Origin of the sequence: Gillisia sp. Hel_I_86, assembly GCF_007827275.1 — a bacterium.
Classification (GTDB): Bacteria; Bacteroidota; Bacteroidia; order Flavobacteriales; family Flavobacteriaceae; genus Gillisia.
In genome coordinates this window covers 461,371-519,041 of the sequence record NZ_VISE01000001.1, presented here as the reverse complement: position 1 = coordinate 519,041, position 57,671 = coordinate 461,371, and the positions used below count along the sequence as shown (strand labels likewise).

38 protein-coding genes, 2 tRNA genes and 1 other RNA gene (2 of these 41 only partly in view) are annotated in these 57,671 nt (G+C 36.1%); 23 read left to right on the top strand and 18 right to left on the bottom strand.

The annotated features are described in order from the left end of the window. From JM83_RS02220 to JM83_RS02190, 7 genes are all read left to right on the top strand, one after another. A protein-coding gene (locus tag JM83_RS02220; RefSeq protein ID WP_261376310.1) for a substrate-binding domain-containing protein crosses the window boundary here: on the top strand, positions 1–1,626 show its 3' portion. It extends 1,119 nt beyond the left edge of the window; the window shows 1,626 of its 2,745 coding nt (coding positions 1,120–2,745); its start codon lies off the left edge, out of view; its stop codon occupies positions 1,624–1,626. A 354-nt stretch (positions 1,627–1,980) separates the two neighbouring features. Continuing rightward, positions 1,981–3,297 carry a sugar porter family MFS transporter gene (locus tag JM83_RS02215; RefSeq protein ID WP_144958956.1) on the top strand — a complete coding sequence of 439 codons (1,317 nt, stop codon included), beginning with the start codon at positions 1,981–1,983 and terminating at the stop codon, positions 3,295–3,297. 10 nt (positions 3,298–3,307) lie between these two features. Then, complete coding sequence (locus JM83_RS02210) at positions 3,308–4,918, top strand: glycoside hydrolase family 32 protein (protein ID WP_144958954.1); 1,611 nt, start codon at positions 3,308–3,310, stop codon at positions 4,916–4,918. Between the two features lie 11 nt (positions 4,919–4,929). Beyond that, positions 4,930–8,094 (top strand): SusC/RagA family TonB-linked outer membrane protein, encoded by a 3,165-nt coding sequence (locus JM83_RS02205; RefSeq protein ID WP_144958952.1) that lies wholly within the window; start codon positions 4,930–4,932, stop codon positions 8,092–8,094. 11 nt (positions 8,095–8,105) lie between these two features. Then, the gene (locus JM83_RS02200) at positions 8,106–9,851 is read left to right on the top strand and encodes a RagB/SusD family nutrient uptake outer membrane protein (RefSeq protein ID WP_144958950.1); all 1,746 of its coding nucleotides are present in this window, start codon (positions 8,106–8,108) and stop codon (positions 9,849–9,851) included. Between the two features lie 98 nt (positions 9,852–9,949). Then, a complete protein-coding gene (locus JM83_RS02195; protein ID WP_144958948.1) occupies positions 9,950–10,834 on the top strand; it encodes a carbohydrate kinase family protein in 885 nt (294 codons plus the stop codon). A gap of 675 nt (positions 10,835–11,509) precedes the next feature. Continuing rightward, positions 11,510–15,514 (top strand): two-component regulator propeller domain-containing protein, encoded by a 4,005-nt coding sequence (locus tag JM83_RS02190; RefSeq protein ID WP_144958946.1) that lies wholly within the window; start codon positions 11,510–11,512, stop codon positions 15,512–15,514. 3 nt (positions 15,515–15,517) lie between these two features. On the opposite strand, the gene JM83_RS02185 is transcribed toward JM83_RS02190, so the two are convergent. Further along, complete coding sequence (locus JM83_RS02185) at positions 15,518–16,945, bottom strand: TonB-dependent receptor (RefSeq protein ID WP_144958944.1); 1,428 nt, start codon at positions 16,943–16,945, stop codon at positions 15,518–15,520. 146 nt (positions 16,946–17,091) lie between these two features. Continuing rightward, positions 17,092–18,633: a SulP family inorganic anion transporter gene (locus JM83_RS02180; protein WP_144958942.1), complete on the bottom strand. Its 1,542-nt coding sequence runs from the start codon at positions 18,631–18,633 to the stop codon at positions 17,092–17,094. Between the two features lie 263 nt (positions 18,634–18,896). Here JM83_RS02180 and era point away from each other — a divergent pair, with 263 nt between their 5' ends. Continuing rightward, positions 18,897–19,781, top strand: coding sequence for a GTPase Era (gene era, locus JM83_RS02175; protein WP_144958940.1), 885 nt, complete (start codon positions 18,897–18,899; stop codon positions 19,779–19,781). Positions 19,782–19,800: 19 nt separating this feature from the next. Here era and JM83_RS02170 read toward each other — a convergent pair whose 3' ends face one another. Next, positions 19,801–21,312, bottom strand: a complete 1,512-nt coding sequence (locus JM83_RS02170) for a GH3 auxin-responsive promoter family protein (RefSeq protein WP_144958939.1) — start codon at positions 21,310–21,312, stop codon at positions 19,801–19,803. A 119-nt stretch (positions 21,313–21,431) separates the two neighbouring features. Here JM83_RS02170 and JM83_RS02165 point away from each other — a divergent pair, with 119 nt between their 5' ends. Then, the gene (locus JM83_RS02165; protein ID WP_144958937.1) at positions 21,432–22,226 is read left to right on the top strand and encodes a DUF2797 domain-containing protein; all 795 of its coding nucleotides are present in this window, start codon (positions 21,432–21,434) and stop codon (positions 22,224–22,226) included. Positions 22,227–22,692: 466 nt separating this feature from the next. On the opposite strand, the gene JM83_RS02160 is transcribed toward JM83_RS02165, so the two are convergent. Continuing rightward, a complete protein-coding gene (locus JM83_RS02160; protein WP_144958935.1) occupies positions 22,693–25,371 on the bottom strand; it encodes an AsmA-like C-terminal region-containing protein in 2,679 nt (892 codons plus the stop codon). 310 nt (positions 25,372–25,681) lie between these two features. Between JM83_RS02160 and JM83_RS02155 the strand changes: the two genes are divergently transcribed. After that, positions 25,682–26,143 carry a tRNA (cytidine(34)-2'-O)-methyltransferase gene (locus JM83_RS02155; RefSeq protein ID WP_144958933.1) on the top strand — a complete coding sequence of 154 codons (462 nt, stop codon included), beginning with the start codon at positions 25,682–25,684 and terminating at the stop codon, positions 26,141–26,143. Positions 26,144–26,147: 4 nt separating this feature from the next. On the opposite strand, the gene JM83_RS02150 is transcribed toward JM83_RS02155, so the two are convergent. Further along, positions 26,148–26,906 carry a slipin family protein gene (locus JM83_RS02150; RefSeq protein ID WP_144958931.1) on the bottom strand — a complete coding sequence of 253 codons (759 nt, stop codon included), beginning with the start codon at positions 26,904–26,906 and terminating at the stop codon, positions 26,148–26,150. Positions 26,907–27,272: 366 nt separating this feature from the next. Here JM83_RS02150 and folK point away from each other — a divergent pair, with 366 nt between their 5' ends. Beyond that, entirely contained in the window at positions 27,273–28,421 is a 1,149-nt protein-coding gene (gene folK, locus JM83_RS02145) for a 2-amino-4-hydroxy-6-hydroxymethyldihydropteridine diphosphokinase (protein WP_144958929.1), read from the top strand. A 7-nt stretch (positions 28,422–28,428) separates the two neighbouring features. Here the strand turns inward: folK and JM83_RS02140 are convergent, their stop codons facing one another. Next, positions 28,429–28,974 carry an RNA methyltransferase gene (locus JM83_RS02140; RefSeq protein ID WP_144958927.1) on the bottom strand — a complete coding sequence of 182 codons (546 nt, stop codon included), beginning with the start codon at positions 28,972–28,974 and terminating at the stop codon, positions 28,429–28,431. 119 nt (positions 28,975–29,093) lie between these two features. Between JM83_RS02140 and JM83_RS02135 the strand changes: the two genes are divergently transcribed. The 3 genes from JM83_RS02135 to JM83_RS02125 all read left to right on the top strand — a co-directional run bounded on the left by JM83_RS02135 (position 29,094) and on the right by JM83_RS02125 (position 32,815). Continuing rightward, on the top strand, positions 29,094–30,926 hold the full coding sequence (locus tag JM83_RS02135) for an ABC transporter ATP-binding protein (protein ID WP_144958925.1): 1,833 nt from the start codon (positions 29,094–29,096) through the stop codon (positions 30,924–30,926). A gap of 285 nt (positions 30,927–31,211) precedes the next feature. After that, a complete protein-coding gene (locus JM83_RS02130; protein WP_144958923.1) occupies positions 31,212–31,976 on the top strand; it encodes a hypothetical protein in 765 nt (254 codons plus the stop codon). Positions 31,977–32,047: 71 nt separating this feature from the next. Next, entirely contained in the window at positions 32,048–32,815 is a 768-nt protein-coding gene (locus tag JM83_RS02125; RefSeq protein ID WP_144958921.1) for a hypothetical protein, read from the top strand. Between the two features lie 275 nt (positions 32,816–33,090). Here the strand turns inward: JM83_RS02125 and JM83_RS02120 are convergent, their stop codons facing one another. From JM83_RS02120 to aceB, 3 genes are all read right to left on the bottom strand, one after another. After that, complete coding sequence (locus JM83_RS02120; protein ID WP_144958919.1) at positions 33,091–34,263, bottom strand: pyridoxal-phosphate-dependent aminotransferase family protein; 1,173 nt, start codon at positions 34,261–34,263, stop codon at positions 33,091–33,093. Positions 34,264–34,288: 25 nt separating this feature from the next. After that, positions 34,289–35,905, bottom strand: a complete 1,617-nt coding sequence (locus JM83_RS02115) for an isocitrate lyase (RefSeq protein ID WP_144958917.1) — start codon at positions 35,903–35,905, stop codon at positions 34,289–34,291. 74 nt (positions 35,906–35,979) lie between these two features. Further along, on the bottom strand, positions 35,980–37,578 hold the full coding sequence (aceB, locus tag JM83_RS02110) for a malate synthase A (RefSeq protein ID WP_144958915.1): 1,599 nt from the start codon (positions 37,576–37,578) through the stop codon (positions 35,980–35,982). 117 nt (positions 37,579–37,695) lie between these two features. Here aceB and JM83_RS02105 point away from each other — a divergent pair, with 117 nt between their 5' ends. The 5 genes from JM83_RS02105 (at position 37,696) to JM83_RS02085 (ending at position 43,761) form a co-directional block, all read left to right on the top strand. After that, a complete protein-coding gene (locus JM83_RS02105) occupies positions 37,696–39,174 on the top strand; it encodes a helix-turn-helix domain-containing protein (protein ID WP_144958913.1) in 1,479 nt (492 codons plus the stop codon). A gap of 146 nt (positions 39,175–39,320) precedes the next feature. Further along, positions 39,321–41,954 (top strand): DNA mismatch repair protein MutS, encoded by a 2,634-nt coding sequence (gene mutS / locus JM83_RS02100; RefSeq protein WP_144958911.1) that lies wholly within the window; start codon positions 39,321–39,323, stop codon positions 41,952–41,954. A gap of 102 nt (positions 41,955–42,056) precedes the next feature. Next, positions 42,057–42,129 (top strand) — tRNA-Gly (locus JM83_RS02095). Between the two features lie 98 nt (positions 42,130–42,227). After that, positions 42,228–42,313, top strand: a tRNA-Leu gene (locus tag JM83_RS02090). Positions 42,314–42,678: 365 nt separating this feature from the next. Then, complete coding sequence (locus JM83_RS02085) at positions 42,679–43,761, top strand: transposase (RefSeq protein ID WP_144958909.1); 1,083 nt, start codon at positions 42,679–42,681, stop codon at positions 43,759–43,761. A 26-nt stretch (positions 43,762–43,787) separates the two neighbouring features. On the opposite strand, the gene JM83_RS02080 is transcribed toward JM83_RS02085, so the two are convergent. Both JM83_RS02080 and ssrA read right to left on the bottom strand, forming a co-directional pair. Continuing rightward, positions 43,788–45,047 (bottom strand): site-specific integrase, encoded by a 1,260-nt coding sequence (locus JM83_RS02080; RefSeq protein WP_144958907.1) that lies wholly within the window; start codon positions 45,045–45,047, stop codon positions 43,788–43,790. Between the two features lie 249 nt (positions 45,048–45,296). Then, positions 45,297–45,697: a transfer-messenger RNA gene (gene ssrA / locus JM83_RS02075) on the bottom strand. Between the two features lie 202 nt (positions 45,698–45,899). Here ssrA and JM83_RS02070 point away from each other — a divergent pair. Continuing rightward, entirely contained in the window at positions 45,900–47,114 is a 1,215-nt protein-coding gene (locus JM83_RS02070; RefSeq protein WP_186434935.1) for an NAD(P)-dependent oxidoreductase, read from the top strand. A gap of 141 nt (positions 47,115–47,255) precedes the next feature. Here JM83_RS02070 and JM83_RS02065 read toward each other — a convergent pair whose 3' ends face one another. The 3 genes from JM83_RS02065 to kdsA form a co-directional block, all read right to left on the bottom strand. Further along, entirely contained in the window at positions 47,256–47,540 is a 285-nt protein-coding gene (locus tag JM83_RS02065; protein WP_144958905.1) for a hypothetical protein, read from the bottom strand. 131 nt (positions 47,541–47,671) lie between these two features. Continuing rightward, positions 47,672–48,991 (bottom strand): mechanosensitive ion channel, encoded by a 1,320-nt coding sequence (locus tag JM83_RS02060; protein WP_144958903.1) that lies wholly within the window; start codon positions 48,989–48,991, stop codon positions 47,672–47,674. Positions 48,992–49,137: 146 nt separating this feature from the next. Beyond that, entirely contained in the window at positions 49,138–49,956 is an 819-nt protein-coding gene (gene kdsA, locus JM83_RS02055) for a 3-deoxy-8-phosphooctulonate synthase (protein ID WP_144958900.1), read from the bottom strand. A gap of 148 nt (positions 49,957–50,104) precedes the next feature. Between kdsA and JM83_RS02050 the strand changes: the two genes are divergently transcribed. After that, positions 50,105–50,593 carry a DinB family protein gene (locus JM83_RS02050; RefSeq protein WP_144958898.1) on the top strand — a complete coding sequence of 163 codons (489 nt, stop codon included), beginning with the start codon at positions 50,105–50,107 and terminating at the stop codon, positions 50,591–50,593. Between the two features lie 65 nt (positions 50,594–50,658). On the opposite strand, the gene JM83_RS02045 is transcribed toward JM83_RS02050, so the two are convergent. The 3 genes from JM83_RS02045 to JM83_RS02035 form a co-directional block, all read right to left on the bottom strand. After that, positions 50,659–51,375 (bottom strand): LytR/AlgR family response regulator transcription factor, encoded by a 717-nt coding sequence (locus JM83_RS02045; RefSeq protein WP_144958896.1) that lies wholly within the window; start codon positions 51,373–51,375, stop codon positions 50,659–50,661. A gap of 9 nt (positions 51,376–51,384) precedes the next feature. Next, on the bottom strand, positions 51,385–51,705 hold the full coding sequence (locus JM83_RS02040; protein ID WP_144958894.1) for an Hpt domain-containing protein: 321 nt from the start codon (positions 51,703–51,705) through the stop codon (positions 51,385–51,387). Positions 51,706–52,058: 353 nt separating this feature from the next. Further along, on the bottom strand, positions 52,059–52,475 hold the full coding sequence (locus JM83_RS02035; RefSeq protein WP_144958892.1) for a response regulator: 417 nt from the start codon (positions 52,473–52,475) through the stop codon (positions 52,059–52,061). Positions 52,476–52,808: 333 nt separating this feature from the next. On the opposite strand from JM83_RS02035, the gene typA reads away from it, so the two are divergent. Next, on the top strand, positions 52,809–54,608 hold the full coding sequence (gene typA, locus JM83_RS02030; RefSeq protein WP_144958890.1) for a translational GTPase TypA: 1,800 nt from the start codon (positions 52,809–52,811) through the stop codon (positions 54,606–54,608). Between the two features lie 1,361 nt (positions 54,609–55,969). Here typA and JM83_RS02025 read toward each other — a convergent pair. Continuing rightward, positions 55,970–56,653 carry a cell division ATP-binding protein FtsE gene (locus tag JM83_RS02025; RefSeq protein WP_144958888.1) on the bottom strand — a complete coding sequence of 228 codons (684 nt, stop codon included), beginning with the start codon at positions 56,651–56,653 and terminating at the stop codon, positions 55,970–55,972. A gap of 161 nt (positions 56,654–56,814) precedes the next feature. Between JM83_RS02025 and JM83_RS02020 the strand changes: the two genes are divergently transcribed. Then, positions 56,815–57,671: the beginning of a tetratricopeptide repeat protein gene (locus tag JM83_RS02020; protein WP_144958886.1), read on the top strand. 2,164 nt of this gene lie beyond the right edge of the window; 857 of the gene's 3,021 nt are visible here — the first part of the coding sequence; its start codon is at positions 56,815–56,817; the stop codon falls past the right edge of the window.

The window sequence follows — 57,671 nt, the reverse complement described above, 5'->3', positions numbered from 1 at the left end:
CGGGAATTAGAACTACAGAACAAGAAAATCACTATTCAGCGTAACCAAATCAAAACAATAGCCGAGGAAGTAAAAATAAGCAATGATGCCAAAGTGAATTTTTTCACGGGTTTATCACATGAGTTTAAAACACCAATTACCCTTATATTATCTTCTATTGAATCTTTAAGCGAAAACAAGGCCATAAAAGATAATAAAATTTTAACCGAAATAGGCTTGATTTTTAATAATTCCAAACGATTGCTAAGATTGATCAATCAGTTACTTGACTTTAGAAAAATTGAAGACCGAAAATTTATTCTAAAAGCTTCAAAAACCAACTTCTTTACATTTTCAAATAGAATTTTTCAGGATTTTGCCAGAGAAGCCCAAAAACGAAATATTGATTTTACTATTAAGGCCAATGACGAAGATTTGGACATCTATATCGATAGAAATTTAATGGATAAGGTGTATTTCAATTTATTGTCTAATGCATTTAAATTTACACCAGATAATGGGACGATAAGTATCGAAATTAAAAATGACCCTGAGAGTAATTTCGTAAAAGTAGTATTCAAGGATAGCGGCATTGGTATACCAAAGAAAGATTCATCAGAGGTGTTTAAGGCATTTTTTCAAGGTTCAAATAATAATAAAGCGGGTTCAGGTATCGGCTTACATTTATCACGGGAGTTTGTAGAGATGCACAAAGGGACAATAGAAGTAAATAGTATTCATGGTACAGAATTTACAATTACACTTTATAAAGGGACTTCTCATTTAAATAATGACGACATTGTTTATGAACCAGATATTATTGATCGTTCCATTATAAATTTTAACTTCGATTATGAAGAAGTCGGGTTTAATGAAATCGATGTAAAATCAGATGAAGAACGTTATTCCATTCTTATAATTGAAGATCATCAAGAATTAATTAAATTTTTAAAAAATAAATTAATTGGAGAGTATGAAGTTTATTTGTCTGATGGGTCCGATGCTATTGAAAAAGCCCTGGAATTGATTCCAGATGTCATTGTTTGTGACATTAATCTCACAGATAAAAGTGGTTTTGAAATTTGCGAAATTCTAAAGAAAGATCTAAGAACGTCCCATATACCAATTATTATGCTCACTGCTTTAACCAATAAAGAATCTTATGTAAAAGGCTTGCAATCTGGTGCAGATCTATATTTAACCAAACCCTTTAGTTTTGCCGTACTTTCACAATCTGTTAAAACGGTGATTTATAATCGTGAAAAGCTTCGGTATTATTTTATAAACAACATCCATAAAATAAGTACAGATAACAGTTTTGGATTATTCGATCAAGATTTTTTATCCAAAATCAATAAAATCATTAACGATAATTTAGATAATTCCAAATTCTCGGTAGAAAATTTAGCAAGCGAGTTAAATTTATCCAGAGTGCAATTATACCGAAAAACTAAGGCTATTTTAGGAGTTACCATCAGTGATTATATTCAAAATATACGTTTAGAAAGGGCGAAATCACTTTTACTGGAAACACAATTGACAATTTCTGAAATTGCTTACGAAACAGGGTTCTCCTCTCCCAACTATTTCTCTACCAGTTTTAAAGGGAAATTTAAAAAATCACCCAAAGCTTTTAGGCAGAAATAAATTTAAAACTACAGGCATTTTTACCTACTATTTTCGAAAGTTTCTACTGTTTTTTTTACTTAATAGTTGTTTTATGCCTATTTATTTTTCAGTTGCCTAAATAAATACCCTTCTAATTATCAAATCTTCAAATTGAAGCACCTACTCTGTGAAACAATTTTAAACAAAACATGTAACAATTTTAAACTACAACGTTTTTTATAAAATTCTTTATTTTTTAAATTATTGAAAATAAAATACTTAACTATTGATTAACAACTACTTAACAATTCTATAATCTTTTAGTACAAATCTATAATACTAGTTTAGGCTTAAAAAGTAAATTATAAATGTTAAAACTAGATACTTTATAACATGAACAAAAAAATACTAATCTGGGCTATTACTGCAGCACTTGCAGGCTTCTTATTTGGATTCGATACGGTAGTGATATCTGGCGCAGAGAAGGATTTGCAATTATTATGGGGTTCTTCAGATATGTTCCACGGCATTATAGTTATAGGAATGGCATTATGGGGAACGGTAATAGGAGCTTTTTTTGGTGGAATTCCAACTAATAGAATAGGGCGTAAAAACACCTTATTTTGGATAGGTGTTTTATACACTATTTCTGCTGTAGGATCTGCTTTATCCAATGATCCAATAACTTTTGCAATATTTAGATTTATTGGAGGCCTGGGAGTTGGTGCATCGACTGTTGCAGCACCTGCATATATCTCAGAAATAGCACCTGCAAAAGACCGGGGGAAACTGGTTGGTTTGTATCAATTTAATATAGTATTTGGTATTCTTGTTGCTTTTCTTTCCAATTACCTTCTTAATAACATAGGAGAAAATGCCTGGAGATGGATGGTAGGTGTTGAAGCTATTCCAGCAGCTATTTATACAATCTTTGTATTAACAGTTCCAAAAAGCCCAAGATGGCTATTAACTAAGTTTAGAAATAGCGAAGCTAGAAGTGTGCTTCAAATTATCAATCCTGGTCAAGATCCAGAAAAGTTAATGATGGAAATAAAGGATGAAATGGAAAACACTGTGCCTAATGAAAACATATTTCTAAAGAAGTATAGGTATCCATTAATTCTTGCATTTCTAATAGCATTTTTTAATCAACTATCAGGAATCAATGCATTGCTGTATTATGCTCCTAGAATTTTAGCAGAAGCAGGTCTTGCTGAAAGCACAGCGCTCTTAAGCAGTATAGGAGTGGGTGTCACAAACTTGCTTTTCACTCTATTAGGTATTTATTTAATAGATAGATTAGGAAGAAAACAACTTATGTACATATGTTCATTCGGTTATATCGTTTCCCTTTCATTGGTTTCAGCATCATTCTTTTTGAATTGGGATGGAAGCTCCATGCCTATATTTTTATTTATGTTCATTGCCTCACATGCCATAGGACAGGGTACCGTAATATGGGTGTTTATTTCTGAAATTTTCCCCAATCATTTAAGGAGCTCTGGACAATCATTTGGTAGTTCAGTACATTGGATATTGGCAGCTGTTATACCATCTTTAGTCCCTGTATTATTTTCTAGCATAGGTGCAGGGATGGTCTTTTTATTCTTTGCAGTTATGATGGGCTTCCAATTACTATTTGTAATATTTATGATGCCCGAGACCAAGGGGGTAACCCTAGAGGAATTGAGTAAAAAATTAATTAAGTAAGATAAACAATATGAAAATTTTTAAAAAAGCAAATCTAATTTTAATGTTGTTGGTTTTATCCTTCCTTATTGGATGCAAGGGTAATAAAAGCCAAAACAATCAAAATGATGAAGAATCAGTTAATGTGTCTTATTCAGAAGAAGAACTATATCGACCCAACTTTCATTTTACACCAAAGAAAGCTTGGATGAACGACCCTAATGGTATGTTCTATTATAATGGATATTACCATTTATACTTTCAGTATCATCCAGACAGTAATGTTTGGGGCCCGATGCATTGGGGGCACGCTATAAGCACAGATATGATTTCCTGGGTTGAGCAACCCATAGCCCTCTACCCAGATGAATTAGGAACAATTTTTTCAGGAAGTGCGGTAGTTGATATTGGCAATACCTCAGGTTTTGGAGCAGCAAGCAAAGCTGCACCTATAGTTGCTATATATACCAGCTCAAAACAATTAGAAGGTGATGATAATTGGAAACAAACACAAAGTATAGCATATAGCCAGGATGAAGGCAAAACCTTTATTAAATATGAGAATAATCCGGTTATAGACAACGATAAAATAAAAGATTTTAGAGACCCAAAAGTAACATGGGATGAAGAGCGAAATAAATGGGTCATGGTACTCGCGGCCGGTGATAAAATAATGTTTTATGATTCTAAAGATTTAAAAAAATGGAATTTACTTTCAGATTTTGGACAAGGCATCGGGGGGCATGGTGGAGTTTGGGAATGTCCAGATTTATTTAAACTACCAGTCTTAGGAACAAATGAATCTAAATGGGTGCTTTTTGTAAGTATTAACCCGGGAGGTCCAAATGGTGGTAGTGCTACCCAATATTTTATTGGAGATTTTGATGGCACCACCTTTACTATGGACAAGGAATTTGAAACATCATTAAATAAAAAACATAATTACTGGATAGATTTTGGGAGAGATAATTATGCAGGTGTTACATGGTCTAATGCAACTAGAAAGGACGGGAGCAAACTCATGCTAGGTTGGATGTCTAATTGGGATTATGCTCAAAAAGTACCAACTGAAGCCTGGAGAAGTGCAATGACTATCGCTAGAGAAGTACAGCTTCAAAAAGGCGATAATGGGTATAGGTTATTATTTAATCCTGTAAAAGAGCTTGCCAGCTACAGAAGCACAAAATATAAAAAAGCAAATATTACTATTAAGGGTGACACCAAACTTATAGATTCTGGCGCAATCGATTTAGCTAGAGTTGAAATTAAATTTAATATTTCGAATTTAATAGATGAAGGCTTCACCTTCAATCTAACCAATAAGCAAGGTGATTCCTTAGCATTTGGATACAACCACAACGATAAAAACTTTTTTGTAGATAGAAGAAAATCTGGAAAAATAGATTTTTCAGAAAAATTTGCCGATCGTATTTCTACAGCTCCACGAACCTCTCTTAATAAAGACTTATCAGGGACTATTATTATAGATAAAACATCTATTGAAATATTCTTTGATAATGGTGAAACTGTAATGACGGAAATATTTTTTCCGAATGCGCCATTTGAAAAATTAAGTATAAAACCTAAGGCCCAGGAATTTATTCTCAGCAAAATTGAAATTAACGAACTAAATTTTAACTAACTATACAAATTATGAAATTGAGCCAACTATTTTTTTTGCCCGTATTTGCTTTAATGAGCTTTTGGGCAGGAGCACAGGTTAAAGGTACTGTGACCTCCCAAGAGGATGGTATGCCTTTAACTGGTGTATCCGTATTTGTATCTGGTGCAGCAACTCAGGGTGCCGCTACAGATTTTGATGGAAATTATGTATTGAATGAGGTAGGTCCAAATGCTACGCTTATTTTTAGCTATGTAGGATATAAATCTCAAGAAGTACAAATTAATGGACGTTCCATAGTAGACGTTGTAATGCAGGTGGATGCCGCTTCGCTGGAAGAAATTATTGTAACCGGTTATTCCAGAGAAAGAAAGGTGGATGTAACCGGAGCGATTACCGTTGTAGATCTTGCGCCAATTGAAGGTGCCAGTATGAGTTCGGGTAGTGCCATTCAAGGATTGCAAGGTAGAGTTCCTGGTGTATTTATTGAAAAATCCGGGGATCCAACTGGCTCCGGAAGTAGAGTCTTAATTCGTGGTGCTACTACCTTGGGAAATAATGATCCATTGTATGTTATTGATGGTGTTCCTACTGTAAGACAAGAGGTTTTTTCAAGTATAAATCCAAGTGCAATAGAATCAATTCAAGTGCTTAAAGATGCATCAGCTTCGTCACTTTATGGTGCTCGTGCTGGTAATGGGGTAATTATCGTTACCACCAAAAATAGAGCAAAAGCTTTTGGGGGTGAAAAGTTTCAAATTAGCATAAATTCGAATGTCTCTGTGCTTTCTGAAAAACAACAGCGCTATGACATGCTTAATGCAGTCCAAAGAGGAGAAGCATTATGGCAAGCTTCAGTTAACGATGGGGCAGATCCAAATGGCGGATATGGTGAAATTTATAATTTCGACTGGAATGAAGATTTTAACAACCCTGTTTTAAATAGTGTTTCTGTGCAACCATTTGTAGGTGGCGATCCTAATGTTCCTGCAGGTGATACAGATTGGCAAGATGAAACATATGAAACTGGTTATGTATATAACAATGAAATATCTGTTTCTGGAGGTACAGATAACTCTTTTCATTTAATCAATCTTGGACATTTAAGAAATACAGGAATTTTAAAAAACACAGGTTACGAAAGGATTTCTGCAAAGTTAAATTCCAACTTCAGTTTGTTTGAGAATAGATTAAGAGTTGGGGTGAATACGCAAATGTACACATCTGATGAAACATTGGCTTCTCCTGATGTTGGTAGTGCACCAACGCCTGGCTTAGCTATTTCTTTAGCGCCAACCTTACCGGTATATGATGCTAACGGAAACTTTGCAGGTCCTTTAGGTGCTGGGTATTCCGATAGAAATAATCCCGTTTTAATTCAATATATAAATCGTTGGGACAATACAGATAGAACAACCATATTTGGTAATGTTTGGGGAGAGTTTGATATTATAGAAAATCTAACCTTTAGAACAAGTTTAGGTTTGGATTTTAGTGATTTCAAAAGAAAGGATATAGACACTAGAGTTAATAATGGATTTATAACCAGGGCTAACAATAGACTTATCCAAAACACAAATAAGTTCACCAGTTTAATATTTACCAATACTTTAAACTATCAGTTGGAGCTTGATGATAAACATAAAATTGATATTTTATTAGGAACAGAAGCCATTAAAGATGATTTTGAAAGTGTTAATGCCCAAGCCGATGGTTTTGCTGTGGAAACAGAAGACTTCTTTCAATTGGATGCCGCAACTGGAGCTAAAACGAATACAGGTTCTTCAACGGGAAGCCGATTATTATCTCAATTTGGTAAAATTAATTATGGTTTCGAAAACAAATATTTAGCATCGGTTACCATACGTCGTGATGGGTCTTCAAGATTTGGTCCAGAAAACAGATATGGTGTTTTTCCCGCTGCAACTGTAGGTTGGAGGATTAACAATGAAGAATTTTGGAAAGAAAATGACATCGTAAATTCTTTAAAATTTAGAGCAGGTTATGGAGAAGTAGGGAACCAGTCTATTGGAGATGTGGCACGTTTTGGTTTGTTTGAATCAAGATATGGACAAAACCAATTACAGGCAACAGGAGACACTTTCTTCTTTAATACCTTTTATAATGTTGGTACCGCTTACGATTTAAATGGAATAAATACAGGTAATTTACCTTCTGGTTTTGTATCCATTCAAGCTGCCAATTCAGGATTGAAATGGGAGACTACTAAAGAAATTAACCTTGGTTTAGACTTTACATTATTTGAAAATGCCTTGGTTGGTTCTTTTGATTATTTTACGAGGGAAACTTCAGACATCTTAACAGTACCTCCAATTGCATCGGCAATAGGTGAAGGTCAACTTCGGACATTAAATGGAGCAACTACCGAAACAAAAGGTTGGGAATTAGCCTTAAATTATTCTAAAACTTTAAGTGAAGATTTTTCATTTACAGTAGCAACTACTTTTGGTTCATTTAAAGATGAGATTACCGAATTACCTGCAGAAGTTGTTTCGGCTTTTCCTGGAACTGTAGACAATTCAATCATCGGTCATTCCCAGTTTTCCATTTTTGGTTATAAAACAGCAGGCCTATTTCAAAGTCAGGCAGATGTAGATTCTAGCCCAACACAAGTAGGAGCACGACCAGGGGGATTAAAATTTCAAGATTTAGATGGTAATGGAAGTATTGGAGCAGAAGATAGAGATTTTATTGGGACAACCTTACCAGACCTGGAGTACGGTATTAGAATTGATTTGGGATACAAGAATTTTGACCTGTCAATGTTTGGCTCTGGTGTAGCAGGAAGAATTGGGCAAGATCCTTACATCTTTTGGAATAATTTTGTACAAGGAAGAGAAAATGCTGGACTTGGAGTGTTAGATGCCTGGACACCAGAAAACACAGGCGCAACTATTCCGTCTTTATCCCTTGCATTTAATGATTTAAGAACTTCTGATTATTTATACAGAAAGAACTCTTATTTCAAATTAAGAAATCTTCAATTTGGATATTCACTTCCAGAAGATCTTGTAAATCAATGGGCAGGAATGTCAAGCCTTAGAATTTATTTTCAAGGAGAAAACCTATTCTGGTTTACTCCAAGCGATTACATAGGTTCAGATCCGGAACGTACAGATGTGAATAGAATTCCGGTACCAACAGTACTTTCATTAGGACTTAACATTAACTTTTAAAAATGGCAAACATGAAAAATATAAAAACTTTAGTAATAGGGATTATGGCGGCATTTGTATTGCTGGCCTGTTCCAAAGATTTTTTAGATTACGAACCGGAAGGAGTGTTATCTAGCGAAAATGTAGCAACAGCAGAAAATGCAGAAGCCCTAGTAGTTGCAGCTTATGCTGGAATTGCTAATGATGATATGGTTGGGCCATTAACCAGTATGTGGGTTTATGGAAGTGTACGTTCAGATGATGCCTATAAAGGCGGGGGGGGACGTGGTGATGTAGATGTAGTAGATAGATACGAGCAATACAATTTAACAATTGCTGATGATCCACTGGATTGGATGGCACCAAGAACCTGGACAAACTATTATGCAGCTATTTCTAGAGCAAATTTTGCTTTAGATGTAATTAATCAGATTCCAGATGCAGATTATGCAGATAAAACAATAAGACAAGCCGAACTTAGATTTTTAAGGGCACATTCTCATTTTGTTTTGAAATTATTATTTAAAAAGATTCCCTACATCACTGAAGGTTTAACACAGGATGAAATTTTAGAGATTTCAAATGTTGTGGATAATGATGTGTTATGGGATACGATAGCAGACGATTTCTTATTTGCATATAATAATTTGCCACAGGCTCAAGATGAAGTAGGTAGAGCCGATAGAAATGCAGCAGCAGCATATTTAGCAAAACTACGTTTGTATCAAGCATATGAGCAAGACGATACACACCAAGTCACCAATATTAATATGTCTCGCTTACAGGAGGTAATAGATTTTGCAAATGAGGTAACTGGTTCATTAGAATATGATTACGGAAATAATTTTCTTGATGGTTTCGATAATGGTCCAGAATCTATTTGGGCAGCACAGTTTTCAATTAATGATGGTACTACCGTTGGGAGAGTGAGCTTTGTAACTGGATTAAATTCACCACATGGTACTGGCTTGTATGGGTGTTGTGGATTCCACTTAGCAAGTCACAATATGGTAAATGCTTTTAAGACCAATGGTGATGGGTTACCATTATTAGATACGTTTAATGACAGCAATATATTTGATGTGGTTAATGATAATGGAGAAACTCCTTTGGCTGCAGGCATAACTTTAGACCCTAGAATCGATCACACAGTTGGGATTCCTGGTCGTCCATTTAAATATCGTAATACTGTTGCTAGTTCTGGTGATATGATCTATAAATTTAGTTGGGCAAGAGACCCGGGTGTTTATGGCTATTTTGGAAATATGAAAGAGCAGCAAGCGCCAGATTGTTCCTGTTATGTAAAGGAAGGACCGTTTGTAGGGACATCTAGAAACATAGAATTTATTAGATATGCCGATGTGCTTTTATTTAAAGCAGAAGCCTTAATCCAAATGGGCCAAGTGGATCAAGGTTTAGATATAATTAATCAAATTAGAACTCGAGCTGCAGCCAGTACACAAAGGCAAATAGATGCAGGAGCATCAGATTTATATAATGTGGGAATGTATTCCTTGGGAATGTCTCAGCAAGATGCTTTTAAAGCTTTAATGTTTGAAAGACGATTAGAGTTTGGTATGGAGGGTCCTAGATTTTTTGATTTAGTTAGATGGGGAATGGCGGAACCTGTTCTTAATGCCTATTTAGCGGTTGAGAAAACTAGAAAAGATTTCCTTGCCAATGCTCAGTTTACAGCTGGTCGTGATGAATATTACCCTATACCGCAAAGAGAAATTGATTTTACTGGTGGGTTATATAGCCAAAACCCTGGATATTAAGTTAAATCATGAAGTTGTGTAGTTTTTTGAATTAGTTTTTTTATTTTGAGAGAGGGTTTATTTAAGCCCTCTCTTTTTTATTTTTTAAAAGGAAAATTATGTCTAAAGTTGTTTGTTTCGGGGAAGTATTATGGGATGTGTTCCCTACGCATAAAAAAATTGGTGGCGCTCCATTAAATGTCGCATTACGAACTCAATCATTTAACAATGAAGTTGCAATGATTAGTAGTGTAGGTGATGATAAACGAGGAAAAATGCTTTTAGAGTACATTTCTCAAAATGGAGTAAATACAGATTATATTCAAGTTAATAAAAACTTTAAAACAGGAAAAGTAAAAGTGATGCTGAACGAAAAGGGATCAGCATCTTACGATATTAATTTCCCAAGGGCATGGGATGACATTATAATTACTAAAAATGCAATTGAATTGGTTAAAAAATCTGATGCGTTTGTTTATGGTAGTTTAGTAGCAAGAAATGATATTTCTAAAAACACCTTATTTGAGCTTTTAGAGTATGCTAATTATAGGGTTTTTGACCTAAACCTTCGCTCCCCATATTACACAAAAGAGGTATTAATTCATTTAATGAATAAAGCAGATTTCATCAAGTTTAATGATGATGAGTTATTTGAAGTTAGTGCCTATTTGGAATCTAAATATCGCTCGATGGAGCAAAACATACGCTATATCGCTGAAAAAACTAATACCAAGCGCATTTGTGTAACTAAAGGACACCATGGGGCAGTGCTTCTATATGATGATAAGTTTTATTATAATAGTGGCTATTTAATAAAGGTTTTGGATACCGTTGGTGCGGGCGATTCTTTTTTAGGATCATTAATAAGTCAATTATTAAACAAAGTAAACCCACAGGAAGCAATTGAATTTGCTTGTGCCGTTGGTGCGTTGGTAGCACAAAGTGAAGGTGCTAACCCCGTATTATTACGCTCGGATATAGATGCGTTTATTAATCCTGATTGAGATAACATTGAAAGCAATTTTTCGTCTATTTTAATAACTAATTCTATTTTAAAATAAAGAGGTCATTAGTTATTTACATATCAAAATTATAATTTTTAGTAGGGATGTCAGGTAGAGCATTTCGACTTCGCTCAATACAGGCTAATGACGAAATCTCTTTTTTGAGCTAAAAAGTTCTCGACTTTAGTTTATCCTGAGCGCAGGGGAAGGACTCGAACAAACAATACGATATTTTTTAACTGTTTGAAAAACAATATAATAAAGTATAAAAATCTTACGTAGTTATCTACTGAGCTTTGTTAAAATATATTGTTGTCCGATAAAAAATTTCAGAAACTTTCAAGAACTCAGTATTAATAACGTTTAGAAGCAGTTAATCTTCCCGAACATTTCATTCAGGCGGGCGTTAAGACCATGCTTATGGTCCTGTTTTGTTAGATCTCATTTTAAAATAAGAATTCAAATTAAATTTTACTACCAGTTAGTTACATAGATGTTTTTGTTACTTTCCGCGAAGTGGTCTTTAATTTTCAACCGTGCACGCCTGCCTTTTAATGAGTATTCTGTATGGTTAATAACCTCTTGATAAATCGATTTTAATTCTCTTCCAAACAAGCATTTATATCTAGCCTTATCATTAAATTGTTTGCATTAACAATATTAAATATTTAAAATTTGGGGCATTCTAAATTGAAAATATTTCTTGCGGGTTCACTTATTTTATTGGGGAATGCAATAAGTGATTGTATGGCGCAGGAAGTACCGGGAATTGAAAAACTTACGGAAGTAAACGGAAGTTTTGAGAAAATAAATGAAATTCAGCAGGATAGTATAGGCAATCTTTGGATTGCTTCAGACGATCATGTGCAGCGCTATAATTCCTTCTTTTCAGAATTTTATTCGCAGTTTAAGGGGATGCCCGAAAAGGCCGGAAAAATCAATACGCTCTTTATAGATTCTCAAAACCGTATTTGGACCGGTACCGAGAATGGCCTATATCGCTATAATCCCGAGAAAAATGTTTTTGTTGCCATTCCTTCAGAAAGGGCAAATACAAAAACGAATGTACAGCAGATCGCTGAAGATGAATTCGGAAAAATCTGGATCGGCTCCAATAGCGGGATCTGGAACTATACCAGAAATCAATTGGTACTTATATCGCCATTTCCATCCAAACAATCTGTGAACGACCTAGCTCCGGTTGATCAGCGAATCGTGTTTGGAACTTCAAAAGGGTTGTTCAGCTTAAACAAGAACAGCGGACAGTATAAAAAAATCCCACTTTTAAGCTATAAAGATTTTAATGTTAGAAGTATTCTTTTTACGGGAGAGGCTTATTTAATTGGCACACAAGAAAACGGATTGTATAAAACCGACAAGAATTTCAGCAATCCAGAAAAGATATACAGCCTTCCATTTTCTGCTCAAAAAACACCTATCGAGGATATTTCCATAGACAAGGCAGGAAATGTTTATTTAGCTTCCAAGGGAGATGGATTGTTGATCTTGAACAAGAACTTAAAACTGGCGTCCCATTACTTGCAACAAGAGAACAATAACCTTTCTTTATCTGATAACAGTTTAAATGGCTTGTTTCTGGATAAATACAATACGCTCTGGGTTTCTACGGAATCTGGGCAGATAAACTCCATCAACCTAAAGCAGAACAATTTTGAGTTCTTGCGCCATGACCCAAAAAAATACAGCAGTCTCGCCGATAATTTCACAACTGCCATAGAAGAAGATAAGAATGGCAATGTTTGGTTTGGAACCAGACAGGGATTGAGTGTTTGGAACAGGCGATCCGACTCTTGGCAACATCTAAAAAATCTTTCATTTAAATACCAGAGCAATATTCCGGATATTATTAGGGACCTTCAGGCAGACGATATGCATATGTGGGTGGCCACTTTTAATGATGGAGTTTACAAGATCAATATCAACACATTTTTGAGGGCGCAGTATTCTACAGATGCCTTAAATAAAACCGGACTTCAAAAAGTGAATGCTTTATTGGTAGACACCAATAAAAATGTGTGGGCTGGGGGCGAAGATGGGAACCTTACCCGCATTGATCCAAATAACGAGATTAAAAGTTTCACCTTGCGAGGAATAAGTGCGATGGCTCAATTGGATAATGGAGATGTCCTGGCAGCTGGTAAAAATGGAGTTTTTAATATCCATACGGGGGCAAATACATTTCAACCAATCAAGAAATTAGACCCAAATACCAAGAACCTTCCTTATTTTAATATCAATACTATTAGTGAAACTTTATCTGGAGAAATCGTTTTGGCAACAGAGGGTGCAGGAATTGTAGTTTACAATCCCGAAGCAGGATCGGTCAAGGTGATAAATGTAAAATCGGGATTGCCTTCCAATAGGATCCAAGGCTTGTTGATCTATGGGAGAAATGAAGTGTGGGCAGGAACCAATAAGGGGCTGGTAAACTTTGTGATTGAAGATAATCCAACAATCCGGGTTTTCGATAAAGATGATGGCTTGCTAAGTGCCGTTTTTACACGAGGAAGTTTTGCGCAATTGGATAATAAACTGGCATTTGGAACCTTGAAAGGGGTGAGTGTTTTTAATCCGAATAAATTAAAGAGCAAGCCTGAAACCGTTCCCAATATCTTGTTCGGGGCTTTAGATGTGATGTCAAAAGAGGATGGAACGAAGTCCTTGGCTAATTTTGATTCTGGCAAGAAATTGAAGTTAGGTCCAGATCAAAATTCTTTTCATATAAAGTTCTACGGAATGACTCCCGGGGATTATTCCCAATTGGCCTATTCATGGAAATTAGAGGGGTTGGATACAGAATGGTCTGACCCCAGCACTCAAAATGAAGCAAATTATGCGAACCTCGCTCCTGGGAAGTATACGTTCTTGGTGAAGGCGAAAAAAGCAAATGGACAATGGAGCGCTGTAAAGCAAGTTTCAATGAATATAGCATCACCTTGGTGGGCATCTACCGGTGCATATGTAATCTTTGGAATTTTATTACTGGCACTTATTGGAATTCCGCTTTACCTTTTCAGAATTCATAAAAAGAGGGAAAGTAAGGCTGCACGTTCTAAATTTTACAGCAACTTGAACCAGGAGATTGGAACGCCGCTTACTATTTTATTGACCTCTTTGGAAAATATTGCGGAAGAAGAGTCTAAAACAAAGCACCGTTTAAAAAATACCGTAAATAGGTTGAAGGAGTTATTGGAACCTATTTTAAATTTTCAGCCTTCTAAATTCAGGAAAGCAAATGCTGCTCCTGTAATTTCTAGAATTGCACTTGATAATTATTTTGAAGAATTGATCAAGGATTTTAATCCGCTTCTGCGTCAAAAGAATTTGGAGATCATTGTAAACAATCAGTGGAATCAGGAATTCTTTTATTACGATGCCGATAACTTAAATAAGATCTTTTTCAACCTTATTTCCAGTGCCATAAAATATTCTTTTGATGAGGGCAAGATAATCATCAACCTAATTGGCACCAATAAAGGGGACCTTAAGATACAGGTGGCAGATAATGGGTTGGGACTTCCAAGGGAAGATCAAAAAGTGATCAAAGAATATTATAGAAGCTCCCGAAGTGGTATCGCGGCAGAGAATTCTGAGCATATCAACTTGTTATATGTAAAAGATTTTATAGATAAGCTGGGTGGTACGATAGTATTTGAAAGCAGTAAAGATCAGGGAACCACCTTTACCTTGATCCTTAAAAACCATATTAAGGATGAGATTGCCCAAGCTCCTAAAACCGAAGAAATCCAACAAGTGCTTGTAGAGAAGCCAATTCTGAAAAATGAACCGGAGCTAACGGTGATTAGGGATACTAAGCCAATAAAAGTTGAAGAAAAAGTTGAAATTGAAGAAAGTGTTCCGCAGGAAATAGTATCCAAAAATGAGAGCACCACCGAAGAGATCAGGATCTTAATTGTAGAGGACAACGATGAGCTTAGAAAAGTATTCGTGCAATCCTTTAAAAAATTGGGCGAAGTTTTCGATGCCAAAAACGGCCTGGAAGCTTATGAGATTGCCAGTAGAATTATACCAAATGCTATTTTAACCGACTTTGATATGCCGGGGATGGATGGAATTACCCTTTACAATGCCATTAAGGAAAATCCAGATCTGCATAATGTTCCTGTCTTCGTTATGGTTACTGATGAAAATAGGATGCAATTACCTGTAGAGGATCAATCAGAATTATTACAATTAATTGCGAAACCGGTAAACTTGGAACTATTGTTATTGAAAGTTGAAGGGAAAATGAAGGCTTCAGCCATTCAGCCCTATGTAAACACAAACCTAAGTGAGCGTAACAGCAATTTGTTAAAAGGTGGTTTGGACGATAAATTCATAGCCAACTTGGAGGCGATAATTGTGCAAAATATACATGATAGCAGTTTTACGGTAGAAGATCTAAGCGAAGCTATTGGGATGTCCAGTAATTCCCTCTATTTAAAATTGAAAAATTTAAACGGGCTTACACCCCTGGATTTTATCACCAGAACAAAACTGATCTATGCAAGGTCCCTTTTAAATAAAGGAGAATCAGATCTTTCGGAAGTTGCCAGACAAGCTGGTTTTCAGAACAAAGATATTTTCTTTTCTTCCTTTAAAAAGTATTTTGGATTTATGCCCGGAACAATTATGGAAAAGAACAAGCCTACTAAATAGGTTTTATTCCCTAAATAAGTTTTTCTCCTTGATAATTTGGGTGGTACTTTCTGGCAACATAGACTCCCAGCCAGATTTACCATCCACAATCATTTGATACACCTCCCGGGAGTTGATATCGAGTACGGAGGGATCATAATCGGTGATGTCCACAACTCTTCCATTATCTTTAAAGAATTTATATAATTCCTTCATTCTTGGATGTACTTTCAAATTTTCACTGGTTGTTATTTCTCCAGTTTCAGGATCCTTAAGAGGATACAAATAAACCTTGAGATCCTTAAAAAACAATTTTCCAAAGGCTTCTAAGATACCACCACTAAGATGCCTATAATATTTTTCATCAAAAATGTCTATGAAAGTATTTACACCCATGGTTAGGCCCATGCGTTCTGATGTATGTTGAGCAAAGTATTCTACTACTTTATAGTATTCTTGAAAATTGGAGATCATTACCGTTTGTCCCAAAGAACAAAGTAATTTGGCCCTATCCATAAAATCTTTTTCGTCTATTTCCCCTTCTGCTCTAAGATTGGAAAGTGTCATTTCAAAGATCACCATCACTTTTTTCTCATCCACCTTTTTTTCATTTAGAAAAAGCTTTAAAGATTTTTCATACATGCTCATATTCACCTTGGTCACCGGTCTAAAGCTACCTCTAAGGGTTAAAATGTTTCGTTTGTAAAGGACATTGGCGGGAAGGATATTGTGGCCATCTGGTGCGAACATCACGGCATCTGTCATTCCGTTTTTAACCAATTGCAGGCTCATTAACCTATTGTCTACATTTTCGAAAGCAGGACCTGTAAAATTAATGGTATCTATTTCTATTTGGTCTTTATCTAACTGATCATACAAATGCATCAAAAGATTTTTTGGATCGTCATGAAGGTAGTAGGCGCCATGAATTAAATTCACTCCCATGGTTCCAATGGTTATTTGCTGGAGAACAGCCAAGGTTTCATGAAACTGAACGTGCAAGATTATTTCGCTGTACTCTTCTTCCGGCTGGGTTTGAAAACGGATGCCCATCCAACCATGGCCTTTATATTTTTTGGCGAAATCTATGGTAGTTACCGTATTTGCGTAACTAAAGAAAAGTTTATCGGGATGCTTTTCCCTGGAGATCCTATTTTCAATAAGGCCTGTTTCAAAAGAAAGAATGCTTTTTAGCCTATTTTCGGTAACATATCTTCCGTCATCTTCTATTCCATAAATGGCATCACTAAAATCCTTGTCGTAAGCACTAATTGTCTTTGCAATGGTGCCTGAAGCATCGCCAACCCTAAAAAAATTACGAACGGTTTCTTGGCCCGCTCCAATTTCGGCGAAAGTTCCATAAATGTTTTCATTAAGATTCAATCGTAGGCATTTGTTATCTATGGATTGGGTGCTTTCGATCTCTTTATCCCCTTTTACACTAACAGGCATATTTTCAATTTTAGGATTGACAAGCTAAATTTAAGAATATTATAGTTCTTAAATGACGCATTTAAGAATGGGTTTAACATTATTGGAACACAAAAAAGCCTCTTGAACTAAAATTCAAGAGACTTTTTAAAAAATATTCAAATTTTTTAAACTTTATCTACCGCTACTTTATAAGTAGGATCTTCCAAAATATTCACTTCTATAAGTGCATCGGCATTGTTGAGTAAAGTGCGACAATCGCTGCTCAAGTGCCTTAGATGAAGTTTTTTGCCTTGCTTTAAATAACGCTCGGTCAATTTGTTTACTGCTTCAATCCCAGACATATCTACAATCCTACTTTCAGAAAAATCGATCACCACCTCATCCGGGTCTGTAAGAATATCGAATTTATCATTGAATGCCTGAACAGATCCGAAGAAAAGGGGACCGTAGATCTCATAATGCTTAACTCCAGCTTCATCTACTCTTTTTCTGGCTCTAATTCGTTTAGCGTTGTCCCATGCAAATACCAATGCCGAAATAATTACTCCCACCAATACCGCTAAAGCTAAATTATGAAGGAAAATGGTGATCAAAGTAACCATGACCATAACAAAAACATCAGAATTTGGCATCCTTCTAAAAGTTTTTAAACTTGCCCATTCAAAAGTTCCTACTGCAACCATGATCATAACCCCCGTAAGCGCTGCCATTGGTAATTTTTCGATGATATCCGCTCCAAACATGATGAAAATCAAAAGCATTACTGCAGCTACAATGCCGGAAAGTCTTGCCCTCGCCCCAGAAGATACGTTTATCAAACTCTGGCCTATCATCGCACATCCACCCATTCCAGAGAAAAGCCCGGATAGCATATTCGCAGTTCCTTGCGCTACACATTCTTTGTTTCCACTTCCACGGGTTTCGGTGATCTCGTCTATAATGTTCAAGGTTAAAAGGCTTTCTATAAGTCCAACCCCTGCCATGATCGCTGCAAACGGAAAAATTATAGTTAAGGTCTCCCAAGTAAAGGGCACCATAGGGATATGAAAAGGAGGAAACCCACCTTTAATTGATGCTATGTCCCCCACCGTCTTGGTATCTATACCAAGCCCAAGCACTACGCCAAATACCACTAAAATTGCAGCAAGGGAAGAAGGAAAAACTTTAGTGAACTTAGGAAGGCCCCAAATAATAAGCATGGTTGTAAATACCAAGCCCAATAAAATATAAAGCGGGGTTCCTGTCATCCATTCCAGTTCGCCTGCTGTGTTTATTGTTTTAAACTGATTTAACTGGGACATGAAAATAATAATTGCCAATCCGTTTAGGAATCCGAAAATTACCGAATGTGGCACCAACCTAATTAGTTTTCCTAAACGCAGCACTCCTGCCAATACCTGAATGATTCCTGCGAGTATGACGGTGGCAAATATATATTCTGGGCCATAGGTAAGGGAAAGGCCAACAATCACTACTGCAACAGCTCCGGTTGCACCAGAGATCATTCCCGGCCGTCCTCCAAAAATGGAAGTTATCAAGCCCATTACAAAAGCGGCATATAATCCGGTTAATGGAGAGAGTCCCGCGATCAAAGCAAAAGCTACTGCTTCTGGAATTAAAGCCAAGGCTACGGTTAAACCCGCCAATACTTCGGTTTTGTAATTTACTTTTTGTGAAAAATCAAAAAGGTTGAAAATTTTTGTCATGAAAAAGTCTTAATAATATGAACGAATATTAATTATAAACTAATATTCCGAATATTTTCTCATTGCATTGCTGTTTAATTGCTTCAATATTAAAAGCTTATCCATGATAATGCTTAAGAGCCGGCAAAAATATTGAATTTAAATTAGATCCCGCTTACAAAGTAGATTAATTGTAAAAGGCTTGGTATTCGTTAATATTAGAAACCTGTAAAAAGTTAGGAATGGCTTATTAAATGAAATATCTTTGCCAAAATTCTTTTCTTATGGCACATAAAGCCGGTTTTGTAAATATCATTGGAAATCCAAACGTTGGTAAATCCACATTAATGAATGCTTTTGTTGGTGAAAAATTATCCATTATCACTTCTAAAGCACAAACTACCAGGCACCGTATTCTGGGTATTGTTAATGGGGAAGACTTTCAGGCGATCTTAAGCGATACTCCCGGGATTATTAAACCAGCATACGATTTGCAACAATCCATGATGGATTTTGTGAAGTCTGCTTTTGAAGATGCCGATATCCTTATCTATATGGTAGAGATTGGGGAGCAGGAATTAAAGGATGAAGCTTTCTTTAAAAAGATCACCAATGCCACGATTCCCGTATTGTTATTGCTAAATAAGATCGATATTTCCAACCAAGGTGTATTAGAAGAACAAGTGGCCCACTGGACCGCAAAGGTTCCAAATGCGGAGATCTACCCTATTTCTGCCTTGCAAGGATTTAATGTTGCGCAGGTCTTTAATAGGGTTGTGGAATTACTTCCGGAATCTCCCGCTTTCTATCCAAAAGACACATTAACAGACAAGCCGGAACGTTTCTTTGTAAATGAGATCATTCGCGAAAAGATCCTAATGCACTACAAGAAGGAAATTCCCTATTCTGTAGAAATAGACACAGAAGAATTTTTTGAGGATGAATTGATTATTAGAATGCGAAGCATTATTATGGTGGAGCGTGAAACCCAAAAAGGAATTATAATTGGCCATAAAGGCTCTGCTTTAAAAAGGGTAGGAGTAGAGGCTCGAAAAGATTTGGAGAAATTCTTCGGAAAGCAAGTTCACTTGGAACTTTACGTAAAAGTGAACAAGAATTGGCGTAATGATTCCAAGCAACTGAAGCGGTTTGGCTATAATAAGAAGTAGAATTATTAATTCTTGAATCCTACATCATTTCAATTAACTCCTCTACGTAACAACGTTTATTGGAGAGCCTTGGGATCTTATGTTGTCCTCCTAATTTGTCATTTTTCTTCAACCAGTCATAAAATAACTTTTCGCGAGCTTGATGTACTTTTGGCATATTAAGCGTCATATTATTGAAACGTTTGGCTTCGTAATCACCGTTCAATTGCTGTAAGGCCAGATCTAGTTCAACAATAAAAAACTCCAAATTATCCGGTGGGGTTTTAAACTCGATGATCCATTCATGAGCTCCTTTTTCTTTGCCTTCCATAAAAATGGGAGCCACTGTATAATCTATAATTTGGCAACCAGTGATCTGGGAGGCTTTTTTTAGGGCATTATCGGTATTTTCTATAATAAGCTCTTCCCCAAAAACATTAATGTGGTGTTTTGTTCTTCCAGAAACTTTAATCCGATATGGACTGGTAGAGGTAAACCGCACGGTATCTCCAATTCTATAGCGCCATAACCCAGCGTTTGTGGTAATTACGACTGCATAATTCACTTCGGGTTTTACTTCGCTCAACGGAATTATTTTTTGCTCTGGGGTACCATAGGCATCCATAGGGATAAATTCATAAAAGATCCCATAATCCAACATCAATAATAGCTCGTTGGAATTGTTGTGGTCTTGGCAAGCGAAAAATCCTTCCGAAGCATTATAGATTTCATAATATTGAAAAGAATCGCTAGGCAGTAGTTTTTTATATTGATCCGCATAAGGTTGAAAATTCACGCCCCCATGAAAATATACTTCCAAGTTTTGCCAAACCTGAAATAAGTCTTCTTTTTTACTGGTATCCAAAACCTTGTTTAACAGCACCAACATCCAAGAGGGAACTCCCGCAAGGCTGGTCACTTTTTCTTTGATGGTTTCATTTACGATCGCCTGCATTTTTATCTCCCAATCGTTCATTAAAGAAACTTCGTTGCTGGGTGTACTGCTAAACTCTGCCCAAAAAGGCATGTTTTCTATAAGTATTGCCGAAAGATCTCCATAAGAAGTACCATTGTTCCTATAAATCTCCTTGCTTCCACCTAATCGCAAACTCTTTCCTGTAAATAATTGAGATTGCGGATTGTTGTTGAGGTACATGCACAACAAATCCTTTCCGGCAGCATAATGGCAATTCTCCAGGGAGTCGTCACTAACTGGAATGAACTTGCTTTTGGCATTGGTGGTCCCACTGGATTTTGCAAACCACTTAATAGGTGTAGGCCAAAATATGTTGTTTTCGCCTCTTCTACTGCGTTCTATGGAAGGTTCATGTTCTTCGTAAGAATGAATCGGTACCCGTTCAGCAAAAGTTTGGTAGGTGGTTATTTCTGAAAAGTTATATTTTTTTCCAATTTCCGTATGTTTGGCCGTGCTTATGAGAGACCTTAAAAGTTCTTGCTGAACTTCGTTAGGATACTTCATAAACAATTCCATTTGATGGATGCGCTTCTTTAGGAACCAAGAGGCGATAGAGTTTACTAGTGGAATTGGCATTATTCTTTTATCTTTAAACCTGATTTAAAACGCTTGGTAATATACAGTATAAAAGATAAAATTAAAACTAATCTGTTAGCTTACAATACCCATTTTCTATAAAATTAAAACAAAATAGCATGAGATACGAAGGTGTTCTAACCAAAATGAGAACCGAACTGCAAAAAGAAGTAGAATATTACTTGGTATTTGAGTCTGATTTCCTGAATGTTAATCAGATTTTGAACAAGCGAATCAGTATTAATTTTTTGAGATATCAATGCTTAAATTGTGGCTTGGAGAAAAAGATATTTGCACAGGGCTTTTGTTATGATTGTTATATGTCTATTCCACAAGCGGGTGACTGGATCATGAATCCGGAGTTGAGTAAAGCTCATTTAGATGAAGAAGACCGTGATCTGGAATATGAAAAGCAGGTGCAATTGAAGCCGCATATTGTGTACCTGGCAAATTCCAGTAATGTAAAAGTCGGGGTGACTAGAAAAACACAAGTTCCAACTAGATGGATAGATCAAGGCGCGCATGAAGCTATTGAGATCGTGGAAGTGCCAAATAGATATTTGGCAGGGATCACCGAAGTTGCCTTAAAAGCTCACGTTGCAGATAAAACCAATTGGCGCAAGATGCTTACCAATGATGTTAAAGATCTGGATCTAGCTGAAGAGCGTGAAAAACTGAAACAGTACATCCCGGAAGGAGCAATGCAATATTATCTGGCAAATAATAAAGAGACTGAAATTCATTTTCCGGTGCTACAATATCCCAAGAAGGTGAAAAGCCTAAACCTAACCAAAGCTCCTTTTTATGAAGGAGTCCTAAAAGGCATCAAAGGACAATATTTGTTATTTGAAGATGGTACTGTTTTTAATGTGCGCAGTCATGAAGGGTTTGTCATAGAACTGTCAATCCTTTAGTTCAAAAGACCCAAATCGTTTTTAAAATGGGCCAGTAAAACTTTGGTAGTTAATAACATTAGTTGGATTTAAGAATTTCTGTGGATCTTTTTGCAATGTTTTTTTAATGACAAATGCTGTCATTCCGAAAGAAGAATGAGGAGGAATCTCATTGCAGAGAGATTTCTCGTCGCTCATACTTCACTTCTTCGAAATGACAAACTATTAAAAACCAATTATATAATAGGAACAAGCAAAAAAGCATATATTAAAATCAGGTTACTAAGAGTCTTTGACAGACTACCATTGACGTGTTTTTATTTATTTGTGAATCCAAGACCCTGAAACCAGTTCAGGGTGACGATGCGGAATTGTCGTCATGCTGAACTTGTTTCAGCATCCCCTCAGCTTATATAAAAAACACGTCAATTTCCTAGGCTGGATAATTTTTTTATCACGGATCTCAGACTGACATTGAAAATTATAATTAATTCACTTTCGTAGTATCAACCTTTTTAGGTTTTTTATTCAGAAACCCACCTAAAATATCTTTAGCAACATCTTTTACTTGCTGTTGCTGCTGATTTCTGACAGTATCTTTTGGTGTAAGCACTGGTGTCCCTGTAGAATCTACCGTTTTTGGAGTTTGTTTATTTTGCCCGGTAAGAATATTGCCCAATGCATCTATTCCTTTATTGGTAAGTTCCTTTTTTTGCTGGGCTATTATCTGTTGTGTAAGACCGCTAACGGCTTGTTGCATATTTAGATTTATCTGCGGGCTTTGGAAACTTCCTTTTAAACCAATAGGTACGGCAACTGTCATATTTTGCAGGTCTTGTGCGCTTAGTTTGGATAAAGTATTTCCGATTTCACTACCCAACATTTTTGCAGGTACATCCAGCGTAAGGTTGTAATCCATAATATTATCGAAGCTATGGTTTCCGGCAACGGTTACTTTTATCCCTTTCACATTAAAATCGAAAGGAGCAACTGCAACATTCCCGTTATTAAATGTCAACTTCCCTTTTAAATTATCCAGGTTGATATCTTTAAAATTGATGAATTTCAATTTCTCATCCAGCGTAGTAAGCAGTGCCATTTTTTCAGGATTCACTTCTGCCGTTAAAATTTGTGCCAAAGCTTGTCCCGCAAGACTGGAAAGTTGTGGCGTAAAATCCTCATTAAGATTCCCTGATAGATTTATTTGAGTTTGTAATTTTCCGCTTAGTGCCTTTGCAATAGGAGCAAGCCCTTGTAGTAATTCCAAACTATTAAATGATTTAGAAATATCCAGGGCATTTAACCCCATATCCATCGAAAAAGTTGGGATGGCAGTCTTAGTAGAAACATTTCCGCTTAAGGCAATAGAGCCATCAAAGATGTTGGAAGTTACATTTTGAAGGGTCGCGGTTTCGTCTTTTATGATCATGGTTCCAACCACATTTTTCAGCTCTAGATTATCGTACAATACGGTATTCGCATTAAATACCAACGTGGCATCTAGAAAAGAAGGGATTTTTATGGCCTCTTTCCCCGTGGTCACTGTTTTAGGTTTTTCTGTAGGAACTCCTTCTTTATCTGTTTTTTCGACTGTTTTAGTCTCAGCAACCATAAAATCGTTTACAGAAAAAGTATTCGATTTTACCTGAAATTTTCCTTTTAATTGCTGATCTGTAAATAAGTATCCCATTAAATTCTGAATAGAACCGGTGGCATTGATATCTGTCTTCCCGCTGGTAAGCATCATTTCTAAAACCTGAACATTTCCCTGGTTGAATTTAAAATTAGCGGAGGCAATTTTCACTTCATTCGGGATTTCCGGGGTTTTATAAGAGAAATTTTTAATACTTGCCACTCCACTGCTATTCACGTTCTGAAATTGTTCTTTCTCTATGGAATTCATATCAAAAGAGGTTTTAAGATCGGCGGTTAGAATTCCATTTAGATCCTGTTGCATTTCCAATGGATACGCTTTTTCCAGATTTGCTAGATCAATAGTTCCTTTTAGAGCAAGATCTACCAGCATGTTTCCCGTAAGGTTTTTGATCTTTCCATTCCCGCTGAAGTTGTCCTGGTCTATCCTAAAACTCATTTTATTGATATCTAGAAATGTATCATCAACAAGGCCTGTTTCGTTTATTATAACAACGTCTATGTTAATGTTATCTACGCCTTTTGGAAGGTCGGGATATTTAAACGAAGCATTATTGGAGCTTATCTTGATATCCATTTTTGGGATATAAGTATCGTCTATTATGCCCTTTATCACCCCGCTAACCACAAAATCTCCTTTAGTGTCTACATTTTCGATATTCTTGGCATAGATCGCTGGGATTACTGCTAAGAAATTTTTAAAGGAAGAAGAAGGAGTTTTAAAAGCAAGATCAATTTCGTTATTGTTATCATTCACTTTTACAAATCCATCAAAGGTTAATGGTAGCTGATTTAGAGTAGCTTTATTCTCTAAAAAAGTATATTTCATATTATCCAAGTCCATTTGGATCACTGCATCCAAGGACAATTTATTTTTATTTAAATAATTGGTGCCGTCGTAATCTAAAGAAACAAGGGAATTTGTTTCTGTATCCAGTTCAGATTGTGCCAAGGAGAAATCCCCGGTTCCCTGATGATTAAGATTCTCTAGACTTAAGGCCATCTTATTGCCCTCATCTACATATTTAAGTCGGGAATTATTTATCTCATAATGCTTAAGATCCAACTTAAAAGGATTAGAAGTAGTATCTTGATCTGTGGAAGTAGAATCTAAAATGGCAATGTCATAATTATTGTTTCCTAAGGAATCTACCTTGATATTTATATAGGCCTTATTCAATATCAGCTCATCGATCTTTTTTGGTTGATCACTTCCTTTAAAGAGTTCCTTTATAGACATTTCCAGAAGCAATTCTTCAGAAACAGCAAGCGTATCTCCGGCAAATGGGGCATTATTTATAATGCTTAGATCTTTTAAGACCAAAGTTGCCTGCGGAAAACTACGGAACAACGTAAGGTCCAGATCGCTGAACTCCACTGTGGCATTCACATTTTTATTGATGGTCTTTTTAACCATGTCTTTTAACCGCGCTTCAAAAATAAATGGAGCGGTTATCAAGAGAACGATAATTACCAACAACGTAAACCCTATAATTTTAAATACTTTTTTCATTTTTTTGCCTATTAAAGCTCCATTTTTAGGAGGTTTGATTTTTTATTAAAACTTATTGCCAAAATGTAATACAATCTCTAAGCCAATTGGTTATATAATTAAGGATTGTTATCTTTTTTAGGTTTTAACACCAAAACGCAAAGTTAAGAGTCTGTAATTTTCTTTTACTTAATTTGATGTGAAAATAAATAAAGTCTTCTTTCCTATTTTATACTAATAATTTTAAGAACTGAAGTATATTGAGCCTTCTAGATAAATTTAAAATCATTTTTGGATAAAAATTAATGAATGGAGAAATCAAAAATAAAAAATGGGATATAATATTGTGCTTATAGAGCCGGAAATACCAATGAATACTGGGAATATTGGTAGGCTAAGTTTAGCTTCTGGTTCTACCTTGCATTTGGTAAAGCCTTTTGGTTTTGAGTTGGATGATAAACGGGTAAAGCGTGCCGGACTGGATTATTGGAAACATATTTCTTTAAAGATCTATGAAAATGTAGATGAATTCTTTGAGCGGAACAAGGATCAAAAAATGGCATTTTTCTCCAGTCATGCCGAAAAGGAGTACATGAATATAGATTATACAGATAATATGTTCCTAATTTTCGGAAAAGAATCTGTTGGTTTGTCTTCAGAAATAATTGAGAAACACAAGGAGCGTCTTTATAAAATCCCTATTTTTAGTGAGCACATAAGAAGTTTGAACCTTGCAAATGCAGTAAGTGTGGTCGTCTATGAAGGAATACGAAATTTAAAATATAAAATTTGAAACCTTAATCCTCCCGATCTTTAGAAAGCGGCTTATTGATTTTCGATAGCACCTCTTCTGGGAACGGAAAGACAATGGTAGAATTTTTCTCTGCCGCGATATTGGATAAGGTCTGATAGAGTCGTAATTTAATGGCAGAAGGGGATTGATCTATCAATTTTCCGGCTTCTAAAAGTTTCCCAGCAGCTTGTTCCTCTGCTAAAGCGAGGATTATCTGAGATCTTCTGGAACGCTCTGCTTCGGCTTGGCCTGCCATCATTCGTTTCATGTTTTCGGGCAATTGGATGTCTTTTATTTTCATCCCAATAATTTCGATTCCCCATTCCCTGGTTTCCTCTTCTACAATAGCTTTAATATTCTTCCCCATTTCTTCTCGCTTAGAGAGAATAGTATCTAGTTCCACTTTTCCGCAGACATCCCTTAGAGCAGCTTGGGAGAGTTGTGTGATCGCATAATTATACTCCTCTACCTGCAGGACCGCTTTTTCGGGATCGTTGATTCTAAAGAAAACCACCCCGTCTATGCTGCAAGGAACGTTGTCTTCTGTCATTACTTCTTGGGAAAGGATATTAATGGTGATCACCCGAATATCTACAACCTGAATGGTTTCTACCAATGGAATTATCCATTTAAAACCCGGTTTCAGGATCTTGATATATTTTCCGAACCTAAATTTTAAGGCTCTTTTGTATTCAAAAATAATCCGGATGCCACTCAATAAGATCAAGGATAATAGAATTACGAAAAATACGGACGGTATCATACACTTAAGAATTAGGTTGGCACTATAACTCCAATTCATTAAAACAGGTTTTTAGAATAGATCTCAACTTTTTTTGTTTCAGAAATCTTGATATCCATTATTTAAGAACTAAACCAAAACAATCCTAACTAAAAACCCGGTAGGGAAAATAAGAATTCCTTATAAATTTAAGCATAAATAGAGAAGGATGCAAGGTGTTTGGAGTTTGTGCTGAATAACATTTGAAATTCCCGTTGTGAATCCCGAGTTTTATTTAAAAACATTTTTTTCTAAGCTCTCTCCAATAAAGTTGAGTTTATGTTGATTTGTTTTACTTAATTTGCCAAGAAATTTAATTACTCCCTTCTTAAACCTTCAATTTTACGTTTGAATCCTCCAAAATTATATTATATCGCGCTAGGCAGCAATGATGGCAATAGAATGAAGCTATTGCAGCAGGCAATAGATACGGTTTATGCTGAAATTGGTGAGGTGCAGGCAATTTCCAAGGTGTACGAAACTCCCGCTTGGGGCTTTCAAGGCAACGCATTCTTAAATGCCTGTGCAGCTGTTTCTTCAAGATTTCCTGCGGAAGAAGTTTTACAAAAGCTTTTGGCAATAGAAACCAATTTAGGAAGGGTTAGAACCTCTACTAAAGGCTATTCCAATAGGAAAATAGATCTTGATATCGTAATGATACAGGACGAAATTATAACTACTGTCGCCCTAAAGGTGCCGCATCCTGAGATGCAAAACAGGACGTTTGTGTTATTTCCTTTGGCAGATATTGCAGGGAAGGAAATTCATCCAATTTTAAAAACTTCGGTCTTAGATCTAAAAGAGCGAATAAAAGATGATTCGTTTATTGAACCTTATTCTGAAATGCTCGCTTCTCCATCCAAAAAATATAGTTTTACGGACTGTAATTATATTGCTGTTGAAGGAAATATTGGGGCGGGTAAAACTAGTTTGTCTACGATGATTTCGCAGGATTTTAACGCGAAATTAATATTGGAACGTTTTAAGGACAATCCTTTTCTCCCCAAATTTTATGAAGATAAGCATAGATACGCCTTTCCTTTGGAAATGTCTTTTTTAGCCGATCGTTACCAGCAACTTTCCGATGATCTTGCGCAATATGATTTGTTTACAGACTTTGTTGTTTCCGATTATGATGTTTTCAAATCCTTGATCTTTGCGAAAATCACGCTTCAGGAAGATGAATACGCCTTGTACGAAAAGCTCTTCAGAATAATGTATAGGGAACTAATTAAGCCGGATCTTTATATTTATTTATATCAGAACACTGGGCGATTATTGGAAAATATTAAAAGTAGGGGACGTGACTACGAGCAGAATATTCAGCCAGATTATTTAATAGAGATCAATAAAAGCTATCTCTCATTTATGAAATCCCAGTCCAATGTTAAGGTAAAAATCATCGATATATCTGAGTTGGACTTTGTGAACAACCGCAGTGATTATTTATCTATCCTGGAACAGATTGAAGAAACTGTATTGCTGGGTTCCAAGTAAATAAAAATTATTCTATAGAAGAGGTTTTACAAAAAAGATCCCATAATACCACACCTGTACTTACTGCAATGTTTAAGGAATGCTTGCTGCCAAGTTGAGGGATTTCAATTATTTCATTACTCGCCGAGACTACCTCTTGTTGTACCCCTTTTACTTCGTTCCCAAATACAACCGCGTAAGTTTTGTCATTTTCAGGAGTAAAATCATTTAGCATGATGGCGCCTTCTGCCTGCTCGATAGCCAAAACCTGAACATTTTCAGCTTGTAGTTTTTTTATTAACGGAATAGTGTCCTCAACATATGCCCAGTCTACAGTTTCTGTAGCGCCTAAAGCCGTCTTTTGAATGTCTTTATGCGGAGGAATAGCGGTTATCCCACACAAGTACACCTTTTTAATTAAAAAGGCATCAGCAGTTCTAAAAACCGATCCAATATTGTTTAAACTTCTAATATTATCCAGAATTACAATTATCGGGGTTTTAGTTGCCTCTTTAAATTCTGAAACAGATTTTCTGTCTAACTCGCTATTCTTTAATTTTCTGTTTTCGGACATGCGGCAAAAATATGAATATTTAGAAGCATTTTTGAAGATGTTAAAAGAAAATACTTAAGCCGGTTGCTTCATAATTTGATATTTCCTGAGTAACTTGCTTTCTTACAAAATTATAGCTCTTGCCTAGAACTCAAAGATCCTTAAAACCTCAAAAGATCAATTTTAAAGAAAGTTTTGCCTCTTTAAAGTTCGTGCCTCGTTTTTTTAAAGAAATACGCAGGGTGAATCCGCTGTTGTTTTATGCTAACGTAGCTAGTAGGGTAATAAATGCGAGTTTACCTGTATTAATTTTGTTTATTGGAAAGATCATTGTTGATGAGGTCGTGCTTCAGATAGCCGCAGATATTAAGGATTATGATAGGCTTTGGCTATTTGTGGGGATTGAGCTGGGGTTGGCTATACTTTCAGATCTTTTATCTAGGGCAATTGCGCTGACAGATGCACTTTTGGGAGACCAATATTCTATAGATACATCAGTAAAGATCATTAAAAAAACATCAGAGATCAATTTAGATCAATTGGAAGATTCAGAATTCTACGATAAATTGGAACGTGCTAGACAACAAACTACGGGAAGAGTAGGATTGATGTCCAATATTTTAACCCAAGGCCAGGATGTAATTGTGATTATCTCCTTAATGGCCGGGGTGGTTGCATTCGAACCTTGGCTTATAATTCTACTAATTGTTTCTATAGTTCCAACCATTATAAACGAAATAAAATTTAGTGGTACCAGTTATTCTTTGGCCAGAAGTTGGACCCAAGAACGAAGGGAGTTGGATTATTTAAGATATGCAGGTGCAAGTGATGTTACTGCCAAAGAAGTAAAATTGTTTGGACTTTCAGATTATTTGGCAACTAGATTTAAAAATCTTTCCAATAAATATTACAAAGAAAGTAAGCAGCTTGCAAAACAGCGCGCAGCTTGGGGTTCATTTTTTAATGTGATAGGAACAGGGGCCTATTATGGCGCTTATGTGCTCATAGTTTTTAGGACCGTGGTAGGGGTTTTTAGTTTAGGAGATCTAACCTTTCTTTCGGGATCCTTCAAAAGTTTACAGACCAAATTACAAGGGTTTTTTGCCAGATTTACAGCGATCACAGAAAGTGCCTTGTATCTTCAGGATTATTTTGAATTTTTAGACCTTAAATTCCATAGATCTGAGGAAGTAACAGGACTTTCCTTACCTAAAAACATTAAAACCGGATTCACTTTTAAGAATGTTGGTTTCAAATACCCAAAATCGGAGCGCTGGGTTGTTCGGCATGTAAATTTTGAGTTGAAGGCAGGTGAAAAATTGGCTTTTGTTGGAGAGAATGGGGCAGGAAAAACCACACTTATTAAATTATTGCTTCAATTTTATGAGCCAACCGAAGGAGAAATTTTGCTGGACGGAGTGCCGATAAAGAAATACAATCAGCTTCAATACCAACAATATTTTGGGGTGATCTTTCAGGATTTTGTGAAATTCGAATTGACCTTACGCGAGAATATTGCGATGGGCGAAATAGATGAAATTGGAAATCAACCAAGAATAGATATTGCTGCGGATAAGAGCCTTGCAAATCAGGTGGTTTCAGAACTGCCTGGAGGCTACGATCAGCAATTAGGAAAACGATTTAAGAACGGGAAAGACCTTTCTGGAGGACAATGGCAAAAAATCGCGATTGCAAGAGCCTACATGAAAAATTCGGAAGTACTAATATTAGATGAGCCAACTTCAGCATTGGATGCAAGAGCAGAGACAGAAGCCTTTGATAGGTTTATAAAATTAACCGAAGGAAAAACAGCAGTGATCATATCCCACCGGTTTAGCACTGTTCGAATTGCAGATCGTATTATGGTGCTAAAGGAGGGTGCCGTTTTGGAAATTGGAACCCATCAAGAATTAATGCAAAACAATAAATTATATACAGAATTGTTTAATCTTCAGGCTGCAGGATATCAATAGCAAATTCTTAAATTATCCAGATGAATACTGAGATATCTTTGAAGTCAATTTAAAAATTATTAATAATTTGTAGTTATTTAACATATTTTTAATAACTTTAGAGTCTCTTACCCGTAATAAGTGAGATTTTTTATACCTCCCGCCCAATATACCCCAATTGTATTTTCCGTAGTAAACGGAATTAATCCCCACGTTTTAGTTTTGAATAATAGCACTGATCCTCAAATTTTAAAATCGGGATCGGTATTTTATGATAATTAATTAACCAACTAAAATTCAAAGATTATGAGAACCATTAAATTTTTAGGGCTTTTATTATTTGCTTGTATGTTCACTTTAAACATGCAATCGCAGGAAGAATCAAGATATCAGAAGTATCTAATCCATATGGATCCTGTAAAACCATCCATGCAGGCAGAATATGAGAAGACTGCTGCTAAATTCGTGAAAATGTGTAAGGACAATAATTACGATCAGGATTGGATGACCTTGACCACAGAAGATAATGAATACCATTATATCTCTGCTCTGAACAGTTTTGCTGAACTCGATGAAAACCCAATGGCGGCTCTTAGAGAGAAAGTGGGAGCCGATGAGTTCGGAAAAGTGTTCAAGGAATTTGACAAATGTTATGATAAGCATTCAGACTATGTATTGTCACTAGATAAAGAACTTAGTTATATGCCAGACGGTATGAAAACTATGATTGAAGGTGAAAATTATAGGGAAAACACCAAGTATTATTTTGCCCCTTCAGATATGGACAAAGCTATGGAAGTGGCTAAAGCTTTCAAGAAATTTTATTCAGAAAGTAATATGGGAATGCATTATAGATTGTACAGAAGCGGATTTGGAACAGATGGCACTTATTTTTTGGTTGCCGTAGCGGCAAAAGATGCCATGGATATGGAACGTAAAAGCGCAGAAGCTAGAAAAGCGATGGGAGCAAAGGGTCAAGAGCTTTTTGGTAACCTTAATAAAATCCTTTTAAAAACCGAAACGATACGAGGATGGATGAGACCAGATCTTTCCTATGTGGCTTCCAAGTAGATTTTAATACTTTTTATAACACTTCGAATCTTTTTTTATAATAACCTGCACTAATCAACTAACATTTAATTATGAAAAAGATTTTTTACTGGATATTGTTAATTCCTTTTTTAGCAGTATCCCAAAATGGAAATGAGTACATGGTATTTGAAAACGGCTTGCTATCTCCAAAGTTGGATAAGATTTCGCAATTCGAATCTGGACTGGCGGCACACAATAAAAAATACCATAAAGAAGGACAATATGGTGCCAGAGTCCATTGGATAGGGAATGGTCCCAACACGGGTAAGTATTTGTGGGTAATGGGACCGCTGCCTTGGAGTGCGTTCGATACCAGGCCAGAAAAAGAAGGGCATGATGAAGACTGGAACACCAATGTCCTGCAATATATGCTGCCGGAGACAGATCAAATCTATTGGAAATATGAGGCAGGGCTTTCTAATTTTCCGAAAGATTTCACTCTCAATAAATTGTTGGTGGATTTTTATGATATAAAACCATTTCAAGGACCAAAGGCAATGGCTTTATTAGAAAAAATAAAAAAGGTAATGATGGATAAATTTCCAACAGAAACTTACGGAATTTATACTAACGAAATGCCAAACAGTAAAGATGGAAATGATATTGCTTTTATCTCGTTTTTCGAGAAATCTGCATGGATGGGAGATGATTGGAAGTTTGCCGATAAGTATAATGAAGTACATGGCGCAGGTAGTTTTGCGACCTTTCTAAAAGACTGGGAAAATGTGACTCAAGGAAAATATACTGAAATATGGCATTTTAGACCAGAGCTTAGTGGCTTGTCTGGCGACATAAAAGTTGCAGATAGACAAGAGTAATAGTTTGTTTTTAGCCAGAGGAACCTCCAACTTCATGTACATGAAGTTGGAGGTTAATTTATATCCATCTTGAAATTCCTTATTTAATCCCTCATCGAGGGTTTGATTCCCCGAGGCTTGCCTCGAATTTTTAAAAATAGTTTCCAATGCATACCTCGTGGGCTTGCCCCGAGGTTCTTGATTTTTCTTTTAAGGACACCCTAAATCTAAGCCATAAAAGGCATGAATAATCTTACAACCTCATTGCTTAGCTTAATATTGAAATTAAAAAAAAACTAATCAGGTTTTAAAAGCTCATTTTGAAAAGTTTGTAAGCTTTTGCCCGCAATCATTTGGTGGCCTAAGTCTAGTAAAGCACGTTCTAGCACAGCTAATACCGAGATAAGATCATTGGATGAGACCGAGCCCATGTGACCTATTCTAAAATAAGAGGTTTTTATTTCTGCAAGTAGTCCCCCTGCAACTATTACGTTATCGTTCGCTATTTTTGAAAGTAAGGCTGTACCATCAATTCCTTTGGGATAATAAACAGCTGTTAAAGTATTAGCAGCTATCTCGTTTGTTTTTGGTAACAGTTTTAGGTTTAACGACGCAATAGCTGTTCTAAATGCCATTGCTAGACCCCGATGTCTTTTTACCCTTTTGTCCATTCCCTCCTTACATATTATCTTCAAGCTGCTTTCTAATGCTACAATTAAGTTAACAGCTGGTGTTCCAAAGTAGGAAGGTCTTCTCTCTTCATAAGCGTTCATTATTGGCAACCAATTATTCCAATCTGCATAATAATTGCATACCGGTGTTTTTCTATTTTCCCAAACTTCCATCGCTTTTTGAGATGCTATTAAAAGAGCGAGTCCGGGAGGTACGCCAATAGCTTTTTGAGATCCAGTTAATACAACATCAATTCCCCATTCATCTTGATTGATCTCTTCTCCAGCCACCGAGCATACGCCATCTAAAACACTTAAGGTATTATATTTTTTGGCTAAATCTGCTATAGGCTTGGGGTTTACCAAGATTCCTGTAGAAGTATCTACGTGAGTTATAGTTAAAGCTTTATATTGATTAGTTTTAAGTTCTTTTTCTATGGAATCTAGACTCACAACTTCACCTAAAGGAGCTTCTAAAATAGTTGTGTTAGCTCCATATCTTTTTGAAATATCTTCAAATCTTTTTCCAAAGTATCCAGAAGAAATTATGAGTACGCGATCTCCATGCTCTATTAAATTGGAAATTGCCATATCCATAGCTAAAGTGCCGGTTCCCGCAACGATAAAAGGTTGTCCCATTGGTGATTTCCAAACTTCTCTCATTAGTTCAAGGCTATTTCCAAAAACCTCTATAAAATCTGGAGCCACATGACTTGTTGTGGCCATGCCCATGGCTTGTAGCACCTCTGGTTCAAATTCAATAGGACCAGGAATCATGAGTAACTTTCTACCTTTCATTTGTGCTTGTTTTTTATTTAGTTATTTAAACCAGTTGTGGCTCATTACTACTTGTTTTAACTTCAAACTGATTGCTTGTATTGCCCTCTCCTCCAGCTTTCAAAGCATTATCTCCGGCAAAGAATGTTTTGTGATCGTCTCCCAAATCTGATCCAGCCATGCGTTGATGTTTTACACAAGAAATTCCTTTACGAATTTCTTGTCTCTGCACACCTTTTACATAAGCCAACATACCTTCTTCCCCAAAATATCCTTGCGTCAAATCATTCATGTGAAGTGCTGTTGTATGATACGTTGGCAAAGTAATTAAGTGATGGAAAATCCCAGCATCTCTTGCGCCATCTTTTTGGAAGGTTTTAATTTTTTCATCTGCACGATGGCATAATTCCGAACCATCGTATTGAGAATCCATTAAATTATTTCTATCGTACGTTGTCATGTTTTCACCTTCTGCAAGCATTTCTTCGTATACTTGATTACGGAAGTTTAAGGTCCAGTTAAAAGATGGGGAGTTATTGTAAACTAATTTTGCGTTAGGCACAACGGTTTTAACCCTGTTAACCATGTGGGCAATTTGTTTAACATTTGGTGTTGGCGTTTCAATCCACAATAAATCAGCTCCATTTTGGAGGCTAGTAATGCAATCTAAAACTACTCTATCTATATTGGAAGCTTTTTTAAATTTATACAAGCCATTGGCTAATCGTACTGGGCGCACTAATTTACCATCTCTTTTAAGAAGTACATCATCTTCCTTGGCATTATTAATATCTAATTCTTCAACTTCTACAAAGGCCAAATATTGTGAAGCTAAATCTCCAGGTTCTTTACTAACAGGTAATTTTTGGGTAAGACTAGCGCCTTCAGAATCTGTTCTTGCCACTATAATACCGTCATCTATCCCTAATTCTAAAAAGGCATATCTAATAGCATTTAACTTGGCAATAAAATCTTCATGGGGAACGGTAACTTTTCCATCTTGATGCCCACATTGTTTGGCATCAGATACTTGATTCTCAATCTGAATAGCACAAGCACCAGCTTGGATCATTTTTTTAGTTAACAAATAAGTAGCCTCTTCATTGCCAAAACCGGCATCAATATCTGCAATTATAGGCACTATATGGGTTTCAAAATTGTCTATTTGATCCAAAACGTCTTCTCCGTTCTCTAGTCTTTTGAATAAATCATTCAACTCTATGGCATCAGCTTGACGTAAAAAATCATAAATCTCTGCAATAAGTGCGGGAACAGTAGTTTTTTCATGCATTGATTGATCTGGTAATGGACCAAATTCAGACCGTAATGCTGCTACCATCCATCCAGATAAATATAAGTATTTTTTATTGGTAGTTTCATGGTGTTTTTTAACTGCAATCATTTTTTGTTGGGCCACAAACCCATGCCAGCAACCAAGAGATTGAGTGTAATTAGATGAATCGGCATCATACTCTGCCATATCCTTTCTCATGATACCAGCTGTATATTTAGCGATGTCCAAACCTGTTTTAAAACGGTTTTGTGCAACCATTCTGGCTGCGTTTTCAGGACGAATTGCACTCCAGCCTTTTCCGTGTTTTTCCTTAAGGTCCCTTACTGTTTGTAGTGCGGAACTGTAATTGGTTTGTGATAAATTTTTCATAATTTTGAAATAAGTTATTAAGTATTAATAATTAGATCCTGTTAATTGTTGCCGCAATTGCAGGATTGTTTTTTTTATATATATTGATAAGCGGGAAGGGTTAAGAATTCTTCAAACTCTTCTGATAAAACTAATTTGTCAAAAAGCTCAAAAGCCAATTTAAACTTGCTATTCTTCATGTGTTCTTCACCGATTTCAGCAGTGATTTTTTCTACTTCCTCATTAAATAAGTTCTTATACAATTCAAGATTAAATTTTCTGCCATCTTCAAGTTTGACTTCATTTTTTAACCATTGCCAAACTTGGGTCCTTGAAATTTCAGCAGTGGCTGCATCTTCCATTAAATTGTAAAGAGCAACAGCGCCATGTCCTCGCAACCAAGCTTCGGTATATAATATTCCTACATTAATGTTCTTTCTAATTCCGGCTTCGGTTACGGTGCCTTTAGGAAGCTCAACTAAATCTGCTTCGCTTATGGTAAGATCATCACAGGTTACATGCAATTGGTTAGGCGTTTGCATATGCTTATTAAATTCTTCCATGGCTACTTCAACTAAAGCCGGATGCGCAACCCAGGTACCATCATGGCCATTTTTAACTTCTCGTTCCTTGTCTTTTCTTACTTTCTCTAGAGCAACAATATTCGCATATTCGTCATTTTTAATTGGTATTTGAGCCGCCATACCACCAATAGCGAGAATTCCTCTTTTATGGCAACGTTGAATAGCCAATTTTGAATAAGCATCCATAAATGGGGTTGTCATGGTTACTTGATCTCTGTTTGGTACTACAAAATTTGGATGGTTTCTAAATTTTTTGATGTAAGAAAAAATATAATCCCAGCGACCACAATTTAAACCAACGATATGATCTTTAAGTTCATAAATTATTTCGTCTAACTGAAAACTAGCCGTAATAGTTTCAACCAAAACAGTTGCTTTATTTGTTCCATTTGGTACTTCCAAATACTCCTGAGCAAATTCAAAGACGCTGTTCCACCAACGAGCTTCTAAATAATGTTCTAGTTTTGGTAAATAAAAATAGGGGGCAGTATTATTACTTAATAAGGTCTTCGTATTGTGAAACACATATAACCCGAAATCCACTAAACTTCCCGATGCTTCTTCATCATTAATTACCATGTGCCTTTCGTTTAAGTGTAAACCTCTTGGACGAACCAATAAAACCGAAGTTTCATCTTTTAATTTATAGGATTTATTACGTTTTGTATCGACTAAGGAAATGGTTTTATTATTAGCATCTATTAAGTTTTGTTGTCCCTCCATAACATTCTTCCAAGTTGGAGAATTGCTATCTTCTAAATCGGCCATAAAAGTTTTGGCACCGGAGTTAAGTGCGTTTATAATCATTTTTCTATCTACAGGCCCAGTAATTTCTACACGTCTGTCCTGTAAATCCAAAGGGATATTGCCAGCGGCCCAATTGCCTTCTCTAATGCTTTTAGTCTCTTTTGAAAATTCCGGAAAATTTCCTCCATCAAATAATTTTTGTTGATTTAATCTACTGTTTAATAATTCTAATCGCTCTGCATTAAATTGTTGATGCAGCGCAGTAAGAAAATTCAACGCACCGGAAGTTAGAATTCTTGGGTAATGATTTTTAACATTTTTAGAGAATTCCAGTTTAGAAGGTATTAATAAATTGTTGTCCATGATATAATATTTATAAGACAATATTAAAACAAAGTTTCCTATAAAACAAGCGAACGTTCGCTAAATATATTAATTCGCAAAATAATAATGTTCGCAAAATAACTTATATTTGTTGTTATGGAGGAGAATTATATAAAAATCATATTTGGCTTAAAGTTAAAGCAGATAAGGACTGACAATAAATTATCCTTGTTTGGATTGTCCAAACTTTCGGGTTTGTCCAAGTCTTATTTAAATGAAATTGAAAATGGAAAAAAATATCCAAAACCAGATAAAATAGCGATTCTTTCTGAAAAATTAGATGTGCCGTATGACCAAATGGTGTCTTTAAAATTAGATAAAAATTTAGCACCTATTGGAGATTTATTGCAATCTAAAATATTAAAGGAAATACCTCTAGACCTCTTTGGAATTAAGGAAAATACTTTAATAGATATTGTTGCCAATGCTCCTGCAAAAGTAAATGCCTTTATAAGTACTATTATTGAAATTGCACAACACTATAATTTTAGCAGAGAAAGTTTTTTTCTTGCTTCCTTGCGTTCCTTTCAAGAAGCAAATAATAATCATTTTGATGATTTGGAGCAAAGTGTTTTAAAATTTGTAAAAGCCTACCAATTAGATTTAAGCCAAACAATTTCCTCAAAAGATTTAGAAGAAATTTTAATAGAGGAATATGGATATTCTATTATTGAAAATGAATTGAGTAAATATGAAGCTTTAGATAATTTACGTTCAGTTTTTGTCCCTAAAACTCATACGCTCTTATTGGCAAATGAGATTGATGAAGCCCAGCGTGCCTTTATATATGCAAAAGAACTTGCATATAATTTTTTAGAAACCAAAGATCGTTTGTATACATTTCCTTGGATAAAATTTGATAGTTTTGATCAAGTACTTAATAATTTTTATGCCTCCTATTTTGCAGGTGCTTTAATTATCCCTAAAGCCAAAATAACAGCCCAGTTAAAATATTTTTTTGAAAAAGATTTTTTTGATGAAAAATTATTTTTAAAATCCATGCAAGAATTTAATGCTTCCCCCGAATCATTTTATCAGCGTTTAACTAATATTTTACCAAAAGAATTTAATATTCAGAATTTGTTTTTTTTAAGATTTACACATACCGCTAAAAGCGAAAAGTATTATCTAAAGAAAGAACTTCATTTATCACACCAACATTCCCCCCGAGCTAACGAAACAAATGAACATTACTGCAGGCGATGGGTGTCCCTTCAGGTTTTAAACAATATCAATAAAAATAAAAGGGAACATGAATTTGATGTTCAGATTTCGAACTATCCAGATGATGGAATGAAATACTTAGTGCTTTCTTCTGCAACAAAAGATCCTTTTAAGGAAAATTATTATCGAAGTATCAGTATTGGTTTACTTATTAATAAGCAATTACAAAAAAAACTTAATTTTTTATCAGACCCTGCCATTAAAACCCTAAACGTGGGTGTAACTTGTGAGCGTTGTGCGATAAAAGACTGCGAAGTGAGGCAAGCAAATCCTGTTTTCTTGGACAAGAAAGCAAAAAACAAAAAGATAGAAACGATTGTAGAAAAACTTAATACCAATTTTAACGTTTAAGAATTCTATAATCCTTTTCTGAGATTTAGCTTTTATCAAACTTATTCAAGAAATCTATTTGTGGATAATTTCAGATAAATGCTTCTTTTAAAATTTCTAATAGCTTTAAAGATTAAGTATTTTAGCAAGAATAAAATTGAAATCTTTTGGCAGCTAAAAAACCGAAGCAGACCACTCCGTTAATGAAACAATATAATTCCATCAAGGTGAAATACCCTGATGCATTGTTATTATTCAGAATAGGGGATTTTTACGAAACTTTTGGGGAAGATGCTGTTAAGACTGCCAGAATTCTAAATATTGTACTTACCAAACGAGGCAATGGCTCTGAGACAGAGACTGCTTTGGCCGGCTTCCCACATCATGCGCTAAATACCTATTTGCCAAAATTGGTAAAAGCAGGTTTACGAGTTGCTATTTGCGATCAATTAGAAGATCCAAAACTCACAAAAACCATTGTGAAAAGAGGCGTGACAGAATTGGTGACCCCTGGAGTTGCTATGAATGATGAGGTATTGAATAGCAAGACCAACAACTTTTTAAGTGCCGTTCACTACGGAAAGAAAACAATGGGAATTTCTTTTTTGGATGTTTCTACCGGAGAGTTTTTAACAGCACAAGGCTCAACAGAATATATAGATAAGCTACTTCAAAATTTTGGGCCAAGTGAGGTGCTTATTCAGAAAAACTATAAAAAGGAATTTACTAAAACTTTTGGGGATACTTTCCACTGTTTTTATCTGGAAGATTGGGTTTTTAAATTGGATTATGCCTACGAATCCCTAAACGGGCATTTTAAAACCAAGTCCTTGAAAGGATTTGGAGTAGCTCATTTGGAAGAAGGAATTATAGCTTCTGGATCTATCCTATATTATTTAAGCGAAACCCAACATCATAAATTGCAGCATATCGCTTCGTTAAATAGAATTGCTGAAGAGGAATATGTTTGGATGGATCGGTTTACCATTCGTAATCTGGAACTATATAATTCCAACGCACAAAATGCGGTCACGCTTTTAGACATCATAGATAAGACCATATCCCCAATGGGAGGAAGAATGATGAAACGCTGGCTTGCCCTTCCGCTTAAAAATGCTGAAAAAATAAAAGCGAGGCATCAGGTAGTGCGTTATTTTATTCGGAATAAAGAGGAGTTAGCACAACTTCAAAAACAAATAAAACGAATTAGTGATCTCGAACGCTTGATCTCCAAAGTGGCTACCGGAAAAATTTGTCCCCGGGAAGTAATCCATTTAAACAATTCCCTGGATGCTATTTTGCCAATCAAGGAATTGGCAATGAATTCCAAAGAAGAGTCCTTAAAAGTCTTGGGGGATAAGTTGCAAAGCTGTGGAGTCCTTAGAAACAAGATCAATGAAATGCTACATGAGGAGGCGCCCGTGAATATCGTGAAAGGGAACACTATTGCAAAAGGATTTCATATAGAATTGGATGATCTTAGAAATATCGCTTTTTCAGGAAAGGATTATTTGAATGAGATGCTGGAAAGGGAGAGTAAAGCCACGGGTATTACGTCTCTCAAAATAGGAAGCAATAATGTATATGGCTATTATATTGAAGTAAGAAACAGTCATAAGGATAAAGTGCCAGAGGAATGGACCAGAAAACAAACCTTGGTGAATGCCGAAAGGTATATTACCGAAGAGTTAAAAGTATACGAAGGGAAGATCCTTGGGGCAGAGGAGAAGATCCTGCATTTAGAGCAGGAGCTATTTGCAGGCCTTGTAGATTGGTTGAGGGATTATATTAATCCTGTACAGCAAAATGCGCGGTTAATTGGTCAGTTGGATTGTTTGGCTTCTTTTGCGCAACAAGCAATCTTAGAGAATTATAACAAGCCCGAAATAGATGACTCGACCGAATTGGAAATCAAAAACGGAAGGCATCCGGTTATAGAAAAGCAACTGCCACATGGGGAACAGTATGTGACCAATGATGTTTTTTTGGATAGGGAAACTCAGCAGATAATTATGATTACCGGGCCCAATATGAGTGGTAAATCGGCTATTTTAAGACAGACTGCACTTATTGTATTACTGGCTCAAATGGGAAGCTTTGTTCCGGCAGAAAGTGCGAGAATTGGCTTGGTAGATAAAATCTTTACCAGGGTAGGGGCGAGCGACAATATTTCTATGGGCGAATCTACTTTTATGGTAGAGATGAACGAGACGGCGAGTATCCTGAACAACCTTTCTGAACGCAGTTTGGTGCTTTTGGATGAAATAGGTAGGGGAACAAGTACGTATGATGGAATTTCTATAGCCTGGGCAATTACGGAGTATCTACATGAGCACCCTACCCGTGCAAAAACACTTTTTGCAACCCATTATCATGAATTAAATGAAATGGGGGACACGTTCGCTCGTATCAAAAATTATAATGTATCTGTAAAGGAATTAAAGGACACGGTGTTGTTCCTTCGAAAATTGATTCCTGGAGGTAGTGCACATAGTTTTGGGATCCATGTTGCCAAGATGGCCGGAATGCCACAACAGGTAATTAGCAAGGCAAACAAGATTTTGAAAAGGTTGGAAAAATCCCATAAAATGGAAGATTCCGGAGAAATTTTAAAAAATTCGGCAGAACAGGAAATGCAGTTGAGCTTTTTTAATTTGGACGATCCATTGTTACAAGAATTAAAAGAAGAATTGTTGCATATTGATATTGATACACTTACCCCAATCGAAGCTCTCATGAAGCTTAACGAGATAAAGCGAATGTTAACTGGGAAGCAAAATGCCAATATGGAAACCCGGTAAATATTGTAAAAAATCCTTTGCTATTATAAGAATTGTTTTAAATTTGCAACCGCAATAAGAAATCATTGCTCCTTCAGGAAACTGGAAAGGTTCATACAAATCGCGAAAATAGCTCAGCTGGTAGAGCGCCACCTTGCCAAGGTGGAGGTCGCGGGTTCGAATCCCGTTTTTCGCTCTGAAAGGCGAAACATTTGAAGTTTGCGGGTTCCCCCGACGCTTAGGGACCATTTTTCGCTCTAAAAGGCGAAAAAATCGCTTTATATAAAAATCCACGCTCGGATGGTGGAATTGGTAGACACGTTGGACTTAAAATCCAATGATCAGCAACGGTCGTGCGGGTTCAAGTCCCGCTCCGAGTACAAAAGCCGACTTTGACGAGTCGGCTTTTTTGTTTTGGTAAAATATAGGTACAACATTTTTAAAAATTCATCTTTCTATTTATTTTGATACTAAATGCTTTCATTTCATTGCATTTTCTATCAAGGTGTAAAATTCTCCAAAGATTTGATCTTCTAGTTTAGAAGTTGTTGTGGGAATTCACTTTTCAGAAAAATTATTTAGTGGTTTAGGTATTTTAAGAAATTCTTTTAAATTCGCTTTTTTTTTCATCTTTTCTACATTTAGATTTTTTCTACTAAAAACACCAACAATTCAAATAAACTCATTTGATATCATTCTGTATATTATTAACTGATGTTACGCACAAAAGTATTAAATTCCATTTATGAATGTTAATAACCTTTTAGACTTATATACTGGTTATTTGTTGGTTACACCGACTTACAGTACAGCGACCGGTTTGTCATTAGTGACGGATAATAGTGTTGGTCATGAGCAAATAACGCGGTTGCTATCCAGTAAAATAGACTCAAGAACCTTGTGGTTGGAAACTAAAGCTATGGTTCACGAAATTAGGTCATCAGAAGGGTTGTTGATTATTGACGATTCCATTGAGCCCAAAAAACACACAAAAACCAATCCTTTAATAAATTGGCACTACGACCATTGTAGCGGTAAAAACGTTAAAGGTGTAAATTTTGTGAGTTCCTATTATTATAGTCCCAAGTATGATATTGGCCTCCCTGTAGGTGTTGAGTTTGTAAAGAAAGATGTAGCCGTTTTAAACAAAAAAAGGAAACCTACTTTTAAAAGCAAGGAAACCAAGAACGAAATGATGCGCCGCATGGTGGTACAAGCAAACCACAACATAGGTTTTAGGTATGTTTTGGCAGACAGCTGGTTTTCATCGTCAGAGAATATGAGCTGTATCGCACAAGACTGCAATTCAGATTTTATAATGGCCCTTAAATCAAACAGGGCCGTAGCATTGAGCGAACAAGATAAAGCAAAGGGCATCTATCAAAGTATTGAATCGTTAACGCTGGAAGAGCGTACTATGTCAGTTTATTTAAAACAATATAGTGACCCTATATTGATAACTAAGCAAGTCTTCAAAAACGGGGACGGTAGTACTGGTACGCTTTATCTAGCTACAAGTGATTTAAACTTAGATTACCAGAGCCTTACTACAATCTATCAAAAACAGTGGAAAGTAGAGGAATTTTTTCGCTCCATTAAAAACAATACCGCTTTTGCCAAAGCACCAACGAAAACTGTACAAACACAACAAGCCCATTTTATAGCATCCATGATTGCGCATATGAAACTTGAAAGGTTAAAAATTAGAACCCATAAAAATCATTATGCAGTGAAAAGTGAAATATGGCTTGCTGCCACCAAGGCAGCTTGGAAACAATGGGAAGAGTTATCAACATCAAATAGCAATTTAAAGAAAATTGCTGCGTAACATCAGTTATTAAAATGAGCTAATTTTTACTTTTTGGCATTCTTTTTATCGGTAATGTTTTTTTTTGCTTTTGCCGCTAATTTTATTTTCAGTTCATTCATATCCTCACTGATTTTTCGATCTACGATTTTAGCATAATGTTGGGTAGTTCTCAAATCTTTGTGTCCAAGCATTTTGCTTACAGATTCTATGGGTACGCCATTGGTTAGTGTAATGGTAGTTGCAAAGGTATGTCTGGCAAGATGCGTATTAAGTGGCTTGGATATTCCACACATCATAGCGATTTCTTTTAAAAAAGCATTGGATTTCTGATTGCTGAAAACTGGTAGTATACAATTTCCAGCCTTTACTTCGGGATGGTCTTTATATCGATCGATTATTTCTTCTGCAACAGGCAGAAGCGGAATGCTACTTAGGGTTTTTGTCTTGGTTCGTTTTATACGAATCCATTTCCCACCGTCCATCCCCTTAGTGATATCTGCTTCGCTAAGTTTTTTTACATCAGAGTAAGCTAATCCAGTGTAGCAACTAAAAACAAACATATCTCGAACTAGTTTTAACCGGTCAAGATGCAAATCCTTCTGAATAAGTATCTGAACTTCCTCTTCATTAAGAAATTCACGTTCCACACTGTCGAACTGAACTTTATAATTATAGAATGGATCCCGATCCATCCACTGATTTGCCAATGCAATACGAATGATCTTTTTAAAATTGTTTACATACTTCAATGCAGAATTATGATTGCATTCCCTTTTGGTTTTAAGGAAGTATTCAAATTTAGAGATAAACTGGTGGTCGATATCCTTCATGCGGTAATCTTCCGCCTTATAATTTTCGTTGATAAACTGCTCTACATGATTGTAACATGTCCAGTAACGCTTAGCCGTGCTTTTAGAAATGTCTTTTCCGGAAAGCCTATCCATTTGTTCATTGTGTTCTTTAAACACCTCCAGGGTCATTTTTGATTTGCTTTTGCCTAAACCTTTCAGTTCCCTTAATAAAGTAGTTGCGGTTATTCGTTGGTCTTGATCTAGGAGTTCTTTTTGAATATGTTTCAATTTATTTTTTAAAACATCTAGATAATCATTTAATTCCTTAGCTTCTGCACTTCTTCCCATCATCTTTTCCGATTTGATATTCCATTTTAGAGGGTCTACTTTTCTTCCAACACTCATATCAGATCGCTTGGAATTTACCGTTACTCGTAAATAAATATCACTTCCATGTGATTTATTACTACGACTTTTTCTTGTGTAAAATGTTACGTGAGGATAAGTGTCCATATTTTTGGTTTTAAAATTCACTAGAAATGTACATTATTTTCTCAAATTACGAGAAACTTTATGATTATTTAAAGAATTGAAAAACAGTAAGTTGACACTTGTTTTGTGTACAATTTATCAGGGTTTATAGTGGTCACCGAATTGCACACCATTTATTTGATATTATATGGTATTATACGAGATCATTAAAAATGAAAAACCCCGTAAATCCTAAGATTTCGGGGTTTTTCATACCGTTTGGTAAGTAAAAAGTGGAGTCGGAGGGTTTCGAACCCTCGTCCAAACAAGCAATTACATAGCTTTCTTCACGTTTAGTTTTCACTTAATTGTCGATGCAAGGCCGGCCGAAAACCACCAACCTTACACGTATCCTCACTCGAGTTTCAGAATTACATCAAGGCCCTGTAATTCCTATATTTACTTTATCGATACCTCTGGTGTGAACGCCGTAAATCAAGGCTTTCACGAGGCATCTCGGCTCCCTACCTGGTAGGGATAAAGATAATCCTACTGTAATTCGGATTATGCAGCCAAGGCGTAGTTATTCTCGCCGTTTAAAAAAGTGTGAAATATGAGATTTACGAGCTATATCCCAGCGCTCGACGTGCTTACCATCCAATTGGACTCGCTGTCAAATCCAAGTCGACCCCATAAAATAGTGAACTTTTGTGCGTTCCTGCTTTAAAAAAAGCAGGCCGGGCTATTCGTTTCAATTCCTCATTCCAATCCCGATAGCTATCGGGAGTGGAACTCCGGGATTTTCACTGCTATCCCTAACGCGGATGCAAAGATACAGATTAAAATTTATATCTTTGGAACTTACCTAACATTCTACAAATTCTATACCATCATATGATAAAATTTGCCCTAATTAAAGAGCGTAAAACCCCACCAGACAGAAGAGTAGTTTTCTCTCCTAAAAAATTACAAGAAATCATTAAAAAATTTCCAGAGGCAAGTTTTAAAATAGAATCTTCAGACATCAGGATCTTTAAAGATTCAGAATATGAAGAAGCAGGATTTGAGGTGTCTCAGGATATTTTAGATTGCGATGTGTTATTAGGTGTAAAGGAAGTGCCATTGGTAAATCTAATTCCTTATAAAAAATATTTCTTCTTTTCTCATACTATCAAAAAGCAGCCTTATAATCGAGAACTTCTAAAGGCCATTTTAGCTAAAAATATAGAATTGTATGATCATGAGGTAATTACCAAGGCGAACGGACATAGACTCATTGGTTTTGGTAGATATGCCGGTTTAGTTGGCGCTTATAATGCGTTTAGAGCATTGGGGCTGAGAGATTCTTTATATAAGCTACCTAAAGTTGAATCCTTACCAGATCTAAAAGCTGTTCTTCAGGAATTAGATAAAATAAAAATTCCAAATCTCAAAATTGTGCTTACCGGTTCTGGGAAAGTAGCTCATGGTGCCAAAGAAATCCTAGATCATCTAAAAATCAAACAAGTGCCTGTTTCAGAATATCTAAAAAATGAATTTCTAGAACCGGTTTACTGTTTAATAGATGTGTTGGACTACAATATCCATAACAGCGGAAAGAATACTACAAATAAGCATTTTTATAAGCATCCAGAAGAATACAGATCTAATTTTATGAGATTCGCTAGGGCGGGCGATATATTTATTGCGGGCCATTTCTATGGAGAAGGAGCGCCTGTTTTCTTTACTCAAGAACAGGCAAATTCATCTGAATTCAAAATTAATTTGATTGCAGATATTTCCTGTGATATCGACGGGCCTATTGCAAGTACTATACGTCCTTCTACCATTGCAGATCCGTTTTATGGATACGACCCTAAATCTGGAAAGGAAGTGGATTTCAGGCAAGAAGGAGCAATCACTGTTATGGCTGTAGATAATTTACCCTGTGAGCTGCCAAAGGATGCAAGTGAAGGATTTGGTGAAATGTTTATGGAACATGTAATTCCTGCGTTTTTCGATGGAGATAAAAATGGGATATTAGAGCGTGCGAGGATGACCAAAGATGGTAAATTAACAGAGAGATTTAAGTATTTGAGAAATTATGTGGAGGGCACAGCCATTTTATAATAACAGGTCGCAAATCATTAGCTGTAGCTAAGATCCATTATCAAGAAATAGATTAGAGTCACTAGCAAAAAATCTCCAAGATAAGGCTTTATAAATCATCATTCATGACCTTGGCGATCTTGATTTTTACAAGGAACAACATTAGCTTCCCGCGAAAGGAGTCCCTAAGATCCCCACTGCCAATTCTGCCCATATTATTAGTAACACAGCTAAGATAATTCCACAAAGGATGATCCTGTTTTTAGTGCCGGGAACCTTTCTTAAAACCAGTTCGCAGGCAACTCCGGCACTAAAAAGTAAGACCCCCATAACAACAAAATCGGTTAAATCCCACATCACTTCACTGCTAAATTGCATTGCTATTACTGGGACGAACAATAGAATTCCAACTATTGCAACAATGATTAGGAACCTTTTGCTTTTCATCTTATATGGACTTTCATGGTTTATTAATTATTGCTGATACTTATGAAAAAGTAAGCATTAATATATAGAATAACGATAGATATCAAAAAGCCCGCATATTTTGCGGGCTTCTTATATTAAGTTGCTATAATTCACAAATTAAGCGTTGGATCGCTAGGATCTATTCGATCATCGGAATCCAGACTTCCAGTATTTCGTCTATTAGGATTAGCCGGATCGTTAATATTTCGTTGGGGGCTCGTAGGATTTGCCGGATTACCAGAATCAGGTTTTATGGGACTGTCATCATTCTTAAACTTTTGAATAACCTCCCTAAAATGTTCTCCAGCAGCTTCTCTACCACCTAGTCCATAACTTAAAGCAAAAGCTACGGCAAGTGCTCCTAGAATTAGGCCAAAGGCCAGCTCCACGATCTCATTGGCAATTCCCATTGTTCTTAAGGCAATAGCGATGAACAATGCCAAAGAAGCGTATCTTACAATGCTCGCGATAAAATTATTGTTACTGGACTTCGTCATGGTGTTATAAATTATAACTGAGATATAGTTACCAATTGCTAGGATAATAAGTCCGAATATAATTTGACCGGTTACTTCTAAAATCTGGTTCAAAATTTCGGTTAATCTATCTAATCCTAAAATTTCTACTGCGGTAATAATTCCGAAGAAAACCAAGAAGAAATAGATAAGATTTGCTACAATTTTGGATAAAGATTGATTGGCACCAATCATATTATGGATTTGAATCTTTTCGGCTAAAGTATCCAATCCTAAGCTTTTAAAAAGATCTTCCAAGAAGTCTGCAAGAAATTTTCCACCCCAAATAAAGATAGTAAGGACAAGGGCGGCTATAATTATTTCTCCAATCATTTCTGTGAAACCATACAATATATCATTTGCCGGTTCAGAAATAGCTTCCAATTGCAAAGCGTTGAATGCTTGAATTAAGAATGGTACGAAGATGATGATGAAAACCACCTTTTTAAGGATATTAACCAATTTGTCTGTATCCTTAAAACCGGTTTTATCAACCATTTTATCTAGGAAACTTCCACCAATACTTACCAAGTTGGCAACAAACTTTGCTAAAATATAGCCTATAAACCCTATTAAAATAGCTCCGATAATATTGGGAACAAAAGAAAGGAATTCATCTACCATATTCTCCAAAGGAGTGAGCACTTGATCTATTCCCAGTATTTCCAGTACGATCAAGATTACAATGATCATGACCAGATAGTAAAAGATATTTCCTAAAAAGACATTGGTGTCGGCAACATCGGCACGGCCAAAAACACGTTCATCCCAGTGGGTTTTCCTTAAGAGCCTTACCACAAGGGCCTTGATGCCTTTTGCTACAAGCCATCCAACAAGAAGCACAAGAATTGCTCCTAACAGATCAGGTAAAAAATTTGATACCTGATTAGCGAAATTTTCTAGTTGATTTTCCATTCTATAATTTGAATTTTTAAGAGTTAGGGATTCAAATTAATAAAATAAGATGCTCTTGAAGCTATGATTAACAGCAATTTATAGGTTTCACATAGAAAATGGCAATATATGTGTGAAATAAGTTAACTCATAAGAAGACCCATCACTTATAATGAATTTATGGTCCTTCTAATAGAACTAAGATTTGTCAATAATTTTTGGAGATATTTTAAATCCAGCATATTTGCGCCGTCGCTTTTGGCATTCGCTGGATCAAAATGTGTTTCTATAAACAATCCATCTACGTTATTCACTATCCCAGCTCTTGCAATGGTCTCGATCATATCGGGTCTTCCGCCAGTAACCCCACTCGTTTGATTTGGCTGTTGAAGGGAATGTGTAACATCCAAAACGGTAGGAGCATACTGTCTCATCGTTGGAATCCCTCTAAAATCCACAATCATATCTTGATAACCAAACATAGTTCCTCTATCGGTGATCATCACTTGTTCGTTATCACAATCGGTTACCTTGGTAACCGCATGTTTCATACTCTCTGGGCTCATAAATTGCCCTTTTTTAAGGTTTACCACTTTTCCTGTGTTTGCAGCGGCAACCACAAGATCTGTTTGTCTTACAAGGAATGCCGGAATCTGTAAAATATCTACATATTCTGCTGCCATTGAAGCATCGGATACTTCGTGAATATCTGTAACTGTTGGTATTTTGAATTTTTCAGAAACCTTTCTTAAAATTTTCAATGCTTTTTCATCGCCTATCCCGGTAAAACTATCTATCCGGCTTCGGTTGGCTTTTTTAAATGAACCTTTAAATATGAAAGGAATTTCCAGCCTATCAGTGATGTTTAAAATCTTTTCAGCAATTTTCAGTGCCATTTCTTCACCTTCTATTGCGCAAGGTCCTGCCAGCAAGAAAAAATTATTTGAATCGATATGGTTTAGTTGTGGAATACTTTCTAATTTCATGACGCTAATTTATGCAGCAAAGATAAGGGATTATGTATGTAAGGGCATTCAAAAAATACAGGAAATCACGTAGACAACATTTTCTTGCACTCATTTTTAACAAAGAAAAAAATCGTAATTTAAGCATTGCTAACTTAAATATAGAATTATGGAAATTCATGAAATACTTGTGCCTGAGTTGAAACAAGAAGTGGCAATAACCGAAAAATTCTTAAAGAGAATTCCCGAAGATCAATTGGATTGGAGGCCACACCCTAAATCTATGAGCATCCGGGAATTGGGAAATCATTTGGCAGAAATTCCTAGTTGGATAACGGGCACTATGGAAATGGACGAGATGAATATGGATGGTTACAAAGCTACTGAGTTCGAAACCGTCGATGAGTTTTTACAAGCTTTAAGAAATAACGCTTCTGAGGCGGAAGCTTCTTTGAAGAAACCGGATAGCGAATATAAGAAGAATTGGAAAATGATCATGGGAGGAGAAACCGTTATGGACATGCCTAAAATCAATGTATTAAGGAGTATGGTTTTAAATCAAATTCCCCATCATCGAGCACAGTTGGGGGTGTATTTTAGATTGTTGAACCTACCGGTGCCGGCCACTTATGGTCCCTCTGCAGACGAGAGTGAATAGTTGGTTAATTAAAACCTCAAATGACAATTATACTTTTATTCGGGGCAATAAATATTGTTTAGGCCTTATAATAAATTTAAACGTTTCATTAATTCGGGCCGTTTGGAACGACTTATTGGAATTACATTTTTGGAGATTAGCACGCTGTTATCCTTGATGTCAACAATTTCATTAATATTAATAATAAAGGACCTATGCACTTTTATAAAATAATCTCTGTGAATATGCTCTTGAATCTTTTTTAAAGTGGAATGCACGGTATAGTTTTTTTGCCCTGTTTTTATTAAAATGTAGTCTCCTTTAGCTTCTATTACTTGGATTGTGGGAACATCAATTTTAATTAGCTTTCTGTCAACATTTACAAATAGGTCATCTTTATTAGAGGTGTTCGGTAAGTTTTCTTGTGGGTTTTGTGTATTTTCAACAGGTTTTTTATCTAAAGCTTTCTGTATGGATTTTTGAAATCTTTCCAAGGTAATCGGTTTCACTAAATAGTCTACAATAACATCATATTCGAACGCCTGAATGGCAAAATTTTTGTCGGATGTGGTAAGTATTATTTTGGCTTCGCTATTAATGGTTTGGATAAAGTCGAATCCATTAAAACCGGGCATATGAATATCCAGAAAAATGAGATCTACCTTTGGGTTGGTATTTAAATACTTAATAGCCGCAATACCACTATCAAATTCCTTCGATCCGGAAATATGCGTGTCTATGGATGCAAATTGATAAATTATAGCCCTCGCCAGTTCTTCGTCATCAACTATAATGCAATTCATTATTTTTTGTTATAGGGTATTTAAAAATCGGCTCATTGTTTCTAATATGGCATCAAATTCGTTTTTCATTTCACTGGATCCAGACCGCAACTCATTTTCAAAATCAACCGCCTTTCGACTTCCTTCCCCGAGGCCAAAAATATTGATTTTATGATTTAACTTATGTACAATGTCTGCAACTTTTTTAAGGCTATCTGCCTCAAAATCCTTATTGTATTGCTCAATTTCTAACGGCAGCTCTCTTTTTATAATTGATACCAATCTCTTTTCGAACTTTTTATCTCCCGAGGAGATTTCTTTAATAGTGTCCAATGTTGGCAGTTCAGGCATGAATTGGCGCGTTAGCTAGGGGATATAACGGTCTAAATTTAATAAAAATATGCTTAGGAGAGCAAGCTTGGTTTGTTAAATGAGAAATCAGACTGTATATTTTTTTTGGTATTCAAATACTTAGGCATTAAATAGTATGATAAAAAAAACAGGAGGTGCGCTAATATTAGTAGATATGAATTGAAAAAGGAATATAGGGGGTACCAATGATTATTAAGAATTTATGCTGTTTATTGAGGTTTTACCCGAAGAAAATACGAAAATAAAAAAGGAGATATGCTATTTTCCAAATTATAGGGATTTGGTTTCTAGATACCTCCCCTTCAAAAAGGTAGGGCGTTAATTTATTGTGGCTATGATGCCTGTGGTAGTTTATTGAAATTCCAATATTCAAATAAACATTTTAATTTTTCCAAATAATCGATGTAATTTGCTGATTTGGTTATATAACCAGAAATACCCAGTTTATAGCAGGTTAAGATATTCTTGTTGTTTTCAGATGTCGTAAGGATTATAGTTGGGATACGTTTTAAATCTTCAATGTCATTAATAAGTTCAAGAAACTCTATACCATTCATTTTAGGCATATTTAAATCCAATAAAATAAGATCGGGTAAGTTTTTTGGTTCTTGAAGATATTCCAATGCTTCTTCCCCATTGCCAGCTTCAATTAGTTTATGGGGGAGGCGCAACGATTCCATGGATCTTCTCAGTTTCATAATTTCGATAGCGTCGTCTTCTATTAAAAGGATTTTAAATTCTTTAGTCATAACAATGGAATTAAGCAGGTTTGGGACTGTAAAGGTGCGTTTTTATGGGAGCGGTTATTTTTTTATTCGACCGTTCCACTTATTTAATAGACGATAAGCAGAGAATCGGGGTTGGTTAAAACACATTTTAATTATTGTTTGTTGGGAGGAAACCGGACTCTCGAAAAGCTCCTATATAGATATTGGTGTTTCGATATTTTTCACTTCTAGTATTATCGGGGCACACCTCTTGGGTTTGCCCCGAGGTCCTTGATTTTAAGAATATTTGTTAACTATAGTAATTTCGGCAAAAAATAGGAGTACCTTTGCAGCCTTAAAAATGAGGCGTTTATTATGAAAGCTACTAAAAATATTGCGATTATCGCACACGTTGACCACGGTAAAACTACCTTGGTTGATAAAATCATGTACCATTGCCAACTTTTTCGTGATAACGAAAACACAGGTGATCTTATTCTAGACAACAATGATCTGGAAAGAGAACGTGGTATTACAATTACTTCTAAAAACGTTTCTGTAGTATACAAAGACACAAAAATCAATATTATTGATACTCCTGGTCACGCCGATTTTGGTGGAGAGGTAGAGCGGGTATTGAACATGGCAGATGGAGTTCTTCTATTGGTAGATGCTTTTGAAGGGCCAATGCCACAAACGAGATTTGTACTTCAGAAAGCAATTGACCTTGGTCTTAAGCCATGTGTGGTTATAAATAAAGTTGATAAAGAAAACTGTACTCCAGAAGAAGTTCATGAGAAAGTTTTCGACTTGATGTTCGAACTAGGTGCTGAAGAATGGCAACTGGATTTTCCAACGGTGTATGGTTCAGCTAAGAATAACTGGATGAGCGACGATTGGAGAAATGAAACAGATAATATCGAACCATTGTTGGATATGGTTTTGGAACATATTGAATCTCCAAAAATTGAAGAAGGATCCACTCAAATGTTGATCACTTCATTGGATTTTTCATCTTTTACAGGACGAATTGCAATTGGAAGATTACAAAGAGGAAAATTAAAAGAAGGAATGCAAGTTTCTTTGGTCAAGCGTGATGGAAGCATCAAAAAAACCAGAATCAAAGAACTTCATACTTTTGAAGGTTTAGGTAGAAGAAAGATTGAAGAAGTTGAGGCAGGAGATATTTGTGCGATTGTTGGTTTGGAAGGATTTGAAATTGGTGATACTGTTGCCGATCTTGAAAATCCAGAAGGATTAAAAACGATCGCAATAGATGAGCCTACGATGAGCATGCTATTTACGATCAACGATTCTCCTTTCTTCGGACAAGACGGTAAATTTGTAACCTCTAGACATATTAGAGAGCGTTTGGCCAAGGAACTAGAAAAGAACCTTGCGCTAAAAGTTGAAGCTACAGATAGCGCCGATAAATTTATGGTATTTGGTCGCGGGGTCCTTCACTTATCTGTTCTTATTGAAACAATGAGAAGGGAAGGTTACGAACTTCAAATTGGTCAGCCACAAGTTATCATCAAGGAAATTGATGGTGTTAAATGTGAGCCGGTTGAGGAAATGACGATAGATCTTCCAGAAACCGTTTCTGGAAAAGCTGTGGAAATGGTTTCTATTAGAAAAGGAGAGATGACGAGTATGGAAGCTAGAGGTGACCGTATGACTATCCAATTCATGATTCCATCTCGTGGAATTATTGGTTTAAGAAACAACTTGCTTACCGCTACTGCGGGGGAGGCTATTATGTCGCACCGATTTAAAGAATACCAACCTTTAAAAGGGGGAATTCCAGAACGTCAGAATGGATCTTTGGTTTCTATGGAAAGAGGAAAAGCGATTCCTTATTCTATAGATAAATTACAAGATAGAGGAAAGTTTTTTGTGGATCCGGGGGAAGATATTTACGAAGGTCAGGTTATTGGTGAGAATTCCCGTCAGGATGATATGGCGGTGAATATTACTAAGACAAAGAAAATGTCTAACGTACGTTCTTCTGGAGCAGATGATAAAGCGAAGATTGTTCCGGCAATAAAATTCTCATTGGAAGAAGCTTTGGAATATATTCAAAAAGATGAGTATGTTGAGGTAACGCCAAAACATATACGCTTACGTAAGATCTATCTTACCGAAAATGAGCGTAAGCGTAATAAAATAAACTAATACAATTAGTATACATAAAAACCCCGAACTTTTCAGTTCGGGGTTTTTTGTTTTTATATAATGTACTTGTCATTCCGACGAAGGAGGAATCTCTTCTAAAAGGAAAATTGTTTCCCTGAGATTCTTCAATCCACTTCGTTTCTTTCAGAATGACATTCGCACTTATGTCATCATGAGCCTATCGAAGGATCGTCATCCTGAATTTATTTCAGGATCTGGGAACTTATTGGAAGCTGAAACAAGTTCAGCTTGACGTTTATTGTGGGTGCGGTGTCATTCCGACGAAGGAGGAATCTTTTCTCAAAGGAAAATTGTTCCCTGAGATCCTTCAATCCACTTCGTTTCTTTCATAATGACATTCACACTTATGTCATCATGAGCCTATCGAAGGATCGTCATCCTGGATTTATTTCAGGATCTGGAAACTTATTGGAAGCTGAAACAAGTTCAGCTTGACGTTTATTGCGGATGCGGTGTCATTCCGACGAAGGAGGAATCTCTTCTAAAGGAAAATTGTTCCCTGAGATTCTTCAATCCACTTCGTTTCTTTCAGAATGACATTCACACTTATGTCATCATGAGCCTATCGAAGGATCGTCATCCTGAATTTATTTCAGGATCTGGGAACTTATTGGAAGCTGAAACAAGTTCAGCTTGACGTTTATTGTGGGTGCGGTGTCATTCCGACGAAGGAGGAATCTTTTCTCAAAGGAAAATTGTTCCCTGAGATCCTTCAATCCACTTCGTTTCTTTCATAATGACATTCACACTTATGTCATCATGAGCCTATCGAAGGATCGTCATCCTGAATTTATTTCAGGATCTGGAAACTTATTGGAAGCTGAAACAAGTTCAGCTTGACGTTTATTGCGGATGCGGTGTCATTCCGACGAAGGAGGAATCTTTTCTCAAAGGAAAATTGTTTCCTGAGATTCTTCAATCCACTTCGTTTCTTTCAGAATGACATTCACACTTATGTCATCATGAGCCTATCGAAGGATCGTCATCCTGGATTTATTTCAGGATCTGGAAACTTATTGGAAGCTGAAACAAGTTCAGCTTGACGTTTATTGCGGATGCGGTGTCATTCCGACGAAGGAGGAATCTCTTCTAAAAGGAAAATTGTTCCCTGAGATTCTTCAATCCACTTCGTTTCTTTCAGAATGACATTCGCACTTATGTCATCATGAGCCTATCGAAGGATCGTCATCCTGGATTTATTTCAGGATCTGGGAACTTATTGGAAGCTGAAACAAGTTCAGCTTGACGTTTATTGCGGATGCGGTGTCATTCCGACGAAGGAGGAATCTCGTTTCTCTGAGATTCTCAATTGCGAAAAGCTCTTTCAGAATGATAAAGTGTTAAAGTGATTTCTGTACCACCTCAAAAACCCGTTCGCCATCACACTTCAATGTTTTGGAAGGATACTTCAGTAATAAGGCATAATCATGGGTAGCCATTAAAATGGTATTTCCGTTCTTGCTTATTTCCTGCAACACCTCCATAACCTCCACAGAAGTTTGCGGATCCAGGTTTCCGGTAGGTTCATCGGCAAGTATAAGTTCGGGATCATTTAAAAGTGCACGGGCAATGGCGATTCGCTGTTGCTCCCCACCGGAAAGTTGATATGGAAATTTAAAACCTTTAGTCTTCATCCCTACCTTATCCAAAACTTCATCGATCCTGTGCTCCATAGCGGGTTTCTCTTTCCAACCAGTTGCCTTCAATACAAAATTCAGGTTTTCACGAACATTCCTGTCATTCAGCAATTTAAAATCCTGAAAAACCACACCTAATTTTCTTCTAAGGAAGGGAATGTCCTTTTCCTTTAGCGTTCTAAGATTATAATCTACAATACTCCCTTCTCCTTCGGTAAGCGGAAGATCCCTATAAAGTGTCTTCATAAAGCTACTTTTCCCTGTTCCGGTCTTTCCAATTAAATACACAAAATCCCCTTTGTAGATGGTTACATCTACTTCAGATAATATTAAACTCTCCCGTTGATAGATGGCTGCATTTTTTAATTCTAGGACAATGTTGGACATATGGTACGGTTGTGGTTATATAGGTTAAAATTATTGGTAAATATACAGTTTTAAGAAAACGCCAAAACACTTTTTTTCATATTAACATAATTATCACAACGATGTTGCGTTATGAAATAAGTGTTTAAGTATCTTTGATTCATCAACCTAAAAAAAAATTAATGACACGATATTCCGCATCCCTTTTTGTTGGTTTCTTCCTATTTTTTTCTTCACTTTTTGCACAGCAATCTGCAATCAATACAAATGATCTGGTAAAGTTCAATAAAGCTTTAGAGCTTTATAACAATGAGCAGTATTTACCGGCTCAAACCTTGTTCGATGAGGTAAAGGATGAAGCCGACGATGAAAAAATTATTTCAGACAGTGCTTATTACATTGCAAATGCCGCAGTGAGGTTAGGTCAGCCTGGTGCAGATAAGTTAATGGAAGATTTTGTGGAGCGTTACCCAACTTCCACTAAACGAAATACCGCTTTTATAGATGTGGCCGATTATTACTTCCAAACAGGGAAGTATTCCTACGCCCGAAAGTGGTACGATAAGGTAGACGAAAAGGGGATGAGCCGTGCCGATAAGGAGCGGTATTATTTCAACAATGGGTATGCCTACTACGCTTCCAATAATTTTGAGGAAGCGGCCACCTATTTAAACAAAGTGCGCGATTCCAAGGAATATGGTGCACAGGCCAAATATTATTTGGGATATATGGCTTATGAAGGGGACGATTATGAGCAAGCAAATGAACTTTTTGAAGAAGTAAAGGGAGAAGACAGATATTCGGAAAACCTTTCCTATTTCCAAAGCGATATGAACTTTAAGCTTGGAAATTTTGAAAAAGCGATTGCTTTAGGATTGGAACAACTTCCAACAGCAAATAGAGGAGAGATTTCCCAGCTAAATAAAATTATAGGGGAAAGCTATTTTAACCTTGGAAAATATGAAGAAGCCATTCCATATCTAAAAGAATACAAAGGTTTACGCGGAAAATGGACAAATACCGATTATTATCAATTGGG

What these genes read in the sequence shown, in the direction of transcription:
- JM83_RS02215 (WP_144958956.1), top strand. Translation starts at nt 1,981, where the DNA reads ATGAACAAAAAAATACTAATCTGGGCTATTACTGCAGCACTTGCAGGC.
- JM83_RS02210 (WP_144958954.1), top strand. Translation starts at nt 3,308, where the DNA reads ATGAAAATTTTTAAAAAAGCAAATCTAATTTTAATGTTGTTGGTTTTA.
- JM83_RS02205 (WP_144958952.1), top strand. Translation starts at nt 4,930, where the DNA reads ATGAAATTGAGCCAACTATTTTTTTTGCCCGTATTTGCTTTAATGAGC.
- JM83_RS02200 (WP_144958950.1), top strand. Translation starts at nt 8,106, where the DNA reads ATGAAAAATATAAAAACTTTAGTAATAGGGATTATGGCGGCATTTGTA.
- JM83_RS02195 (WP_144958948.1), top strand. Translation starts at nt 9,950, where the DNA reads ATGTCTAAAGTTGTTTGTTTCGGGGAAGTATTATGGGATGTGTTCCCT.
- JM83_RS02185 (WP_144958944.1), bottom strand. Translation starts at nt 16,945, where the DNA reads ATGCCTGTTAGTGTAAAAGGGGATAAAGAGATCGAAAGCACCCAATCC.
- JM83_RS02180 (WP_144958942.1), bottom strand. Translation starts at nt 18,633, where the DNA reads ATGACAAAAATTTTCAACCTTTTTGATTTTTCACAAAAAGTAAATTAC.
- era (WP_144958940.1), top strand. Translation starts at nt 18,897, where the DNA reads ATGGCACATAAAGCCGGTTTTGTAAATATCATTGGAAATCCAAACGTT.
- JM83_RS02170 (WP_144958939.1), bottom strand. Translation starts at nt 21,312, where the DNA reads ATGCCAATTCCACTAGTAAACTCTATCGCCTCTTGGTTCCTAAAGAAG.
- JM83_RS02165 (WP_144958937.1), top strand. Translation starts at nt 21,432, where the DNA reads ATGAGATACGAAGGTGTTCTAACCAAAATGAGAACCGAACTGCAAAAA.
- JM83_RS02160 (WP_144958935.1), bottom strand. Translation starts at nt 25,371, where the DNA reads ATGAAAAAAGTATTTAAAATTATAGGGTTTACGTTGTTGGTAATTATC.
- JM83_RS02155 (WP_144958933.1), top strand. Translation starts at nt 25,682, where the DNA reads ATGGGATATAATATTGTGCTTATAGAGCCGGAAATACCAATGAATACT.
- JM83_RS02150 (WP_144958931.1), bottom strand. Translation starts at nt 26,906, where the DNA reads ATGATACCGTCCGTATTTTTCGTAATTCTATTATCCTTGATCTTATTG.
- JM83_RS02140 (WP_144958927.1), bottom strand. Translation starts at nt 28,974, where the DNA reads ATGTCCGAAAACAGAAAATTAAAGAATAGCGAGTTAGACAGAAAATCT.
- JM83_RS02130 (WP_144958923.1), top strand. Translation starts at nt 31,212, where the DNA reads ATGAGAACCATTAAATTTTTAGGGCTTTTATTATTTGCTTGTATGTTC.
- JM83_RS02125 (WP_144958921.1), top strand. Translation starts at nt 32,048, where the DNA reads ATGAAAAAGATTTTTTACTGGATATTGTTAATTCCTTTTTTAGCAGTA.
- JM83_RS02120 (WP_144958919.1), bottom strand. Translation starts at nt 34,263, where the DNA reads ATGAAAGGTAGAAAGTTACTCATGATTCCTGGTCCTATTGAATTTGAA.
- JM83_RS02115 (WP_144958917.1), bottom strand. Translation starts at nt 35,905, where the DNA reads ATGAAAAATTTATCACAAACCAATTACAGTTCCGCACTACAAACAGTA.
- aceB (WP_144958915.1), bottom strand. Translation starts at nt 37,578, where the DNA reads ATGGACAACAATTTATTAATACCTTCTAAACTGGAATTCTCTAAAAAT.
- JM83_RS02105 (WP_144958913.1), top strand. Translation starts at nt 37,696, where the DNA reads ATGGAGGAGAATTATATAAAAATCATATTTGGCTTAAAGTTAAAGCAG.
- JM83_RS02085 (WP_144958909.1), top strand. Translation starts at nt 42,679, where the DNA reads ATGAATGTTAATAACCTTTTAGACTTATATACTGGTTATTTGTTGGTT.
- JM83_RS02080 (WP_144958907.1), bottom strand. Translation starts at nt 45,047, where the DNA reads ATGGACACTTATCCTCACGTAACATTTTACACAAGAAAAAGTCGTAGT.
- JM83_RS02070 (WP_186434935.1), top strand. Translation starts at nt 45,900, where the DNA reads ATGATAAAATTTGCCCTAATTAAAGAGCGTAAAACCCCACCAGACAGA.
- JM83_RS02065 (WP_144958905.1), bottom strand. Translation starts at nt 47,540, where the DNA reads ATGAAAAGCAAAAGGTTCCTAATCATTGTTGCAATAGTTGGAATTCTA.
- JM83_RS02060 (WP_144958903.1), bottom strand. Translation starts at nt 48,991, where the DNA reads ATGGAAAATCAACTAGAAAATTTCGCTAATCAGGTATCAAATTTTTTA.
- kdsA (WP_144958900.1), bottom strand. Translation starts at nt 49,956, where the DNA reads ATGAAATTAGAAAGTATTCCACAACTAAACCATATCGATTCAAATAAT.
- JM83_RS02050 (WP_144958898.1), top strand. Translation starts at nt 50,105, where the DNA reads ATGGAAATTCATGAAATACTTGTGCCTGAGTTGAAACAAGAAGTGGCA.
- JM83_RS02045 (WP_144958896.1), bottom strand. Translation starts at nt 51,375, where the DNA reads ATGAATTGCATTATAGTTGATGACGAAGAACTGGCGAGGGCTATAATT.
- JM83_RS02040 (WP_144958894.1), bottom strand. Translation starts at nt 51,705, where the DNA reads ATGCCTGAACTGCCAACATTGGACACTATTAAAGAAATCTCCTCGGGA.
- JM83_RS02035 (WP_144958892.1), bottom strand. Translation starts at nt 52,475, where the DNA reads ATGACTAAAGAATTTAAAATCCTTTTAATAGAAGACGACGCTATCGAA.
- typA (WP_144958890.1), top strand. Translation starts at nt 52,809, where the DNA reads ATGAAAGCTACTAAAAATATTGCGATTATCGCACACGTTGACCACGGT.
- JM83_RS02025 (WP_144958888.1), bottom strand. Translation starts at nt 56,653, where the DNA reads ATGTCCAACATTGTCCTAGAATTAAAAAATGCAGCCATCTATCAACGG.